Annotated in this window: 56 protein-coding genes and 1 pseudogene (1 of these 57 cut by a window edge); 35 read left to right on the top strand and 22 right to left on the bottom strand. The window is 71.1% G+C overall.

Annotation, left to right across the window (positions count from 1 at the left end; genetic code table 11):
• The 4 genes from rpsD to truA form a co-directional block, all read left to right on the top strand.
• Positions 1-271, top strand: the end of a protein-coding gene (rpsD, locus tag AWC30_RS12855) for a 30S ribosomal protein S4 (RefSeq protein ID WP_085110617.1). 335 nt of this gene lie to the left of the window's left edge; only the last 271 of its 606 coding nucleotides appear in the window; its start codon lies beyond the left edge, outside the window; its stop codon occupies positions 269-271.
• A 145-nt stretch (positions 272-416) separates the two neighbouring features.
• Positions 417-1460 carry a DNA-directed RNA polymerase subunit alpha gene (locus AWC30_RS12850; RefSeq protein WP_085110616.1) on the top strand — a complete coding sequence of 348 codons (1044 nt, stop codon included), beginning with the start codon at positions 417-419 and terminating at the stop codon, positions 1458-1460.
• 115 nt (positions 1461-1575) lie between these two features.
• The gene (rplQ, locus tag AWC30_RS12845; protein ID WP_109562055.1) at positions 1576-2169 is read left to right on the top strand and encodes a 50S ribosomal protein L17; all 594 of its coding nucleotides are present in this window, start codon (positions 1576-1578) and stop codon (positions 2167-2169) included.
• Between the two features lie 4 nt (positions 2170-2173).
• Positions 2174-3061, top strand: coding sequence for a tRNA pseudouridine(38-40) synthase TruA (truA, locus tag AWC30_RS12840; RefSeq protein ID WP_109562054.1), 888 nt, complete (start codon positions 2174-2176; stop codon positions 3059-3061).
• On the opposite strand, the gene AWC30_RS12835 is transcribed toward truA, so the two are convergent.
• From AWC30_RS12835 to AWC30_RS12825, 3 genes are read right to left on the bottom strand one after another with little or no spacing between them, the layout of a single operon-like run.
• Positions 3038-3709 (bottom strand): cutinase family protein, encoded by a 672-nt coding sequence (locus AWC30_RS12835; protein WP_085110614.1) that lies wholly within the window; start codon positions 3707-3709, stop codon positions 3038-3040. The two genes, truA and AWC30_RS12835, sit on opposite strands and share 24 nt — an antisense overlap.
• Before the next feature lie 9 nt (positions 3710-3718).
• A complete protein-coding gene (locus tag AWC30_RS12830) occupies positions 3719-4390 on the bottom strand; it encodes a cutinase family protein (RefSeq protein ID WP_085110613.1) in 672 nt (223 codons plus the stop codon).
• Positions 4391-4411: 21 nt separating this feature from the next.
• Complete coding sequence (locus AWC30_RS12825) at positions 4412-5077, bottom strand: cutinase family protein (RefSeq protein ID WP_372507123.1); 666 nt, start codon at positions 5075-5077, stop codon at positions 4412-4414.
• A gap of 197 nt (positions 5078-5274) precedes the next feature.
• Between AWC30_RS12825 and eccB the strand changes: the two genes are divergently transcribed.
• A complete protein-coding gene (gene eccB / locus AWC30_RS12820; RefSeq protein WP_085110611.1) occupies positions 5275-6354 on the top strand; it encodes a type VII secretion protein EccB in 1080 nt (359 codons plus the stop codon).
• Here eccB and mycP read toward each other — a convergent pair.
• Positions 6280-7671 (bottom strand): type VII secretion-associated serine protease mycosin, encoded by a 1392-nt coding sequence (gene mycP / locus AWC30_RS12815; protein WP_420093271.1) that lies wholly within the window; start codon positions 7669-7671, stop codon positions 6280-6282. The genes eccB and mycP overlap by 75 nt on opposite strands.
• Positions 7668-8978 (bottom strand): type VII secretion integral membrane protein EccD, encoded by a 1311-nt coding sequence (gene eccD, locus AWC30_RS12810; protein ID WP_085110610.1) that lies wholly within the window; start codon positions 8976-8978, stop codon positions 7668-7670. The genes mycP and eccD overlap by 4 nt, the downstream gene beginning before the upstream one ends.
• 160 nt (positions 8979-9138) lie before the next feature.
• Between eccD and eccCb the strand changes: the two genes are divergently transcribed.
• From eccCb to AWC30_RS12765, 9 genes are all read left to right on the top strand, one after another.
• The gene (gene eccCb, locus AWC30_RS12805) at positions 9139-12783 is read left to right on the top strand and encodes a type VII secretion protein EccCb (protein ID WP_085110609.1); all 3645 of its coding nucleotides are present in this window, start codon (positions 9139-9141) and stop codon (positions 12781-12783) included.
• On the top strand, positions 12777-13715 hold the full coding sequence (locus AWC30_RS12800; protein WP_109562053.1) for a type VII secretion-associated protein: 939 nt from the start codon (positions 12777-12779) through the stop codon (positions 13713-13715). The genes eccCb and AWC30_RS12800 overlap by 7 nt, the downstream gene beginning before the upstream one ends.
• Positions 13716-13838: 123 nt before the next feature.
• Positions 13839-14156 (top strand): WXG100 family type VII secretion target, encoded by a 318-nt coding sequence (locus AWC30_RS12795; protein ID WP_085110607.1) that lies wholly within the window; start codon positions 13839-13841, stop codon positions 14154-14156.
• 14 nt (positions 14157-14170) lie between these two features.
• On the top strand, positions 14171-14467 hold the full coding sequence (locus tag AWC30_RS12790) for a WXG100 family type VII secretion target (RefSeq protein WP_085110606.1): 297 nt from the start codon (positions 14171-14173) through the stop codon (positions 14465-14467).
• Between the two features lie 221 nt (positions 14468-14688).
• On the top strand, positions 14689-15132 hold the full coding sequence (rplM, locus tag AWC30_RS12785) for a 50S ribosomal protein L13 (RefSeq protein ID WP_085110605.1): 444 nt from the start codon (positions 14689-14691) through the stop codon (positions 15130-15132).
• Positions 15133-15152: 20 nt separating this feature from the next.
• Entirely contained in the window at positions 15153-15608 is a 456-nt protein-coding gene (rpsI, locus tag AWC30_RS12780; protein WP_085110655.1) for a 30S ribosomal protein S9, read from the top strand.
• A gap of 6 nt (positions 15609-15614) precedes the next feature.
• On the top strand, positions 15615-16946 hold the full coding sequence (gene glmM / locus AWC30_RS12775; protein ID WP_085110604.1) for a phosphoglucosamine mutase: 1332 nt from the start codon (positions 15615-15617) through the stop codon (positions 16944-16946).
• A gap of 37 nt (positions 16947-16983) precedes the next feature.
• Complete coding sequence (locus AWC30_RS12770; protein WP_085110603.1) at positions 16984-17298, top strand: type VII secretion target; 315 nt, start codon at positions 16984-16986, stop codon at positions 17296-17298.
• A gap of 4 nt (positions 17299-17302) precedes the next feature.
• Entirely contained in the window at positions 17303-18730 is a 1428-nt protein-coding gene (locus tag AWC30_RS12765) for a hypothetical protein (protein ID WP_085110602.1), read from the top strand.
• Positions 18731-18747: 17 nt separating this feature from the next.
• Here AWC30_RS12765 and AWC30_RS12760 read toward each other — a convergent pair whose 3' ends face one another.
• Positions 18748-19788: an LLM class F420-dependent oxidoreductase gene (locus tag AWC30_RS12760; protein WP_085110601.1), complete on the bottom strand. Its 1041-nt coding sequence runs from the start codon at positions 19786-19788 to the stop codon at positions 18748-18750.
• Positions 19789-19851: 63 nt separating this feature from the next.
• Here AWC30_RS12760 and AWC30_RS12755 point away from each other — a divergent pair, with 63 nt between their 5' ends.
• The gene (locus tag AWC30_RS12755; RefSeq protein WP_234808072.1) at positions 19852-20556 is read left to right on the top strand and encodes a DUF3298 domain-containing protein; all 705 of its coding nucleotides are present in this window, start codon (positions 19852-19854) and stop codon (positions 20554-20556) included.
• A 27-nt stretch (positions 20557-20583) separates the two neighbouring features.
• On the opposite strand, the gene AWC30_RS12750 is transcribed toward AWC30_RS12755, so the two are convergent.
• The 12 genes from AWC30_RS12750 to AWC30_RS12695 all read right to left on the bottom strand — a co-directional run bounded on the left by AWC30_RS12750 (position 20584) and on the right by AWC30_RS12695 (position 33414).
• Positions 20584-22029 (bottom strand): carotenoid oxygenase family protein, encoded by a 1446-nt coding sequence (locus AWC30_RS12750; protein WP_085110600.1) that lies wholly within the window; start codon positions 22027-22029, stop codon positions 20584-20586.
• Between the two features lie 10 nt (positions 22030-22039).
• A complete protein-coding gene (locus tag AWC30_RS12745) occupies positions 22040-22738 on the bottom strand; it encodes a hypothetical protein (RefSeq protein WP_085110599.1) in 699 nt (232 codons plus the stop codon).
• On the bottom strand, positions 22735-23385 hold the full coding sequence (locus tag AWC30_RS12740; protein ID WP_085110598.1) for an Rv1363c family protein: 651 nt from the start codon (positions 23383-23385) through the stop codon (positions 22735-22737). The genes AWC30_RS12745 and AWC30_RS12740 overlap by 4 nt, the downstream gene beginning before the upstream one ends.
• A 20-nt stretch (positions 23386-23405) precedes the next feature.
• Complete coding sequence (locus AWC30_RS12735) at positions 23406-24704, bottom strand: MlaD family protein (RefSeq protein WP_085110597.1); 1299 nt, start codon at positions 24702-24704, stop codon at positions 23406-23408.
• Complete coding sequence (locus AWC30_RS12730) at positions 24701-25828, bottom strand: MlaD family protein (RefSeq protein ID WP_085110596.1); 1128 nt, start codon at positions 25826-25828, stop codon at positions 24701-24703. The genes AWC30_RS12735 and AWC30_RS12730 overlap by 4 nt, the downstream gene beginning before the upstream one ends.
• Positions 25825-26934, bottom strand: a complete 1110-nt coding sequence (locus tag AWC30_RS12725; protein ID WP_085110595.1) for an MCE family protein — start codon at positions 26932-26934, stop codon at positions 25825-25827. The genes AWC30_RS12730 and AWC30_RS12725 overlap by 4 nt, the downstream gene beginning before the upstream one ends.
• The gene (locus AWC30_RS12720) at positions 26931-27977 is read right to left on the bottom strand and encodes an MCE family protein (RefSeq protein WP_085110594.1); all 1047 of its coding nucleotides are present in this window, start codon (positions 27975-27977) and stop codon (positions 26931-26933) included. The genes AWC30_RS12725 and AWC30_RS12720 overlap by 4 nt, the downstream gene beginning before the upstream one ends.
• A 20-nt stretch (positions 27978-27997) precedes the next feature.
• Positions 27998-29038 (bottom strand): MCE family protein, encoded by a 1041-nt coding sequence (locus AWC30_RS12715; RefSeq protein ID WP_085110593.1) that lies wholly within the window; start codon positions 29036-29038, stop codon positions 27998-28000.
• A complete protein-coding gene (locus AWC30_RS12710; protein ID WP_165756482.1) occupies positions 29035-30345 on the bottom strand; it encodes an MlaD family protein in 1311 nt (436 codons plus the stop codon). The genes AWC30_RS12715 and AWC30_RS12710 overlap by 4 nt, the downstream gene beginning before the upstream one ends.
• Positions 30345-31199: an ABC transporter permease gene (locus AWC30_RS12705; protein ID WP_085110591.1), complete on the bottom strand. Its 855-nt coding sequence runs from the start codon at positions 31197-31199 to the stop codon at positions 30345-30347. The genes AWC30_RS12710 and AWC30_RS12705 overlap by 1 nt, the downstream gene beginning before the upstream one ends.
• A gap of 2 nt (positions 31200-31201) precedes the next feature.
• Entirely contained in the window at positions 31202-32053 is an 852-nt protein-coding gene (locus AWC30_RS12700; RefSeq protein WP_085110590.1) for an MlaE family ABC transporter permease, read from the bottom strand.
• 62 nt (positions 32054-32115) lie between these two features.
• A complete protein-coding gene (locus AWC30_RS12695; protein WP_085110589.1) occupies positions 32116-33414 on the bottom strand; it encodes a cytochrome P450 in 1299 nt (432 codons plus the stop codon).
• A gap of 126 nt (positions 33415-33540) precedes the next feature.
• On the opposite strand from AWC30_RS12695, the gene AWC30_RS12690 reads away from it, so the two are divergent.
• From AWC30_RS12690 to AWC30_RS12615, 16 genes are all read left to right on the top strand, one after another.
• Complete coding sequence (locus AWC30_RS12690) at positions 33541-34332, top strand: SDR family NAD(P)-dependent oxidoreductase (RefSeq protein ID WP_085110588.1); 792 nt, start codon at positions 33541-33543, stop codon at positions 34330-34332.
• Positions 34329-35723 carry an aromatic ring-hydroxylating oxygenase subunit alpha gene (locus tag AWC30_RS12685; protein ID WP_085110587.1) on the top strand — a complete coding sequence of 465 codons (1395 nt, stop codon included), beginning with the start codon at positions 34329-34331 and terminating at the stop codon, positions 35721-35723. Before AWC30_RS12690 ends, AWC30_RS12685 begins: the two co-directional genes overlap by 4 nt.
• A 43-nt stretch (positions 35724-35766) precedes the next feature.
• Entirely contained in the window at positions 35767-36408 is a 642-nt protein-coding gene (locus AWC30_RS12680) for a TetR/AcrR family transcriptional regulator (RefSeq protein ID WP_234808071.1), read from the top strand.
• 89 nt (positions 36409-36497) lie between these two features.
• Positions 36498-37496 (top strand): thiamine pyrophosphate-dependent dehydrogenase E1 component subunit alpha, encoded by a 999-nt coding sequence (locus AWC30_RS12675; protein WP_234808070.1) that lies wholly within the window; start codon positions 36498-36500, stop codon positions 37494-37496.
• A 20-nt stretch (positions 37497-37516) separates the two neighbouring features.
• On the top strand, positions 37517-38506 hold the full coding sequence (locus AWC30_RS12670) for an alpha-ketoacid dehydrogenase subunit beta (RefSeq protein WP_085110651.1): 990 nt from the start codon (positions 37517-37519) through the stop codon (positions 38504-38506).
• A gap of 11 nt (positions 38507-38517) precedes the next feature.
• Positions 38518-40053 carry an AMP-binding protein gene (locus tag AWC30_RS12665; RefSeq protein ID WP_085110586.1) on the top strand — a complete coding sequence of 512 codons (1536 nt, stop codon included), beginning with the start codon at positions 38518-38520 and terminating at the stop codon, positions 40051-40053.
• On the top strand, positions 40050-41096 hold the full coding sequence (locus tag AWC30_RS12660) for an acyl-CoA dehydrogenase family protein (protein WP_085110585.1): 1047 nt from the start codon (positions 40050-40052) through the stop codon (positions 41094-41096). Before AWC30_RS12665 ends, AWC30_RS12660 begins: the two co-directional genes overlap by 4 nt.
• Entirely contained in the window at positions 41093-42271 is a 1179-nt protein-coding gene (locus AWC30_RS12655; protein WP_085110584.1) for an acyl-CoA dehydrogenase family protein, read from the top strand. The genes AWC30_RS12660 and AWC30_RS12655 overlap by 4 nt, the downstream gene beginning before the upstream one ends.
• Before the next feature lies 1 nt (position 42272).
• Complete coding sequence (locus AWC30_RS12650; RefSeq protein ID WP_234808069.1) at positions 42273-42635, top strand: 2Fe-2S iron-sulfur cluster-binding protein; 363 nt, start codon at positions 42273-42275, stop codon at positions 42633-42635.
• Positions 42628-43050 carry a Zn-ribbon domain-containing OB-fold protein gene (locus tag AWC30_RS12645; protein ID WP_234808068.1) on the top strand — a complete coding sequence of 141 codons (423 nt, stop codon included), beginning with the start codon at positions 42628-42630 and terminating at the stop codon, positions 43048-43050. The genes AWC30_RS12650 and AWC30_RS12645 overlap by 8 nt, the downstream gene beginning before the upstream one ends.
• Positions 43050-44195: a thiolase family protein gene (locus AWC30_RS12640; protein ID WP_085110583.1), complete on the top strand. Its 1146-nt coding sequence runs from the start codon at positions 43050-43052 to the stop codon at positions 44193-44195. The genes AWC30_RS12645 and AWC30_RS12640 overlap by 1 nt, the downstream gene beginning before the upstream one ends.
• Positions 44196-44207: 12 nt before the next feature.
• Positions 44208-44420 carry a ferredoxin gene (locus AWC30_RS12635; RefSeq protein WP_085110582.1) on the top strand — a complete coding sequence of 71 codons (213 nt, stop codon included), beginning with the start codon at positions 44208-44210 and terminating at the stop codon, positions 44418-44420.
• Positions 44421-44426: 6 nt separating this feature from the next.
• Complete coding sequence (locus AWC30_RS12630) at positions 44427-44666, top strand: lipoyl domain-containing protein (protein WP_085110581.1); 240 nt, start codon at positions 44427-44429, stop codon at positions 44664-44666.
• On the top strand, positions 44659-46110 hold the full coding sequence (locus tag AWC30_RS12625; protein ID WP_085110580.1) for a carotenoid oxygenase family protein: 1452 nt from the start codon (positions 44659-44661) through the stop codon (positions 46108-46110). The genes AWC30_RS12630 and AWC30_RS12625 overlap by 8 nt, the downstream gene beginning before the upstream one ends.
• Before the next feature lie 4 nt (positions 46111-46114).
• Complete coding sequence (locus AWC30_RS12620; RefSeq protein WP_085110648.1) at positions 46115-47158, top strand: NADP-dependent oxidoreductase; 1044 nt, start codon at positions 46115-46117, stop codon at positions 47156-47158.
• Positions 47148-48674: an aldehyde dehydrogenase family protein gene (locus AWC30_RS12615; RefSeq protein WP_085110579.1), complete on the top strand. Its 1527-nt coding sequence runs from the start codon at positions 47148-47150 to the stop codon at positions 48672-48674. The genes AWC30_RS12620 and AWC30_RS12615 overlap by 11 nt, the downstream gene beginning before the upstream one ends.
• Positions 48675-48701: 27 nt before the next feature.
• Here the strand turns inward: AWC30_RS12615 and AWC30_RS12610 are convergent, their stop codons facing one another.
• Positions 48702-49295, bottom strand: coding sequence for a TetR/AcrR family transcriptional regulator (locus tag AWC30_RS12610; RefSeq protein WP_085110578.1), 594 nt, complete (start codon positions 49293-49295; stop codon positions 48702-48704).
• Positions 49296-49391: 96 nt separating this feature from the next.
• On the opposite strand from AWC30_RS12610, the gene AWC30_RS12605 reads away from it, so the two are divergent.
• Entirely contained in the window at positions 49392-49928 is a 537-nt protein-coding gene (locus AWC30_RS12605; protein WP_085110577.1) for a methyltransferase family protein, read from the top strand.
• Between the two features lie 230 nt (positions 49929-50158).
• Here the strand turns inward: AWC30_RS12605 and AWC30_RS12600 are convergent, their stop codons facing one another.
• A complete protein-coding gene (locus AWC30_RS12600; protein WP_109562052.1) occupies positions 50159-50998 on the bottom strand; it encodes a dienelactone hydrolase family protein in 840 nt (279 codons plus the stop codon).
• Between the two features lie 73 nt (positions 50999-51071).
• Here AWC30_RS12600 and glmS point away from each other — a divergent pair, with 73 nt between their 5' ends.
• A complete protein-coding gene (glmS, locus tag AWC30_RS12595; RefSeq protein WP_085110575.1) occupies positions 51072-52937 on the top strand; it encodes a glutamine--fructose-6-phosphate transaminase (isomerizing) in 1866 nt (621 codons plus the stop codon).
• A 216-nt stretch (positions 52938-53153) separates the two neighbouring features.
• Positions 53154-53570, top strand: a complete 417-nt coding sequence (locus AWC30_RS12590; RefSeq protein WP_133053694.1) for a hypothetical protein — start codon at positions 53154-53156, stop codon at positions 53568-53570.
• Between the two features lie 200 nt (positions 53571-53770).
• Here AWC30_RS12590 and AWC30_RS12585 read toward each other — a convergent pair whose 3' ends face one another.
• Both AWC30_RS12585 and AWC30_RS17925 read right to left on the bottom strand, forming a co-directional pair.
• Positions 53771-54580 (bottom strand): hypothetical protein, encoded by an 810-nt coding sequence (locus AWC30_RS12585; protein WP_085110573.1) that lies wholly within the window; start codon positions 54578-54580, stop codon positions 53771-53773.
• Positions 54581-54810: 230 nt separating this feature from the next.
• Positions 54811-55551 (bottom strand): hypothetical protein, encoded by a 741-nt coding sequence (locus tag AWC30_RS17925; protein ID WP_207568443.1) that lies wholly within the window; start codon positions 55549-55551, stop codon positions 54811-54813.
• A gap of 398 nt (positions 55552-55949) precedes the next feature.
• On the opposite strand from AWC30_RS17925, the pseudogene AWC30_RS12575 reads away from it, so the two are divergent.
• Positions 55950-56897: pseudogene (locus AWC30_RS12575) on the top strand (ATP-binding protein); the annotation flags it as partial.
• Between the last annotated feature and the right edge of the window lie 77 nt (positions 56898-56974).

Raw genomic sequence — 56974 nt, 5'->3', positions numbered from 1 at the left:
GGTCAGCCACGGCCACTTCACCGTCAACGGGGTCAAGGTCGATATCCCCAGCTACCGGGTGTCGCAGTACGACATCATCGACGTGCGGGAGAAGTCGCTGAACACCCTGCCGTTCCAGATCGCGCGGGAGACCGCCGGCGAGCGCCCCATCCCGGCCTGGCTGCAGGTGGTCGGCGAGCGGCAGCGCATCCTGGTCCACCAGCTGCCGGAGCGGGCGCAGATCGACGTGCCGCTCACCGAGCAGCTGATCGTCGAGTTCTACTCGAAGTAGCAGTACCGCCCGCGCCAGGTCGGTGCGGGCGGCCCGCGGTCCCCGCGGGCGCGGCGGACGTCCCCGACGACGGAAGCCGCGCAAGCGGGCGGGCGCGGAACCAACCGGCATCAAATAGCGGGTGCCGAGAAGGAGAAGGAAACACATGCTGATCTCTCAGCGTCCCACCCTGTCCGAAGAGGTCATCGCCGACAACCGGTCCCGGTTCATCATCGAGCCGCTGGAGCCCGGCTTCGGCTACACGCTGGGCAACTCGCTGCGGCGCACCCTGCTGTCCTCGATCCCGGGTGCCGCGGTCACCAGCATCCGCATCGACGGGGTGCTGCACGAGTTCACCACCGTGCCCGGCGTCAAAGAGGACGTCACCGACATCATCTTGAACATCAAGGGCCTGGTCGTCTCCTCCGAGGAGGACGAGCCGGTCACCATGTACCTGCGCAAGCAGGGCCCGGGTGAGGTCACCGCCGCCGACATCGTGCCGCCGGCCGGGGTCGCCGTGCACAACCCGGACATGCACATCGCGACCCTGAACGACAAGGGCAAGCTCGAGGTCGAGCTCGTCGTCGAGCGGGGCCGCGGCTACGTGCCGGCCGTGCAGAACAAGGCGTCGGGTGCCGAGATCGGCCGGATCCCGGTCGACTCGATCTACTCGCCGGTGCTCAAGGTCACCTACAAGGTGGAGGCCACCCGTGTCGAGCAGCGCACCGACTTCGACAAGCTGATCCTCGACGTGGAGACCAAGAACTCCCTCACCGCCCGGGACGCGCTGGCCTCGGCCGGCAAGACCCTGGTCGAGCTGTTCGGGCTGGCCCGGGAGCTGAACGTGGAGGCCGAGGGCATCGAGATCGGGCCGTCGCCGGCCGAAGCCGACCACATCGCGTCGTTCGCGCTGCCGATCGACGACCTGGACCTGACCGTGCGCTCCTACAACTGCCTCAAGCGGGAGGGCGTGCACACCGTCGGCGAGCTGGTCGCCCGCACCGAGTCCGACCTGCTCGACATCCGCAACTTCGGCCAGAAGTCGATCGACGAGGTGAAGGTCAAGCTGCACCAGCTGGGCCTGGCCCTCAAGGACAGCCCGGCCAGCTTCGACCCGTCGGAGGTCGCCGGCTACGACGTCGCCAGCGGCACCTGGAACGCCGAGGGCGGGTACGACGACCAGGACTACGCCGAAACCGAGCAGCTGTAACGGCCGTCCGGTGCCGAAGCGGCCGCGCAGCGGCAGCCGAGGAGCCGGACACACCGAAGAAGTCCGTCCCGGCCCTACCTGATACGGGGGTCGGCCCCATATAGGAGAAGTCCCCATGCCCAAGCCCACGAAGGGGCCCCGCCTCGGCGGATCCTCTGCCCACCAGAAGGCGATCCTGGCGAACCTGGCCACGTCGCTGTTCGAGCACGGCCGGATCCGGACCACCGAGGCCAAGGCGCGGGCGTTGCGGCCGTACGCGGAGAAGCTGATCACCCACGCCAAGAAGGGCACGCTGCACAACCGGCGTGAGGTGCTGAAGAAGATCCGCGACAAGGACATCGTGCACGTGCTGTTCGCCGAGATCGGTCCGCACTTCGCCGACCGCAACGGCGGCTACACCCGCATCATCAAGCTGGAGGCGCGCAAGGGCGACAACGCGCCGATGGCCGTGATCGAGCTGGTGCAGGAGAAGACGGTGACCTCCGAGGCGGAGCGCGCGCAGCGGGCCGCCGCCAAGCAGGCCGCCAAGGCCAAGGCTGAGTCGAAGCCCAAGGCCGAGGCTGAGTCTGAGTCCGGGTCCGAGGTCGAACCGAAGGCCGAGCCGGAAGCGGACGCCACCGCCGAGGTTGAGCCCCAGGGTGAGGCCCAGGACGAGGCGGAAGCCGCGGCCGAGGCCACCGACTCGGCCGACGAGGCCGACAACTCCTGATCGGGTGAACGACGGGCCGTCGACCCGGCTGCGTCTCGACATCGCCTATGACGGCACGGATTTCGCCGGCTGGGCGGCGCAGGCGGGCCGGCGCACGGTCGCCGGCGTCCTGGAGGACGCCCTGTCGACGGTGTTCCGCACCCCGCTGCGCCTGTACGGGGCGGGGCGCACCGACAGCGGCGTGCACGCCGACGGACAGGTCGCCCACGTCGACGTGCCCACCGCGGCGCTGAGCTTCGCCTACCCGCGGCACCCCCGGCCGGACCAGCCGGAATTCCTGCCCCTGCTGCGCCGGCTGGCCCGCTTCCTGCCCACCGACGTGCGGGTGCGCCGCATCACCCGAGCCCCGGCCGGGTTCGACGCCCGGTTCGCCGCCCTGCGCAGGCACTACCGCTACCGGTTGACCACCGCGGCGCACGGGGCCGACCCGCTGCAGGCGCGCTACATCACCGCCTGGCCCCGCGAGCTGGACGTGGCGGCGATGACGGCGGCAGCCCAGCCCCTGCTCGGCCTGCACGACTTCGCCGCGTTCTGCCGGTACCGCCCCGGCGCCACCACGATCCGCGAACTGCAGCGGCTGGACTGGCACCGGGACGGGGACCTGGTCAGCGCCGACGTCAGCGCCGACGCGTTCTGCTGGTCGATGGTGCGCTCACTGGTCGGAGCGCTGCTGGCGGTCGGCGAGGGCCGCCGCACGGCGCAGTGGTGCGCCGAGCTGCTGACCGAGTCGAAGCGCTCCAGCGCGTTCGCCGCCGCCCCGGCGCACGGACTGACCCTGGTCGGCGTGGACTACCCACCCGATGACGAGCTGATCGCCCGCACCGCCGTCACCCGCGAGCTGCGCGACCCGGCAGACCTGGCCGACGGGTCAGCGGGAACTGGGTGCTGCTGAGCGCAGCTTGCCCGCCACGAAGTTCGCCGCCTGTTGGGCCATGCCGGCGTCGAGGTAGGCGCCGGCCAGGTGATCGGGCCAGTTGTTGCGCCAGGTCTTGGGGTCGGCCGGGTTGCAGATCGGGTCGGCGCCGTGACACAACTCGATCGTGCGGTCGCGGTAGGCGGGGCTGAAGGTGGTGATCGGGCCGAGCCAGTTGCTGCCGTTGCCGAACAGGGCGACCGCAGCGATGTGCGACGACGCGGCCGGCGGCAGCGGGTCGTTCCACCCGAAGAACGACGTCGGCGCCGCGAGCACCAGGTCGGTCACCGCCGCACCCAGCGAGTAGCCACCGAGCACCAGCCGGGTGTTCGGGCAGTTGGCCAGCATGTACTGCACCCGGCGGCTCATGTCGTTGGCGCCGGGTACCACGTCGGTGTCGGCGGCGTAGCGCACCGGGTAGAGCCCGATGTCGGTGTCGGGCAACGCGGTACGCAGCGCCTCGACCATGGCGGCACCGATCCGGCCCGGCCCGGCCGGTTCCAGCCGGCCGCGGGCGAAGATCACCTCGGCCTGCGAACAACCGGCGGCCGACGCCGACGGGGCGGGCACGACCGGCAATGTCAGGGCGGCGAGTACCGCCAGGACCGCTGCGATGGCCCGCCCCACGGTCGTCGCCTACACGCGAGCGGCGACGAAGGAGGCGGCCTGGTTGGCCAGGTCGGGAACGTAGCCGGAGTGCGCGTCGAAGTCGTCACCGGTCGAACAGACCGGGTCGCCGGCGGCGCACAGGTCGATGGTGCGGTTGCCGTAGACCGGGCTGTTGGTCAGCGGCTGGCCCAGCTTGGCCGACGGGTTGCCGAACACCGCGATCGCCGCGACGTGCGCGTCGGTGCCCGGCGGAAGCGGCGCCGAGAAGCCCAGGCCCGGGACCGGGGAGGCGGCGATCACGTCGATCACCGCGGCGCCCTGGGAGTAGCCGCCGAGCACGATGCGGGTGTCGGGGCAGTTGTTGACGGTGCCCTGCACGTGGGCGCTGGCGTCGTTGGCGCCGTCGGCGGCGGCCATGAAGTCGTAGCTCGCCGGGTAGTTGACCGCGTACACGCCGACAGAGCGGCCGCCGACCTGGTTCTTCAATGCGCTGACGAACGCGTTGCCGACCCGCCCGACGCCGGGGGAGTCGTTTGTGCCGCGCGCGAACACCACCTCGATGTCGGAGCAGGCGGCGGACGCGGTCGCCAACATGCCGGTGAGCGGGGTGACGGCCACGGTGGCCGTCATCAGGGCAGCGGGGGCGGCCAGCGCCACGGTGCGACGCAGACCGGTTCGGAGGCTTTTCACCCCGCCCATCCTAGCGCATTGTTAGTGAATCTAATTGATGAACCCTTCGGGGCGCAGGTGCTGCGACTGCCCGAGCAGGCCTGCCACGAAGCCGGCGGCCTGGTTGGTGTAGACGGGGATGTAACCGTCGGTGTGGTCCTGCCAGTCGTTGCCCTCACCCTCGTGGCAGATCGGGTCGCCGGGGTTGCACAGGTCGATCGCCTTGCCGGCGAACAGTGGGCTGCGGCTGGAGATCGGGCCGCCCATCCGGTTGGCGGCGTTGCCGAAGACGGCGACCGCCGCGACCTGGTCGGCGTACTCGGCGGGCAGCGCGCTGCCCCAGCTGATCCCGGCCACCGGCACCCCGCTGACGATGTCCATCACGCTGGCCCCCTGGGAGTAGCCGCCGAGCACCAGTTTGGTGTCCGGGCAGGTCTCCGCCATGTGCTTGACCCGGTTGATCGTGTCGTTGGCGCCGTCACCGCCACCGAGTTGCAGCCGGCCCGCCGGATAGTTGACCGGGTAGACGCCGATGCTCTGGCTGGTCTGGTTCTTCAACGCGTCCACGAACGCCGCGCCGACCCGGCCGATACCGGCCGGCTCACTGGTGCCCCGGGCGAAGATCACCTCCACGTCGGTGCAATCGTCGGCGGCGGCGGTGGGCAGCGCCGACGGGGTGACCAGCAGGGCGCCCGCGGTCACCGTCGCGGCGGCCAGCGGCCCCAGCCAGCGGGCGAACCGCCCGGCCTGTCGATGCTGTCGAGGTCGGCCGGGGCGCCGAAGCGGCGCGAAAACGTGGGTACTCACAGGGCGATGATACCGACCTGCCTCGGCCGCGGACCGGGTCCGGGGGCTGTGGATAACGGTCGGCGGGCACCGCCACCGACCCCTACGGTGAACCGCGGAGGGCACCGATGCCGACGGACCGGGTCACGCCGCTGCAGCTGAACGCGCATCGCTACCGGCTGCGCCGGCTCGACAGCGCGCTGCGCACCGGCACCGCGCGCGGGGTGGCGCCGCGGCGTCCGTTGACCGCGGGTGCGGTGGTGGCGGCGCTGATCGGGGTCGCGGCCGTCGTCCTGGCCGTCCTGCACCCGCGACCGGGCGTCGGCGAGGCCGGCCTGGTGGTGGGCCGCGACACCGGTGCCCTCTATGTGCGGGTCGGATCGACCTGGCATCCGGTGCTCAACCTCGCCTCGGCGCGGCTGATCGCCGGCGCGCCGGCCGGGCCGCGGCCGGTGCCCGAGGCAGCGCTGGCCGGACTCACCGGCGGTCCACTGCTGGGTATCCCCGGCGCCCCGCAGACCCTCGGGGAGCCGCTGGCGGAGCCGAACTGGACCGTCTGCGACAGCACCGAGGCGACGGCACCCGGCGGACGCCGCACCGGGGTGGCGGTCGGCGGGGCCGACCCGCCCGGGCCGCCGATCCCGGACGGGCTGGTGGTCACCACCGGCGGCGGCGCACCGCGCTTCCTGCTGCGGGACGGCCGGCGCAGCCGGCTGCCGGACCGCGGGCCACCGGTTGACGGGGCGGTCCGCACCGTCTCGGCGCTGCTGCTCAACACGGTTCCGGAGGAATCCGCGGTCGCTGCGCCGCAACCCGGCCCGGCCACCTCGCCGGCCACGCTGTGCGTGACCTGGCAGGCGGGCGCGATCACGGTGAGCGGGGGAGAGCGGCCGTCGCTGCCCGACCGGGGCCAACCGGTGCCGCTGGCGCAGGCCGACGGCCCCGGGCCCGCGCTCGACGCGGTGTGGCTGCCGCCGGGCCGCAGCGGGTATGTCCGCTGTTCCGGCGCGGGCGGGACCGGCTACCTGATCACCGAGACCGGGGTGCGCTTCCCGGTCGCCGACGCCGCCGCAGCGGGTGATCTGGGGCTGCCTGCCGAGCCGGCGGCGGCGCCGTGCCCGCTGCTGACGGCGTTACCGGTCGGGCCGGTGCTCAGCCGGGAGGCCGCCGCCACCGCCCACGACGCCGTGGTTTCCCCGCCGCGCTGACCGCAGCACGGTGGCCACCGCGAGCACCACGAGACAGGCCGCCGCCCCGGTCAGCGCGGTGTGACCGGCGCGGTTCGGCGTCGACCGGCCCGCCGACGTCTCGGCGGGCGCCGCGGGTGTCGCGGCCGACTCGGCAGCCGACACCCGGGTCGGGGCGACGGGATTCCCCGGGTTGTCGAGCTCGTCGACGGCGAGGGCGGCGACCGGGTCGACGACGCCGTGACCCACCACCGGGTTCCATCCGCCGGGTGCGGGGCGGGCGGTGTCGCAGATGCGGGCCATCACCTGCCGGGCGCTCCAGTGCGGGAATCGGGCCCGGAGCAGCGCCGCCACCCCGCTGACCACCGGGGCCGCATAACTGGTGCCGTGGATCGGGGTGGGGCCGCCGGGGCCGGGCAGGGCCGCCACCAGTGCCTCGCCGGCGGGATCCAGCGACACCACCGCCTCGCCCGGCGCGGCGACGTCCACCCACGGCCCGGGCAGCGTGAACGCCGAGGGCCGGCCCTCCGGGTCGACCGACCCCACCGCCAGCACGTAGTCGTCGTACCAGGCCGGGCTGACCGCCACCGCGCTGGTCTGCCAGGTGGCGTCGGCCGGCTGGCGGGCACATCCGCCGGTCGCCTCGGTGTTGCCCGCGGCGGCGACCACCACCGCGTCCTTGACGGTCACGGCGTAGGCCAGTGCGGCGCCCAGCGCCCGGTCGTCGAGGGCTTCGCCGGCGGGCCGGCACGCCACCGCGGAGATGTTGATCACCGCGGCGCCCAGGTCGGCGGCGGTGCGCACCGCTCGGGCCAGGGTGTCGACGTCGCCGACACCGGGCCGCGTCGGGTCGGCGGCAGGCGCGAACACGGTGCTGGCCTGCCGGATCCCGATCAGGCTCGCCGCAGGCGCCACCCCGGCGAACCGGTCGGCGGCCGGGTCGGGGGACGCCGCGATGATCCCGGCCACCAGCGTGCCGTGGGCATCGCAGTCCTGGTCACCGGCGCCGGTGCCGACGTAATCCCCGCCCGGGGTCAGGTCGGCCAACCGCCGGTGCGGGCTCACCCCGGTGTCGATCACCGCGACCCGCACCCCCTCGCCGCGCGACGACGCCCAGGCCGCCGCCAGGTTCAGCCCATCCAGCTGGGTGGGGCCGGCGGGCACCGGTTCGGCGACCGGCGCCACGCAGACCAGGCGCTGCACGGTGGGTTGCGGCGGGGCCGGCGGGGCCGGGGCCGGAAGCCACCGGTCGTCGGCGTGCGGCGGGGCGAGGGCCTGCGCCGGCGGACCGCAGATCACCAGCGCGGCCACCGCCAGCAACACCCGCAGCGCCTTCACCGGGCGGCAACCAGATCGGCGACCATCGGGTAGCAGCCGGTCAGCCACACCGCCAGCGGCACCAGCGCCGCCGCGGCCAGATAGTCGACCAGATCGGCGCAGCGCCGGATGCCGGGCCAGTGGGCACCCGCGGACAGGTCGGCGCCCGCGATCATCGCCGCACCCACCAGCACCGCCGACCCGAGGCAGGCCCACACCGGGTCGGCGGCGAGCAGGGCGGCGGCCGTGAAGGCCACGACGAGGGTCGCGACACCGCAGCCCAGCAACACCGCCGTGCGGGCCGGGTCGCTCTGATCGCGCGCCCGCAGCACCATCAGCACCCCGAACAGCGCGGTGAACCCGGCCGTCAGCCAGCACGGCGAATCGGCGGCCACCGCGGCCGCGCCCAGGCTGCCTGCGACCGCAGCGCCGGTCACCAAAGCGGTCAGCTGTGCCCCGGCCCGCGACGCCGCAACCCGCTGCCGGGCGCCGGTGTCGGTGGCGGCCAGCCCCGAGACCGTCGTCGCCACCCGGGCGGCGGCCGCGATGACGGCCACCCCGACCACCGCCGCGATCGCGCCGAGCACCCGCGGGGTCGCACCGGTGATCAGGCCCGCCAGCGCCGCCGCCGCGACGAGCAACCCCAGCCACGACACCGCCGGGAACACGACCGCGCCGCAGCCGGTGAGCGTCCGCGCCGACGCGGCCACCGCCGTGCCGGCCATCGCCGCGAGAAGCACGTTGCCCGGACCCGGCCCCTCCGGAACGGCCAGATAGCCGCCGACCGCCGCGTAGCCGCAGGACACCAGCCCGCAGGCGAGCGTGGTGAGCGGAGCGCGGCCGAACCGGGGCAGGACGGTGGCGGCGGCCAATGCGGTCCCGCTCACGGCGGCCGCCGCGGCCGCCGCCGTGGCTGCGCCCGCGGTTCCGGCAGTGCGCACGGTCAGCAGGGCGCCGGCACCGGCCAGCGCCCCGGCGGCCACCGCGGCGCCGCTCCGGGTGGCCGACGCCGACCAGGGCCGGTGCTGCGCGCACACCGCCTCCGCCGGATCGTGGGTGCGGATCACCGGCTCGGGGACCGGACATCGGGACAGCAACAGCAGTGCGCCATCGTGAACCCGCTGCTGCGACAACGGCATCGACAGGTCCAGCTCCGCTCCTGCCGCCCGAGTCAGTCGGTAGCCGCCCACCGGTTGCGGAATCCCGGTCAGCTCCACCAGCGACGGCAGCCACTCGGCGACCGCCACCACGGCTGGCACGGTGACGTCGACCGTCACCCCCTCGCCCCGGACCGCGACCCGGCGCACCGCTGGTTCGTTCTGGTGCATCCGACCGCTCCTCGACTCGCTCCCGCCGGTACCCCCGGCGGCAGATGATGCGGCGAACGCTAGCGCGGCTCGGCCGACCGCGATTTCAGTTATCCACAACCGAGTTGCCGGTGCCTGCCGGTGTTTCTAGCGTGGCTTGCACCGTCGAACCAGGACTGCGATGACTCACCAAGAATCCAGCGCCGCAGCACGATTCCGGCCGCCGCACCCGTCGGCGCCGGAGCAGTTGAGCATCGCCGCGCCGCCCGCCGTGCCGGCCGGGCACGCGACGGCCGCCCGACTGCTCCCGGCTGCAGGGGCGGTGCTGTCGGTGGCGGTGACCGTGCTGCTGTGGCGATCCGGAACCGGTCTGCGCAGCCCGACGATGCTGCTGCTGCCCGCCGGGCTGCTGCTCTCCGGCGGCGCTGGTGCCCTGCTCGGCGGCCGGCGCGGCGAACTGGACACAGCCCGCGACACCTACCTGCACTACCTGTCCGGGTTGGGTGACCAGGCCGCCGCGAGCGGCGCGGCGCAGCACCGGGCACTGACCTGGCGGCATCCCGACCCGGCCACGCTGTGGACCCTGGTCGGCACGACCCGGATGTGGGCGCCCACCGGCGGCGGCCTCTCGGTGCGTATCGGGTGCGCCACCCAACCGGCGCGGCTGCGACTGCTCGCCCCGGCCGCCGATCCCGCCCGCCCCGCCGACCCGGTGACCGTCGGCGCGGTGCACCGCCTGGTCTCCGCGACCGACAGCGTCGCCGATCTGCCGGTGGCACTGGAACTCCCGCCGCGGACGGCGTTGAGCGGCGACACCGCCGCCGCCCGCGGCCTGCTGCGCGCAATCATCTGCGGCCTCGCGGTGCCATACGGCCCGGATGTCCTTCAGATCACCGCGATCGCCGTCGCCGACACCGGCGGGCACTGGGACTGGCTGAAATGGCTGCCGCACCACACCCCCGGACCGGTCGAGCGGGCCACCCGAGCCACCGCGGCCACCCGGCTGCTGGTGATACTCGACGGGGCCGCAGCCGCGGGCCTTCCCACCGGTGACGGGGTGACGGTCTGCGCCGTCGGCGCGGCGAGCACACCGGTCGACCTCGAGTTGCACCTGGGCGCCCAGGAGGTCGCTGTGCGGGCCGGCGCCGGCGGCGATGCGCGCCAGCCCGCGGAACTGCGGGGACCGGTCCGGCCGGACCGGCTCAGCGTCGCCGCCGCCACGGCCTGCGCCCGCCGCCTGGCCGCTCACCGAAACACCGCCGCGTCCCACCGGCGGGACTGGACCGCGCTGATCGGCATCGACGACCTGCGGACCTGGGACCCGGTCCGGCAGTGGCGGGCGCGGCCCGCCCGGGAGACGTTGCGGGCGCCGATCGGAACCACCGTGGCCGGCGCCCCGGTCCACATCGATCTCAACGAACCCGCCGAAGGCGGGATCGGGCCGCACGGGCTGTGTATCGGCGCGACCGGCTCGGGGAAATCCGAACTGCTGCGCACGCTGGTGCTGAGCCTGCTGGCCCGCCACCGCCCGGAGGAACTGAACCTGGTTCTGGTCGACTTCAAGGGCGGGGCCACCTTCGCCGAGATGAAACCCGCCCGGCACGTCGCCGCCGTCGTCACGAACCTCGCCGCGGACGCCGCCCTGGTGCACCGGCTGCGCGAGGCGCTCACCGGCGAACTGACCCGGCGTCAGGAGTTGCTGCGCGCCGCGGGCAACCTGGGCGGTTTCACCGCCTACCGGCAGGCGCGACGCAGCGGCGCCCGGGTGCCGCCGATGGCGCGCCTGCTCATCGTCATCGACGAGTTCTCCGAAATGCTCAGCCAGCACCCCGATTTCGCCGAGGTGTTCGCCGCCGTTGGGCGGCTCGGCCGGTCACTGGGCGTGCACCTGCTGCTGGCCAGTCAACGACTCGAGGAGGGCCGGCTGCGGGGGCTGGAATCGCACCTGTCCTACCGGATCTGCCTGCGGACCCTCTCCGACGGCGACTCCCGGGCCGTACTAGGCGTCCCGGCCGCCCACCAACTGCCCGCCGAGCCGGGCGGCGGTTACCTGAGCACCGGCGCCGGGGAGCTCATCCGGTTCCAGACCGCCTTCGTCTCCGCGCCGCTGCCCCCACCGGCGACGGAAGCGACCTCGGCGGTCCGGCGGTTCACCGCGGCGGCAGCCCCTCTTCAGGCGTCCCCGGCCGGCCCGACCGTGTTGCACGCGGTGCTCCAGCGGATGGGCGGGATCGGTGCAGCGGCGCACCGGATCTGGTTGCCACCGCTGGGCCGCCCGCCAGCGCTGAGCGCTCTGCTCGCCGCGACCGGCCCGCGCCGCGGCACGCTGCGCGTCCCGGTCGGTGTGGTCGACCGCCCGTTTCAGCAGCGCCGCACACCGCTGCTGGCCGAACTCGACGGAGCGGCAGGCAACGTCGCGGTGGTGGGCGGTCCGCAGTCCGGCAAATCCACCGCGCTGTGCACCCTGATCGACGCCCTCGCGGCCTGCCACGATCCGCATCAAGTGCAGTTCTACTGCCTGGATCTGGGCGGCGGCGCACTGTCCGCGGTGCGCGGTCTGGCGCACGTGGGGGCGGTGGCCGGCCGCGCCGGAACCGAGTTGGCGAGGTGCATCGTCGCCGAACTGGAGGAGATCGTGGCCGATCGAGCCGCCCGGTTCGCCGAACACACCATCACGTCGATGGCGCACTACCGGCGGCTACGGGCCGCCGCCGATCCCTGTTGCGCCGCAGATCGATACGGCGACGTGTTCCTGGTCATCGACGACTGGGCCGGTATCCGACGGGAGTTCGCCGCCCTGGAGGAGCCGATCACCGCGCTGGCCGCCCGGGGGCTGTCGGTGGGGGTGCATGTGGCGCTGTCGGCTGCGCGGTGGGCGGAGATCCGCCCCGGGCTGCACGACCAACTCGGCACCCGGCTGGAACTGCGCCTCGGCGACCCGGCCGAATCGGAGGTCGGCCGCGCGGCGGCGACCGAGGTGCCCGCCGACCGGCCCGGGCGGGGCCTGACCCGCGACGGCCTGCACATGCTGATCGCGACACCGGAACCACCGCCCGCCCGCCCCGACGACGCGGCAGCTCCGCCGATCCGGCCGCTGCCGACCATGATCGAGGCGGCCGCGCTGATCACCGCCGCCACCGCCGCACGCCCGGCGCTCGGCCTCGCCGAGCGTGCCGGCACCCCGGTGACCCTGGATTTCAGCACCCGCCCGCACCTGCTGATCCTGGGCGGCGACGAGTGCGGCAAAACCGCGACCCTGCGCCTGCTCTGCCGGGAGATCGTGCGGACGCACACCGCCGGGCAGGCGCGGCTGCTGCTCGTCGACCCGCGCCGCAGCCTGCTCGGAGTGGTCGAATCGCCCCATCTGGCCGGCTATCCCATCGGCGCCGCCGGGATCGGCACAGCCCTGGACGACCTGACCGCGGTGCTCTCCGACCGGCTGCCGCCCGCGCAGCCCAGCCAGCGCCAACTGCGGGACCGATCCTGGTGGAGCGGACCCGACTACTACCTGATCATCGACGACTACGACCTGATCCCGGCCGGAGCCCCGGCCGGGCTGCTCGACGTGTTGCCGCACGCCCGCGACATCGGATTGCACCTGATCGTGGCGCGCCGCAGCGGGGGCGCGACCCGCGCGCTCTACGAGCCGCTGCTGGGCGCGCTGCGCGACCACGGCTGCCCGACGCTGGTGATGGGCGGCGACCCCGACGACGGGCCACTGATCGGAGCGGTCCGCGCCGAGCCGCGGCCACCCGGACGCGGCGTGCTGGTCACCCGGCCGGGCGACGAACGGCCGGTGCAGGTGGCCTGGAGCCCGCCGTGCTGACCACGGTGGCCGCCGGCCGTGCTCGCCTGCGGCTGCTGGCCGGGGCCGCCCCGCCGGCCCCGGTGGTCATCGAGATCACCGGACAGGCCGTCACGCTCACCGACACAGCGGGAACCGACCCGGCGGGCCCGGCCGCCGCCGTCACCTATCCCCGCGACCGGCCGAACCTCGCGACGATCGTCGCCGAAGCGGCCGCCGCGCGGGCCGCGCCGCGCGGCGCGGCGGTGGTGGTGGACGCCCCCGGCGACGTCGCCGGGACGACGGCACTGGCCGCGCTGATCACCGACCGGCTGACCGTCGCCGGGACGCTGCTCGCCGTCGTCGTCGACGACGCACGGCGGCGCCGGCTGGCCGCGGCGATCCCGGCCACGCCACCGGATGCACCCGTCCGGAAACCGAGCCGGCGCATCCGGGTGCTCGCCGGGGCCGTCACCGCCGTCGCGGCGCTGGCGCTGCCCGCCGCGCTTCCGGCCCCGGGAACGCGGAAACCGGCGCCGTCACCGCCGGTGGCCACCCTGGTCGAGGGCCGGGTGGCGCTCACCGTGCCGGCCGGCTGGCAGCCGCGCCGGGTCACCGGCGGGCCGGGCTCGGCGCGCCTCGAGGTGGTCTCCCCGGCCGATCCGCAACTGCGGGTGCACCTCACCCAGGCGCCCGCCGCGCAACGCTCCCTGCCCGCGGTCGCCGACGTCCTGCGCGCCGCGATCGACGGCGAGCCGGCCGCGGTGTTCGTCGACTTCACGCCGGCCGGTGAGCGGGCCGGCCGGGCGGCGGTGACCTACCGGGAGCTCCGTGCGGACCACGAGGTGTCCTGGGCGGTGCTGCTGGACGGGCCGGTACGCATCGGCGTCGGCTGCCAGCACCGCCCCGGCGACGAAGAACCCATCCGGGCCGCGTGCGACCTGGCGATCCGATCGGCGCACACGGTGAATTGAACCCCGGCCCGCCCCGGCGAAAAATGGGGAACCCGACCGCGGGGGCGCGGGTCCAACAAGAAGCGTCCACCACGAGAGCCGTCCCATCCGACGGCAGCGACGAGAGAGCGAGCGGAGATCCCGATGAGCACCGATCCCACCCTCACCGTCGACCTGGAGTTGATGCGTGCGGTCGCCGCGGGCACCGACCGGGTCAACGACGAGCTGCGCGCCACCCTGCACGCCTTCATCACCCGAATGGCCGGGGTGCCCGCCTCGGTGTGGTCCGGCAGCGCCGCGCTGCGCTTCCAGTCGGTGATCGACCGCTGGAACGACGAGGCGCGGCAACTGCACCGCGCGCTGCACGAGATCGCCCAGACCATCCGTGCGAACGAACGCGCCCTGCGGGCCGCGGCCGACCACCACGCCCAACGGGTCGCCGCCGCCGGCGGGCGACTGTGAGAGCGGAGACCACGATGGAACACGTCCTGTCCTACCGCTTCGACGCGATGGACGACCTCATCCGCCGCGACATCCAGGCCACCTCGGCGCGGATCGCCGGCGCGTTGCAGGACCTGAGCAGGCAGATCGCGCCGCTGCTGCAGACCTGGACCCGCGAAGCCGCCACCGCCTACCGCGACGAGCAGCACCGTTGGCACCGGGCGGCCGCCGCGCTCAACGACATCCTGGTCGAGCTGGGCAACGCGGTACGGGACGGGGCCGGCGAGCTGGCCCACACCGACCGGCAGGCGGCGAATTCCTGGCGCCGCTGACCGGGGAGCATGGTGTGGCCCCGATGTTGGGGAGCGGCCGGGGCCACACCGTCACCCCGATTTTGACCAGCGCGGACAGCGGCCGGTAAGCTCCTTCGCTGGCGTGCGGTCAGCACGGATCCTCGGGTCGATGTCGGTCGCCGAGACCATCCTCGCCGCTCACGCCGGACCGGCACCCGGGGCACCCCGGGATCAACCCGAGAGAAAGTCGAGTAAGCGCTGTGCCCACTTACACGCCGAAGGCCGGTGACACCACGCGCGCGTGGCATGTCATCGACGCCACTGACGTGGTGCTCGGCCGGCTGGCCTCCGCGGCGGCGACGCTGCTGCGCGGCAAGCACAAGCCGACGTTCACGCCGAACGTCGACGGTGGCGACTTCGTCATCGTCATCAACGCCGACAAGGTCGCCATCAGCAGCGACAAGCCCAAGCGCACGCTGGTCTACCGGCACTCGGGTTACCCGGGCGGGCTGCGCAAGCGCACCGTCGCCGACCTGATGGACAAACACCCCGAGCGGGTCGTGGAGAAGGCGATCGTCGGGATGCTGCCGAAGAACCGGCTGGGCCGCCAGATCAAGACCAAGCTGCGCGTCTACGCCGGGCCCGAGCACCCGCACGCCGCCCAGCAGCCGGTTCCGTACGAGATCAAGCAGGTGACCCAGTGACCGAGCCGACCAACCAGCCGGTGGCCGACAACCCCGAAACCCAGCCCGCCGAGACCGCCGCCGACACCCCGCGCGAGCCGGTCGTGATCGAGGGCCTCATCCAGACCGTGGGCCGGCGCAAGGAAGCCGTCGCCCGGGTTCGCCTGGTGCCCGGCACCGGCAAGTTCGAACTCGACGGCAGATCGCTGGAGAACTACTTCCCCAACAAGGTCCACCAGCAGCAGATCAAGGCGCCGCTGGTGGCCGTGGACCGCGCCGACAGCGTGGACATCTACGCCCACCTCGACGGCGGCGGCCCGTCCGGCCAGGCCGGCGCGCTGCGCCTGGCCATCGCCCGGGCGCTGATCCTGGTCTCCCCGGAGGACCGGCCGGTGCTGAAGAAGGCCGGCTTCCTCACCCGTGACCCGCGGGAGATCGAACGCAAGAAGTACGGCTTGAAGAAGGCCCGCAAGGCGCCGCAGTACAGCAAGCGCTGACCTGCCATGGGTCGCCTTTTCGGCACCGACGGTGTCCGTGGGGTCGCCAACCGCGAACTGACCGCGGAACTCGCACTGGCTCTCGGAGCCGCCGCCGCCCACCAGTTGGCCGTCACCGACGGCCGGCCGGTGGCGGTGGTGGGCCGCGACCCGCGGGCCAGCGGCGAGATGCTCGAAGCCGCCGTCATCGCCGGTCTGACCAGCCAGGGTGTCGACACCCTGCGGGTCGGGGTGCTGCCCACCCCGGCGGTGGCCTACCTCACCGACGCCTACGACGCCGCGCTCGGCGTGATGATCTCCGCTTCGCACAACCCGATGCCCGACAACGGCATCAAGATCTTCGGCGCGGGCGGGCAGAAGCTCGACGACGCCGCCGAGGACCGTATCGAGGAGCAGGTGGCGGCCGGACCCGGGTTGCGGCCGGTCGGTGCGCAGGTGGGCCGGGTCCGGGACGCGGCCGACGCGATGGACCGCTACCTCGGCCGGGTCGCCGCGGCGGCCACCGCCGACCTGAGCGGTCTGACCGTGGTCGTGGACTGCTCGCACGGCGCGGCGTCGGTGGCCGCCCCGCGCGCCTACCACGCCGCCGGGGCGAAGGTCGTCGCGATCAACGCCGACCCCGACGGGCTCAACATCAACGACCGATGCGGATCGACCCACCTGGACCCGCTGCGCGACGCGGTGCGCGAGCACGACGCCGACCTGGGCATCGCCCACGACGGTGACGCCGACCGCTGCTTGGCCGTGGACGCCACCGGCGCCGTGGTCGACGGCGACGCGATCATGGCGGTGCTGGCCCTGGCGATGCAGGAAGCCGGCACGCTGGCCGCGGACACCCTGGTCGCCACCGTGATGAGCAACCTGGGCCTGCACCTGGCGATGCGCGACGCCGGAATCACCGTGCGCACCACCGCCGTCGGCGACCGCTACGTCCTCGAGGAACTGCGGGCCGGCGGCTACAGCCTCGGCGGTGAACAATCCGGGCACATCGTGCTGCCCGGGTTGGTCAGCACCGGTGACGGCATCATCACCGGGTTGAGCCTGATGTCGCGGATGGCGCAGACCGGCGCCGCGCTGGCCGAGCTGGCGGCCGCGATGCGCACCCTGCCACAGGTGCTGATCAACGTCGAGGTGGCCGACAAGGCCACCGTCGCGGCCGCCCCGGCGGTCCGTGACGCGGTCGAGGAGGCCGAGGGCGAACTCGGGGAGACCGGGCGGATCCTGTTGCGGCCCTCCGGAACCGAACAACTGGTGCGGGTCATGGTGGAGGCGGCCGACGAGGACACCGCCCACCGCGTCGCCGGCCGGGTCGCCGACGTCGTCGCCGCCCAGCACTGACCGGGAACCGCACGCGGCGCGCGGCGGTCCTACCGGTATGGCAGAACCTCCGATCGACACCGGTGTCCGATTCTACACCGCCGCGGTGCGCGGGGTGGCCGACCGCTTCGCCGCCCACGGGCAGGCCCTGGCGGCTGCGGCGCACCGGCACCGAACCGGGCTGAGCTTCGACGGCTCCCGCGCGGGCCGGGCGCACGGCGCCGACGGTGACGCGCTTCGCACCGAGCTGGACCGCCTCGGCGCGAGCCTGCACCGGTGGTCGCGGGCGGTCAACGAGATCGCGCTGACCCTGCGCGCGACGGCGGACCGCTACACCGACGCCGAGTCACGGTGCGCGGCACGGCTCGGCTGACCCGGTGACCGTGACACCGGCAGGCGCGCTGCTGGAGCGCGGCCGCCGGGCGGTCGCACACACCCAGCGTTACGTGTCGGCGGCGGCCCGGCTGGGCTACCGGCATCCGGACCTGACCGGCCACGACCGGCGGCTACTCGACGAGTACGACCGCGAGGACGGCCTGGACCTGGCCGCACTCGACCGGGACTGCGCACTGCTGTGGTCGGCGGCGGCGGTCGCCGACGACGCGGTCGCCACCGAACGGCGGCTGGCCGCCGAACTGGCCGGGGCGTGGTCGGGTCCGGCCGCGCAGGCCGTGACGGGCTTCCTGCGGCGGCACCGCGAGGCCGCCCAGCAGGTGGCGGAGGCGATGCGGGCCGCCGCCGCGGCCTGCGCCGCCCTACGGGACGGGCTCGGGATGGCGGTCGCCGCCAAGGCCGACGCCGCGGCGGCGATCGATGACCGCTTCGCGGACCGTCGACCGGTCTGGCTCGCCGCGGCCGATGCGGTGGTCCACGGTCCCGGTGACCGGCGGGCCGAGGAGGTGGTGGCCGGCGAGATCACCGGCTACCTGCAGACCGAGATCGGCACCGACTGGGCCGCCGCGATGCACGAGGCACGCACCGCCATCGCCGACGGCTACCGCCGTGCCCTCGACCGGATCGTCGCGACCGGCGCCGCCGGCTTCGCCCTGCCGGGCGTCGCCCCGGCTGAGCCGGACCCGATCGCGGCGGTCGCCGCATCGTGGCCGGTGGCCGACCGGCCGCCCGCGTTCTCGGCCGAACCGGCACCGTTCGCCGGTGCGCCGGTGGCGGCGCCCGACACGGCCGCGCCACCCACCGCCGCGCCCGCGGGATCCGCGGCGCCCGCCGACCCGGTGGCCGCCCAGGCTCCGGGGTGGGCCGATCCGGCGGCCGGGTGGACCGGTGACGGCGCATCGGCCGGTGTCGCCGGCCCCGGCATCCTGCCGATGCTGGGCCGCTTGCTCGGCGCGAGCCTGGCGGCGCTGTTCGGGGCCACCGGAGCCCCCGGACCCGATCCGGGCGATCCGGGCAAGGATGACGACCCCGGCCCGGACGCAGAGGACCCCGACCCGGGCGCCGACGATCCCGAGGCGGTGCGCCCCGATCCGGGGGAGGACGACCGGGCCGCCGAACCCGGCCACCCCGGCACCGTCCTCGACACCGACACCGACACCGACACCGCGCCGGCCACGCCGGCCGACACCGGTGAACCGGGCCCACCCGAACCGGCGGGCGGCCCACCGGTCGACCCCGTGCCGGTGGCACCCCCGGCCGACGGGCCGCCGACCCCACCGGAAACCGAACCGCCGCCGTCGACCGACCCACTGTCGAACCGACCGGCACCGGCCGGGCCGGAAACCGCGGGGACCGATCTGCGAACGCCGTGCCAGACCGCCGCCGACGAACTGCCCCAGGCCGGGGCCTGAGGGCGCGGCGCGGCCGGTCAGGGCAGCAGTTCGCGCAACTGCTCGACGTAGCGCACGTACTCGCGTGGGTCGCCGGTCACCGGACCCACCAGCAGCGTCGTCACCCCCGCCGCCGCGAACGCGGCCACCCGCTCGGCGACGAACCCGCGGGGACCGATCAGCGAGACCGCGCGCACCAATTCGTCGGGCACCGCGGCGATCGCCTCCTGCTTCCGCCCGGACAGGTACAGCTCCTGGATCCGGTCGGCTGCCGGACCGTAGCCGTACCGAGTGGCCAGGCTGTGGTAGAAATTGCGGCCCTTGGCACCCATCCCACCCAGGTAGAGCGCGAGTATCGGCTTGGCCCAGGCGATCCGCTCCTCGACGTCATCGCCGATGGCCAGCGATGCCCCCACCATCACGTCCAGTGGGCCCAGCGCCGGATCCCGCTTGGCCTGCCCGGCGGCCAGCGCCTCGCCCCAGACATCCATCGCCTTCTCCGGGTGGAAGAACACCGGTTGCCAGCCCTCGGCGATCTCCGCGGTCAACGCGACGTTCTTCGGTCCCAGCGCCGCGATCGAGATCGGGATCCGTTCGCGCACCGGGTGATTGATAAGGTGCAGCGGCTTACCCAAACCGGTGCCCTCGCCGGCGGGCAGCGGGATCTGATAGTGGGCGCCGTCGTGGTGCAGGTCTTCGCGCCGCCATACCTTCCGGCAGATCTCCACCACTTCCCGGGTGCGACCGAGGGGGGCGTCGAACGGCACACCGTGGAAGCCTTCCATCACCTGCGGTCCCGAAGTGCCGATGCCGAGGCGGAACCGACCGTCGGAGACGTAGTCCAGTCCGGCCGCGGTCATCGCCAGCAGCGACGGCGTGCGGATGTAGATCGGCACCACCCCCGACCCCAGTTCGACGCGGTCGGTCTTGGCCGCCAGGTAGCCCAGCTGGCTGATCGCGTCGTAGGAATACGCCTCGGCGACCAACACGATGTCCAGGCCGACTTTCTCCAACTCGACAACCTGGTCGACCGTTTCCTTGAAGCCGCCGGAATACGATAATTGCACGCCGATTCTCATGCGCGGAATACTACCGCTCCGATATATTCGAACGGAACACGGTTGCCGAAAAAGGGGGAGAGCGTGAACACCTGGACACGGATCGGGGTGGCGGTGCTGACCCTCACCGCCTACCTCTTCGGTGCCGGCGCCGCAGCGGCCGAAGACCTCCGGACGGTCCCGTCCTCGATTTCGGGTACAAGCCCGGATAGGTTGGGCCAGTGGAGCGTTGACTACCAAAGAATCACAGGGGGAGACCCGTCGGTGGTCGCCGCCATCAACGACATCATCGACGCGGAGGCGCGCGGTCAGGTCGCCACCTACGAGCCCAGCGCGACCAAGACCCAGCCCTGGACCTTCCATTCGACCGGCACGCCGTTTTTCGGACCGATCACCGTCTCGGAATTATTTGTCGGCGAATACAGCACCGATATGCCGAATATGCCATTTCATGCCGTCGCCACCCGGGTATTCGATAAACGCAGCGGAGTATTGATCACCTGGGACAATCTTTTCACCGACAAGAAGGCCGGTCTGGTGCGGTTGGCGGACCAGACGGTCGCGATCCTGCCCACGGTCTACGCGCCGCCGAAGCATCCGGGCACCTGGCAGTTCGGCAACGAGGTGGCACCGATCGACGTCAACTTCAAATACTGGATCCCCACCGACGGCGGCATCGAACTGCACTTCCCGGACTACCAGTTCGGCCGCGGCCTGGCGGTGATCACCGTGCCCTGGGATGCGGTCGCCGACCTGATCGCCCCGGAGTTCGCCCCGATCATGGGCTGACCGGGGCGAACCGGGGCGGCCACCGGCTCAACCGGTGGGCCGGGCCACCCGCGGTGTGTAGCTGCCGTGGAAGGTCAGCGGCAGATGGTGCCGCAGCCGCCCGGTGAACACCGGCCCGGCCGCCACGTCCTGGGCGTCGAGAACGACCAGGCTGGCCCGGTTGTTCACCCCGTCCTGGGTGGTGATCAGCAACCATCCGTCGTCCTCGGCGGTGGCTCCCGGGCGGGCGGCGAACACCGCCTCGTGCGGCTGGTGGCCGTAGGGGAACTGGTGGACGATGGTCTTGCCGGTGGTGTTGTCGAGCTTGGCCACCGCGTTCGGGTAGGCGCTGCCGTCAGCGTCGGCCGACAGGTAGGTGTAGCGGTTGGGCTTGCCGGTCCGCCGGATGTTGAACGACGGGAACTCGCCGACCAGGTCGGTGATCGGTTCATGGATCACCTTGTCCGACGGGGTGATCCGCAGCCGCAGCAACGTACCGCCGTAGGAGCCGATCTCCCCGGCCGTATCGGTGCTCAAGGTGGAGAGCTGACCGTTGAGCTCCTCCCAGGAGGCGTCGTAGTGGACCAGTTCCACCACGGTGTCCGAGCCGTCCTCGTAGGTGTTGGCCAGGTGCAGGTGCAGCAGCGGGTCGGTGTAGATCACCCGGGGCTTGCCGCCGTCGCGGGGGACCAGACCGATCATCGTGCCCTGGCCGGGGTCGTACTCGATGGCGTCGATGAAGTTGCGGAACCCCAGGCCGGCGCCGAGCAGTTTGGTGGTGGGGAACACCAGCGGCGGGATCGCGAACACCACGTGTTTCTTGGTCAGCCCCATGTCGTGGTTGAACCGCGCCAGCGGCAGGTTCAACTGGCCCAGCCGGTGCAGCTTGCCGGCCCGGTCCACCCGGTAGCACGCCAGTTTGGGGAACGGCACCATCGCCAGCCCGAAGTTGAACATGTCCCCGGTCTCGGGGTCCCATTTCGGGTGCGCGGAGAACGCCCCGATCCACTTCAGTTCGCCGTCGAAGTTGTGCACGCCGACGGTGTCGAGCGTGTCCGGGTCGATCTCGGTGGGTGGGCCGCCCTCCCACAGCGCGAGCAGTTTCCCGGCGTGCATCACCACGCCGGTGTTGGCGACATTGGCGGGGAACCGCAGGGCGTTGGCGATCAGCCCGCCGGGACGCATGGTTCCGAGCGCCCGGTACGGGGCGCCGCGGGAGGTCAGCGACTTGCGGTAGTGCTTGGTGCGCACGTAGCGGTTGCGGTAGTGCACCTTGCCGTCGGACATGGCGAACATCGACAGCATGCCGTCACCGTCGAACAGGTGGCCCAGCGTCTGCCCGCCGGCGTCGAGTTTGCCTGCGCCGTTGCGGTACAGCGTGCCCTCCAGGTCGGCGGGCAGTGCGCCCTCGGTGTCGTCGATGAGGTAGTCGTACTCCTCGTAGAGCGGGGTGTAGGCGGCGAAGTCGCGGCCGGCTTCATCGGTGTTGGTCACGGATCGTCCTTTACTGGTGGTCGGGGGCGGGCGGGCCGGCCGGACGCACCCGCAGGGTGCAGGAGAGTCCGGGCAGATGGGGGTCGAACTCCAGCGGCATCGCCGAGTTGGCGTCGAACACCTTCTCGCAGGCCGCCTTGCACGCCATCAGGCACGAATTCTCCTGCGGCGAATTGGTTCCCACCGAGGTGTGCATCGCGCATTCGGGGATCTCATAGACGACGGTACCGTCGGCCTCCACCCCGGTGCGGTGGATCGGGCCGACCAGAAACGTCGCCACCCCGACACCGGTGTCCATCACGGTGGGGTGCAGGCCCGGCGGGACCAAACGGACCGCGTTGAACATCGGCAGCAGATAGCGCAGCCATCGGCGCAGTCGGGTGGCCACGGTCGAGGAGACCAGCTCCTCCACATCGGCGTAGGGCAGGAACCGCACCAGTTCGCTGCTGGCCCATTCCAGTTCGTAGACGAACTGACCGTAGCGGCGCTGCCACGACTTGCGGGGGGACTCGAACAGCCGGTTCGGTTTCCGTTCGGCGATGACGGCGGCCCAGCCGTCGTCGACCGCTGTGCGATCGTCGGCGACCAGCCGCAGCATCGGCAGCAGCACGGTCTCGGGGATGTCGCCCACCCGGCTCAGCATCGAGCGCATGATCCAGTCGTCCCGCAGGGCGGTGACCGGACCGGTGACGGTCTGGGTTGCGTTCACGGCAGTTCCACCTCACTGGCCTTCCACCGGCCGTCGACGCGTTGCATGGTCATCGCGATCCGACTGCGGTCCACCCGCGGGTCGGGCACCTCGGTGTTGGAGACGGTCTGGTCGACGAACAGCAACACCTTCACCTCGTCCTTGCCGGCCGATTGGATCGCCGAGTCGAGCACCACCCCGCGCCCGGCGGCCTGATTGTCGATGAGCAGTTGGCGCAGTTTGGCGCTCGAGGTCTGATAGATCTCGCGGAACTCGCCGGTCGCGCCGTCGAGCACCGCATCGAAGTTGGCGTCGAGGTCGCGGGTGTCGATCGAGGTCAGCGTCACCGCGTAGCTCTCGGCGGCCTGACGCGCCTGTTCGGCGGCGGCCTGCACCGCCCGCACGTCGTGGTACTGCCAGCCCAGGTAGCCGCTGAGCCCACCGAGGCCGATGATGAGTGCCGCCGCGGCACCGACGGCGGCGCGTAGCTGCAGGCGGCGTCGGCGCGTCGGCGCGCTCTGCGGGTCCTCCCCGACGGCGACGGTGTCGCCTCCACGCTGGTCGCCACCGGAATCGTCGGCGTCGAATTCATCGGCGGTGAGGGCTTCGAGCGCGTCGAGTTCGGTACCCGTGTCGCGTTCGACGGTGGCGGAAGCCTTACCGGTCATCACGAACCTCCTGTTTCGGTTTAATAGGGGCCGCCCTGGCGTTGGGGTTCTGACTCCGGCGGCATCGGCGGGCCGCCGTAGGGCAGGTCGATGGTGTAGGGCCCGGACGGGGTCGGATCGGTGCGCTGCAGCGTGTCCAGCCCGGGCGGCGGTCCGGCGGTGTCGATCCCGTCCGCGGGCGCCGGAGCGTTGCGGGCACCGCGCACCAACACGCCGGGATCGTCGTTGAGGCAGTAGGTGTACATGTACGGCTCGGGATAGTTCGGGATGAACGGCACGTCGCGCGGGTGCGGATAGTCACAGAAGTAGCGCGGGTAGATGTCGGCGATCGCCCAGATCCCGCCGTCGTGCATCAGCGACGCCACCCCGTCGAGCACCGAGGGCCGGTCGTCGCGGAACAGATGCGCCAACGCCGGCACCCGCACATAGGACAGCTGCGCCACGGTGGTCAGATTCCCCAGCAGCTGCACCATGGTCGCGGAGTTCTCATCGATGACCCCGTCGGCGGTGTCGAGCAGGCGCGGTGTCTGATCGAGCAGCCGCCGGATTCCGTCGTCCTTGGCGCTGATCCCGCTCAGGGTCCCGCCGAGGTTGTCGGCGAGGCGGCTCAGCCCGGCCGAGGAGTCGTCGAAGATCTTGAACACCGGGCGGCTGCTGCGCAGCAGGGTCACGGTCTGCGGCAACACCCCGTCGAGGGTGGAGATCAGCATCTGGCCGCCGGCCAACAGATCCCGTAGCTTCTGCGGCCCCTCGGCGCTGACCCCCAACTCGCCCATGACCTGCTCGAGTTGCGCCGGATCGGTCTGGGCGAGCAGGCCTTCGATGTTGTCGAGCAGCCGCCACAGCGGCACCGGCGTCGTGGTGTCGGATTGATCGATCACGCTGCCGTCGGTCAGCAGCGGCCCGACCGCACCGGTGGGCTGGAAGTCGAGGTACTGCTCCCCGGCCGGGGACAGCGCCGAGACCCGCACGGTGGTGCCGTCGCGCGGGATCTTGATGTGCCCGTCGATCTGGGCCACGGCCTGCACACCGTCGGCGGTGATCTCCACCGCCTTGACCCGGCCGATCGGGATCCCGTTGAGGGTGACGTCCTGATCGGCCAGCAGCCCGCCGGAATCCTCGAGGTGGACCCGCACGGTCATCTGGGCGGCGATCGGATTGGTGCGCAGCGCTCCGAACAACAGGTAGATCGAGCCGATCACGACCAGGACCACCTGGGCGAGCGCGGAGAACAGCAGCTTGTTCCTTGAGGCCGTGCGCGCCGCCCACACCGCCGCGGCGGCGGGCAGGTGCAGCAGGCGAGTGGGGGCGGCGCTCATTTCGGCCCCCATACCTGTCCGCGGTCGGGCCCCCACACCCGGTCGCCGAGTTGGGTCAAGACGAACTTCAGCGATCCGACGAGGTTGTCCCAGTCGGTCCACTTGGGGCCGTGGAAGGCCGGGTCACCCAGGTGGTTGAGGTCTTCGATGTGCCCCAACGCCACCTGCTGCAGGTCGACGTCGGAGTGGGCGGCGTTGGAGGAGAAGAACTTCAGTGCCGGCGGGATGACCCGCAGCAGATTGTCCAGGCTGACCTGCGGATCGAGTGCGGCGTCGTTGAACGCGGCCGACAGCGCATTGAGGTCACGGACCAGGCTGCGGGTGTCGGTTCCGGCGATGGACGGGAAGCGTTCCAACTGGGCGGTGACCACGTTCATCCGCTGAATCAGGTCGACGATCTGGGTGGTGTTGTCGGCGATGACCGCCAAGGCGGGCGCCGACGATCCGAGCACCTCGTTGATCGCGGTGCGGTCGGCGTCGAGGGTCTCGGCCAGCTCGGTCACCCCGGTGAGCACGGTGCGGATCTCGTCGGAGCGCGCCGACATGGTGGTCACCAGCCGCCGGGACTCCTGGATCATCGCGGCCAGCCCCTCCCCGTCGGGGCCCACCGCGGAGCCCAGGCCGTTGAGGACCCGGGTCAGGTTGCGCACGACGCCGCCGTTGACCAGCATCGACGTCGAGGTGAGCACGTCCTCGACGGTGGCCGCGGCGACGGTTTGGGGCAGCGCGATCGTGTCGCCGTCGCGCAGGGCGGTCGCGTCCCCGATGTCGGGCGGGTGCAGCGCGACGAAGATGTCGCCGAGCGGGGTGGCCGACCGCAGTTCGGCGGTGGTGCCGACCGGCAGCCGCACCCCGTCGATGATCTGCATCTGCACCACCGCGGTGTAGTTCTCGGCGCGCATCGCCACCACCTCGCCGACGTCGGCGCCGCCGACGCGGACCTTGGCCCGGTCGGGGAGGTTCAACGCGTTGGTGAAGACCGCATTGAGCTGGTAGGAGGAGCCGCCGAGTCCCGGCGCGGGCAACGGGAGGTCCTCCACGCCCTTCGAGCAGCCGACCAGCACCGTGGCCGCCAGCAGCGGTGACAGCCAGCGGCGGGCCCACCGCCGGTGAGCACCGGTCATTTCTCCCCCAGCCGGGTCAGTCCCTCGAGGACGTGGGTCACTCCGAAGTCGGGCCCCATGTCCCGCACCGTGCCGGTGCGGCACCCGAGCTGGCGCAGCCCGAGGATGTTGCACACCTCTTTGGTCATCGAGCTGTCGAAGAACACCGAGTCGAAATGTGCGCCGACGCGCAGCATGCCGTTGTCGGTGTCCATCGCGTTGGCGACGTTGTCGACGGCCAGCGGGGCCACGTTGAACACTTCGGCGAGTTCGCGGCGGTAGTCCACCAGCGCCCGGGTGAGGTTGTCGCTGCTCTGCACGGTGGCCTTGATGTCCGCACCGTGGTCGGTGAGCAACGTGTCGACCTGCTCGAGCACGGCGTTGACCTGGGCGCCGGTACCGCCGCGACCGATGTTCTCCTCTGCCAGCAGGTCGCTGAGACGACGGATGTCGGTGCCGAACGTGCGCACCAGCTCCTCGTTCTGCGCCGCCGCGTCGAGCAGCGTGCTGACGTTGTCGATGATCGTGGTGATGTTCTCCTCGGTGGCCGCTCCGCCGTCGGCGCCCACCCGCAGTGCCTCGGACAGCTTGCCCAGGGCTTCCTTGATCTGCGGGCCGCTGGTGGCGGTGATCGCCGAGGAGGCGTTGAGCAGATCGGCCATCGGCCCGCCCCCCGAACCGTCCCCGCCGAGGGCGCCACCGAGCTTGTCGACCATCGCGAGCACCCGGTCGAACTCGATGGGGGTGCGGGTGCGGTCCGGGCCCAGCACCGCCCCGTCTTCCAGCACGGGGCCGTCGGTGTAGGCGGGGGTCAACTCGACGTGCCGGTCGGTGAGGATCGAGGTGCCGACGGTCACCGCGGTCACGTCGGCGGGCAGCCGCACGTTGCCGTCGACGCTGAGCACCACCCGCACACCGCGGTCGGTCGAGGTGATTTCGTCGACCTGGCCGACCGGCATCCCCAGCACCGCAACGGTATTGCCCTTGTACAGTCCGACGGCGTTGTCGAAGTGCGCGGTGATCCGCAGGGGAGGGGTGTCGCCGGAGCCGGTGAACCCGTAGGCGGCGCCGAGCACGGCGAGCAGCACGGCCAGCGCCGCGCCGATGGTGAGCAGCCGTCGTCTCATTCACAGTCCTTGAAGTACTGGTAGCGCTCGGGCCACTCCCATTGCTCCGCACGGCCGCTGATGGCGCACATCCAGGAATCGACCATCAGCCCGCCGGGCAGCAGGAAGTCCAGGTACGGCCCGGAGCCGGTGGCGTTGGCCAGGTTGCGCATCGCCAACGGCATGGCCTGGAACAGGTTGCGCAGCAACTCGTCGTGGTCGCCGACCATCGCGGTGACCTCACGCAGATCGGTCAGGAGCTTGTCGATCTGCGGACGCCGGTCCACCAGGGTGTCGCGGACGACGGTGACCAGGTCGGTCGAGGCCTGCAGCAGCCGCACCGCGCTGTCCCGCCGGGCCACGATCTCACCGATCAGCTCGTCGCCCTGGCGCACCAGGGCGGCGAGATCGCTGCGCTGGCCGCCCAGCATCGCGGCGACCTGGGCGGTGCTGTCCAACAGCGCACCGATCTGGTCGCGGCGGTCGGCGACGATCTGGGCCAGGTTGTGCACGTTGGTCAGGGCGTCCGGCAGGATCGACGGCACCCCCTGCAATTGCGCCGAGACGATCTCCATGGACTTCGCGAACTGGGCGGCGTCGACGTCCTCGAAGGTCCGGGTCGAGTCCTGGAGGAGTTTTTGCAGGTCGTAGGGGACGCTGGTGTGAGCGAGCGGGATCCGGCGATCGGGTAGCGCATCGGCGCCGCGGGGCTTGACGTCGATGTAGCGCGATCCCAGGATCGTGGTGAGCTTGATCGCGGCGGTGGTGTCGGCGCCCAGCACCACACCGTGCCGGATCTTCATCGTCACCACCACCCGGTCGCCGGCGAGCTCGGTGCTGCTCACCGCACCGACCGGGACGCCGGCGATGTTGACCTGGTCGCCGGCCCGGACGCCGGCGACCTGGCCGAACTCGGCGCGATAGGTGGTCTTTCCCAGGTGCAGGGAGTTCACCAGCGTGGTGGCGACGATCAGCGCCACCAGCACCAGCAGCGAGATCGTCCCCAGCCAGGCGGTGTTGAGGTCCTCCAGGACCCGTTTACGGCGCGGTTCTTCCGTGGTCATCTTTCTCACCTGCACGGCCCTCACCTGCACATCGACGAGTACTGACGCTGACCGCCCGGGGTGGCCGCGTTGATGATCGAGGGCACAATCGGTTTCAGGAAGTTGAACAGGGTGAAGTTGAAGTCGCAGGCCTGCGCGCTCATCGCCGCGCTGTCGCCGGTGATGCGGGCCAGGCCCTTGAGCACCGCGGGCAGGTTCGCGCCGAGCCGGGCGACCTGGTCGCGGTCGGCCACCAGGGTGGCCAGTAGGCCGGGCTCCCGGTCCAGCAGGTCGTTGAGGTCGGGCTGGACCCGGCCGAGGATCCCGGACAGCTGCGCCACCACGGTGGAAATCGAGCCGATCGAGACGACCAACTCGTCGCGGTGGGCGTTGAGCCCGGAGACCACCGCCCGCATCTGCCGCAGGGTGGTCTGCAGGTTGCCGCCCTGAGCGGCGAGGTTCTCGGTGACCTTGGTCAGGCTCTCGATCACCGAACCGAGCAGCTGATCGGGGCCGGCGATCGATTGGGCGAGCCGCGACGTCTCGCTGATCAGCACCGCCATCGAACCCTCGTCGCCCTGCAGGGCCTTGATCAGTGCGTTGGACAGGTTGCCCCGGTTGGCCGGGTCGAGCAGGGTGAACAGCGGCTCGAAGCCGTTGAGCAGGTTGCTGACGTCGAACGACGGCTCGGTGTGCTCGACCGGGATGCGGCTGCCGTCGGGCAGCTGTTCGGGTGCACCGAAATCGTCGAGCGTCAAGGCCAGGTAGCGCTGCCCGATGATGTTCTGGTAGACCACCGAGACCTTGGTGTTGCCGTAGACCGGTTGGCCGCGCTCCACCCGGAATCGGGCCACCGCGAGCTCGCCCTCGAGATCCACCGAGTCCACCCGGCCCACCCGTACCCCGGCGATGCGGACGTCGGAGCCGGCGCGCAACCCGGTCACGTCGGTGAACGCGGCGGTGTAGGTGTTAGCCGGGCCGGCCACCTCGCGGCGCAGCGTCACCAGGATGGTCCACGTCAGCGACAGGCAGATCACCAGAAAGACGACGAGCCAGAGGATCTGGCGACGGTAGGCGGTCACGGCGTACCCCCCGGTGCCTCGTCGTCGGGCGTCGGGTCGAAGGTGGGGGCCGGTGGTGGCGGGTTCAGCGGTGTCAGCAGCAACTCGTCGGCCACCGTGTCCGGTTGCGGCGCCTCGACTCCTGCCGCGGTGTCCGGTTCCGGTGGCAGGGAGATCCCGGGCGGTGGGAGGTAGGAACGCATGTCGGGCATGCCGGCGAAGTCGAAGACCGGCTCCACCTCCGGTGCGGTGTCGCAACTGGCCCCGCGCAACTCGCCGTAGGCGGGGCAGTCGGCCCGGGTGTAGAGGCGCAGCGGGGCGAGTGCCACCACCAACTTGAACGTGAAGCTCAACTTCTTGCCGGTACGGGTCCACAGCTCGGCGAAGAACTTCTCGACCACGTTGTTCAGCGACACCCCGATCGCCGGGTACTTCGCCGAATTATCCGCCAACACACCGAGGACCGGGGTCAACTGGGTGCTGATCGCCAGCATCTGGTCGGCGCGGTTCTCCAACGCGGTGCCGACCGTGCCGACCGTGTCGCGGCTGCCGGTCAGCAGCGCGGACAGGTCAGCCTGCCGCTCGGCGACCGTCTGCATGGGTAGCACCGCATTGTGCAGCGCGTCGACCAGCTCGGGTGCGGTACCGCGCAGCGCGGTGATCGCCGAGTCCCAGGTCTGCAGCATCGCCGGCTCGCCGGTGTCGACGCTGAGGTCGTTCATCTCCGCGACGATGCGGTTGAGTCCGCCTGCCGCGGAGGTCAGTTGCGGGCCGCGATCGGCGGTGGCGTCGGCGATGGCGCGGATCAGACCGATCGTGCGATCGCCGTCGGGCCGGGTCAGCGCCGAGACCAGTTCGCGCAGCTTGGCCAGCGTGGTCTGGAACAGCTGCGCGGGCAGTGAGCGGTCCTCGCCGACGGTGTCGCCGGACCGGATCGGCCGGCCGTCGCCGGTGCCGACCAGCTGGACCGAGGACACCGCGAAGGCGTTGCTGGGCACGATGCGGGCGGTGACGGCGGCCGGGATCGACCGGGCGTACTGCGGGTCGAGGTCGATGTTGACGACGTTGAGACCGCCACCGATCGCCGGGGTCACGTTCCGGACCATCCCGACCAGCACGCCGCGGTATTTGACGTCGGACTTGGGTGGCAGCCCGTCACCGACGCTGGTCAACAACGCGGTGACCTGCACCCGACGGTCGAGCAGACCCTGAGACTTGGCAACCAGCAGGCCGCCGACCACCGACAGCACGGCCAGGAACACCACGCCGCGCAGCGCCAGCGTCCTGGTCGAGGCACCCCGGCCGTCCGGCTCGAAGATGTTGGGCACTACCCACCCAACCTTCCGCCGGCGTCGATACCCCAGAACGCCATCGTCAGCAGCATGTTGACGCCGACCATGATCGTGATGCTGGCGCGCATCGCGCGACCCGCAGCGATGCCCACCCCCTGCGGACCCCCGGTGGCGTAGAAGCCGTAGTAGCACTGGATCGTCGACATCACCCCGACGAACACCGCGACCTTGATCACCGCGAACACCATGTCCCGGCCGCTGAGCATCAGGGCGAAATAGTGCAGATAGGTCCCCGACGCCTGACCGCTGGCCATGAACACCACGAACTGGCAGACCAGGAAGTTCAGCGACAGACAGGCGACGAACAGCGGCACCACCGCGAGCGCGGAGGCCACCACCCGGGTGGTGACCAGGTAGGGGATGGGCCGGATGGCGACTGCCTCGAGCGCGTCAATCTCCTCGGAGATGCGCATCGCGCCCAACTGCGCGGTGAATCGGCAGCCGGCCTGGATGGCGAACGCGAGTGCCGCCATCATCGGGGCGAGCTCCCGCACCGAAGCCAGCGCGGTGATCAGCCCGGTCGCCGGCCCCAGGCCCAACAGGCTCAGGGCGTTGTAGCCCTCGATGGCTACCACGGCGCCGCCGGCGGCGCCGACCACCAGCACCACCCCGGCGGTGCCGCCACCGACCACGATGGACCCGTTGCCCCAGGTGACGTCGGAGAACAACCGCATGAACTCGCGGGGATAACGCCGCAAGACCAGCGGGATGCCGGCGATGGTCTGGAACAGGAAGGTCACCATGTGCCCGGCGCGGGCCGCCTGGCGGGTTGTGCCGTCGGCGAGGACGACGACCGGCCGGACGGCGCGCGGGTAGAAGGTGGCGGCCATGGTCAGAAACTCGCCTTCGGGAACAGGGTCACATACATCTGGCTCAACAGGGCATTGACCAGCATCAGCAGCAGGATCGACTGCACCACAGCGGCGTTGACCGAGTTCGCGACCCCGGCCGGCCCACCGCTTGCGCTCAGCCCCTTGTAGCAGGAGACGATCGCGACGATCACCCCGAACACCACGCCTTTGATCAGGGTGAGGATCAGGTCGTCGACGGTGGCGAACGAGGAGAAGGTGGCGGTGTAGCTGCCCGGCGTGCCGCCCTGCAGCATGACGGTGAACCCGTAGCCGGCGAGAAACCCGATGAAGCAGGTGAATCCGGTCAGGGCGATCGCCACCACCACGCTGGCCAGCAGCCGGGGCACGACCAGACGCCGGATCACCGAGACCCCCATGACCTCCATCGCATCGGTCTCCTCACGGATGCGCCGTGACCCGAGGTCGGCGCTGGTGGCCGAGCCGACCGCGGCGGCCATCAGCACCGCCGCCACCAGCGGGGCGCCCTGGCGGATCACCGCCAGGCCGTTGGCGGCACCGGCCAGTGAGGTCGCGCCCAATTGCCCGGCGAGCAGGCTGAACTGGATCGCCAGCGTGACGCTGAACGGCACCGCGACGAAGAAGGTCGGTACCACCGCGGTGCGGGCCATGAAGGTCGCCTGCTCGACGAACTCCTGCATCGGCAGCCGGCCGCGGACCAGGTCCACGCCGAGGCACTGAAACGTCCGCAACCCCAAGACGATCTGGCCGCCGACGGTGTGCAGCGCGGCCAGTGGGTGGCGGACCAGATAACCGTGCCACCATCGGGCCACTTCGGCGGTGGGGGTCACCGGCTCAACCTCGAGGCTGCTCATCGCGATCGGGTGTCTCCCTGTGGTGCCGCATCGGTCACGAACGGCGTGTCCCGGGGCACGGCTCAGTTCTCGTCCGCGTCGAAGACCAGGTTCAGCCGGTGCAGCCCGCGCAGCATGAAGCTCGGCTCGTAGGCGAAGTCGTTGTCCTCGCCGAACCGGACGTCGGTGAAGCGCCGGGCGAGCTCTTCAAGCGCGATCTGCGCCTCCATGCGGGCCAGCCGCGAGCCGGGGCAGGCGTGGATCCCGGTGCCGAATGCCAGGTGGCTCTTGGCGTCCGAGCGCTCCGGGTTGAACTCCTCGGGCTGCGCGAACTGTTTCTCGTCGCGGTTGGCGGCGCCGAAGGTCAGCACCACCATCGCGCCGGCCGGGATCGTCGTCGTGCCGAGTGTCGTCTCGGCCTTGGTGATCCGGAACATGCTCTGCACCGGGGTGAGGAACCGCAGTCCCTCCTCGACCAGGGCGGCCGAGCGGGCGGCCGGATCCTCGCGCAGCCACCGCCACCACCTCGGCTCGAGGACCAGCTGGTGCAACAGGCCGGACAGCAGCTTCGTCGAAGTTTCGTTCCCGGCGATCAGCAGCTGCTGGATGATGCTCAGGCAGGCGGCTGTGCTCAGCGGCTCGTCACCGTCGGCGGCGCTCGGTGCGGTCACCAGCCCGCTGAGCAGGTCGTCGCGCGGATTGGCGCGACGATCGTCGAGCTCGGCGGCGAAATACTGCTGATAAGCCAGGTTCTGCCGCGCCTGCTCGACGGCGTCGGCGTCGTCGAGGACCGCTCCGACGCTGGCGGTGAACTGGTCGGACCAGAGCTTGAAATCGTCGGTGCGATCGGCGGAGACGTTGAGCACCCGGGCGATCACCCGCAGGGGCAGCGGTGCAGCGAATCCGGTGACGAACTCGAACGGTTCGCCGGCCGGGATCGCGTTCACCAGGTCGGTGGCGATCGCCCGAACGCCCGGTTCGTGCTCGGCGATGAGCCGGGGGGTGAACGCCTTGCCGACCATCCGGCGGTAGTAGTGGTGCTCCGGCGGATCCGCGGTGAGCAGGGTCGGCACCGCCGGCCAGCCCTCGGCCTGGATCGCGGCGATCTCGTCGGCCACCGATTCCGGTGGCGGCATCTGCGGCAGACCGAAGTTGGAGGAGAACACCTCGTGGTTGAGCGCCGCCTCGCTGGACAGCTCGTAGGAGGTGACGAACCACATGCCCCGGCTCGGGACGAAGTGCACCGGGGCCTCGGTGCGCAACGCCTGGTACCAGGCGTAGGGGCATTGCACGGTGGCCGGATCCAGCGGGTCGAAGTCGGCGACCGCCAGGTCGTCCGGCGCGCCGGATTCGGTCGTGTTCGGGGTGGTCGTGTCGGTCACCTGCGGCCTCCGGGGTGGTCGTGGGTCAGTCGGCGGGGTACTGACGAAAGGACTTGACTAATTGGTTCGCCAATATAATAGTGAGCTACATCATAAGCAAGGGCTAGCGGAACAGGAGTTCCAAGAGTGCGAGACGGCACACCGAAGGCGCTGGTCACCGGCGCCGCACACGGAATAGGGCGGGCCATCGCCGCCCGGCTGGTCGCCGACGGCGCCCAGGTCACCGTCGCCGACATCGACGGCGACGCGGCCGAGGCGACCGCCGCGGAACTCGGTGCCGGCGCCGTGCGCTGCGACGTACGCGACGAGGAATCGGTGAGTGCGCTGGCCGCCTCGATCGACGAGCTCGACATCCTGATCAACAACGCAGGCATCTGGCGGTCGGCCGGGTTGGCCGACAGCAGCCGCGCCGACGTCGAGGACGTGCTGGGCACCAACGTGGTGGGCAGCTGGCTGGTCACCCGGGCGCTGCTGGCGAAGTTCCCGGCCGCCGGCGGCGCGATCGTCAACCTCACCTCGGTGCTGGCCGACCTGGGCGGCGCCGGCCGCGGGATCTACCCGGCCTCCAAGGCCGCGATCGTGGCGCTGACCAAACAGATGGCCACCGAATTCGCGCCTCGGGGCATCCGCGTCAACGCCGTCGGCCCCGGCCTGGTGCTCACCGACGGCACCGCCGGCGAGTTCGCCGACCCCGGGCTGCGCGCCGCGGTCGGCGCGGCCATGCCGCTGGGCCGCATCGGCACCCCCGACGACGTCGCCGCGGCGGTCGCCTTCCTGGCCTCCCCGGCCGCGGGCTACATCACCGGCCAGACGCTGTTCGTCGACGGCGGCTGGGCGATCAACGGCTCGGCGTTCATCGCGACCGCCGTCCAGACCTACCTGGAATCCCTCACCACCACCGATCGGAGGAACCCATGACCCAGACCGAGTTGCCGCGCGACGCCGCGCCGGGCCAGGCCCGCTCGAGCGGACCCACCGTGCAGAGCCTGCTGGCCAACGACTCCCGCGAGGTTCCGGCGCCGTTGCGCGAGGAGAGCTACGAGTACCTCGGGTGTGAGGACATCGACAAGGACCGCTACATCACCGAGGAGTTCCACCACCGCGAGGTGGAGAAGCTGTGGAAGCGGGTCTGGCAGGTCGCCTGCCGCGAAGAGGACATCCCCGAACCCGGTGACTACGTGGTGTACGACCTCGCCGACATGTCGCTGATCGTGGTGCGCCGGCCCGGCGGCGGCATCGCCGCCTATCACAACTCGTGCCTGCACCGCGGCACCCGGCTGTGCGACGACGCCGGCCAGACCCAGCAGCTGCGCTGCCCGTTCCACGGGATGACGTGGAACCTGGAGGGCGAGCTCACCGTGCTGCCCTGCCAGTGGGACTTCCCGCACATCGACGAGACGAAATTCGGTCTGCCGCAGGCGCAAACCGGGGTGTGGGGCGGTTTCGTGTTCATCAACCCCGACCCGCAGGCGACCTCGCTGGCCAACTACATCGGCGACCTGGAGAAGCACTTCGAGCCCTACGGCCTGCAGGACCGGTTCAAGGCGGTCCACGTCGCCAAAGTGATCGACTGCAACTGGAAGGTCGGCATGGAGGCCTTCCTGGAGTCCTACCACGTCATCGCCACGCATCCGCAGCTGCTGGAATACCTCGGCGACGCCAACACCCAGTACGACATCTACCAGCGCGCGGACGGCCAGCCCGGCTTCAACCGGATGATCACCCCGCAGGCCACCCCGAGCCCGCACCTCGACGACCTGGAACCGCAGGACGTCCTCGAGGCGATGTTCCGCGACTTCTACCCCGAGGGGATCGGCGAATTCGAGGTCCCCGAGGGCCAGTCGGCACGCCCGGTGGTCGCCGAGGCGCTGCGGGCCCGGCTGATGGAGGCCACCGGCGCGGATCTGTCGCAGACCAGCGACACCGAGATCGTCGACGCGATCCAGTACTTCGTGTTCCCGAACCTGGTGCCGTGGGCCGGCGCCGGCGCGCCGCTGACCTACCGGTTCCGGCCCTACCGCAACGATCCGAACCGGTGCATCTTCGACATCATGATGCTCACCCCGCTGCCGGCCGGGGTGCCCAAGCCCAAGGCTCCGCCGGTGCACTGGCTCGGCGCCGACGAAGACTTCAGTGCCGCACCGGAGCTCGGCGCGTTGAGCACGGTCTTCAATCAGGACCTGGGCAACCTGCCCCAGGTGCAGCGCGGCCTGCGGTCGATGACGAAGCCGGGCATCACGCTGGCCAACTACCAGGAGATCCGGATCCGCCAGTTCCACCGGGACCTCGATCGTTTTCTGGAGCGGTGACGTGTTTGACGCGCACGTCAACCCGATGCGCGAGAATGGGGGAGTGACCGACACCAAGACCGTCAAGTCCGGGCCAGGCCGGCCCGCCGGAACCGACAGCATCGACACGCGGCAGCGAGTACTCGCTGCCGCGTGTCGATGTTTCGCCCAATACGGTTACGGCCCGGCGACCACCAATCAGATCGCCGAACTCGCCGGTGTCACCGCCGGCTCGGTCCACTATCACTTCGGCAGCAAGAGCAAGCTGTTCGCCGCGGTCTGCGACGACGTCTACGGGCAGATCGTGGCGCGCTCCACCGCGGCGGTGGCCGGCGCCCAATCGGTGCCGGGGCTGCTGCAGGCGGTGCTCACCGAGTCGATGCGGATCAACCACGAGCATCCGGACCTGGCCGGCTTCGTCGCCGCCGCCCCGGTGGACGCGCGGCGGCACCCCGAACTGGCCGAGGCCTTCGCCCGGCAGGGCACCCGGATGATCGGCTCGCTCACCGAAGCGGTCGAGCGCGGCCAGGCCGGTGGCCTCATCCCGCCCGACGAGAACCCCGTTCAGGTGGCGCACATGATCAGCGCGATCGTGGACGGCTTCGCCCGGGCCGCGGCGGCCGCCGACCCGATCCAGATGGACGGGATGAACCGGCTCTTCGAGACGTTGCTGCTGCGCTCACCGGACGAGGAGCCGGGCGGCTGACCCGGCCGGACCGCCCCGACCAGCGCGTTGACAGCGATCGTGACGTATGTTACTAATTAATTATCGAACCAACTAATAGAGGGGGCGATGTGCCCGGCACCGCAACCGCAGTCGGAATCAGTCCCGAGGTCCTCACCGGGATCTTCACCACCGCCGCTCGGATCAAGGCGTGCGACGAGAAGTTCCGGTCGCTGATCCTCACCGGCCAGGTCAGCGCGCAGTACTACTCGCCGCGCGGCCAGGAGATCATCGCCGCGTCCATCGGTGCGCTGCTGAACACCAGCGACTACGTCGTCACCACCTACCGCGGCCTGCACGACCACATCGCCAAGGGCGTCCCGCTGGACCGGCTGTGGGCGGAGTTCATGGGCAAGGGCACCGGGCTGTGCAAGGGCAAGGGCGGGCCCATGCACATCACCCACCCGGAGTCGGGGCTGATGGTCACCACCGGCATCGTCGGCGGCGGTCTCCCGATCGCCAACGGTCTGGCGCTGGCCGCCCAGCTGCGCGGCACCGACCAGGTCACGGTGGTGAATTTCGGTGACGGCGCCACCAACATCGGCGCCTTCCACGAGGCCTGCAACCTGGCCGGCCTGTGGCGGCTGCCGGTCGTGTTCTGCTGTCAGAACAACCGCTACGCCGAACACACCGCCTTCGAGGACGGCACCAGCGTGGCCCGGATCGCCGACCGCGCGGCCTCCTACGACTTCCCGGGCGTGCGCGTCGACGGCAACGACCCGGTGGCGATGTACGAGGCGGCGCGCGAGGCGATCGACCGCGCCCGCTCCGGCGAGGGGCCGACGCTGCTGGAGGCGATGACCTTCCGGTTCTACGGTCACCAGATGTCGGACAACAACGCCTACATGAAACCCGGTGAGCTCGACGAGGCCCGCGCCAACGACCCGGTGCTGTTGTTCCGCCAGTGGCTGCTGGACAACGACATCGCCACCGAGGAGCGGCTGGCCGAGATCGAGGCGGCCGCCAAGGACGAGGTCGCCCGAGCGGTGAAGTTCGCCACCGACAGTCCGCCACCCGAGCTCGCCGAGGGGCTCACCGACGTCTACCAGGAGCAGGAGGAATCGGCGTGAACGAGGTCGAGACCGCCCCGATGACCGGCTTTCAGGCGCTGGGCAGCGCCCTCGACGACGCGCTGAGCCGCGACCCGTCGGTGCTGTTGCTCGGCGAGGACATCGCCGACGCGACCGGCGGCGGGGTCTTCATGGTGACCAACGGCTTGTCCACCAAACACGGCGCCGACCGGGTCCGCGCCACCCCGATCAGCGAGCAGGCGATCATGGGCGCCGCCATCGGTGCCGCCATCGCAGGCATGCGCCCGGTCGCCGAGATCATGCTGATGGACTTCCTGGCCGTCTGCATGGACCAGCTCTCCAACCACGCCGCCAAACTCTGCTACATGTCCGGCGGGCAGACCGCGGTGCCGCTGACCGTGCGGTGTGCGGCCGGGGCGGGAATGCAGTTCGGCGCCCAGCACTCCGAGATGCTGGAGGCCTGGCTGACCCACATCCCCGGACTGAAAGTCGTGGTCCCGAGCAACCCCGCCGACGCCAAAGGCCTGCTGACCGCCGCGATCTTCGATCCCGACCCGGTGGTGGTCGTCGAGCAGAGCCTGCTGTACTTCGGTCCGCCCCAACCGGTCCCGGTCGGCCACCACATCGTCCCGCTGGGCGAGGCCGCCACCGTGCGCCCGGGCCGCGACGTCACCCTGATCAGCTACGGACGCCAGGTCCACGACGCGGTCGCGGTGGCCGAACAACTGGCCGAGGAGTCCATCGAAGCCGAGGTCATCGACCTGCGCACCCTGGTCCCACTCGACGAGGACGCCGTGCTCGAGTCGGTGGCGCGGACCCGCCGCGCCGTGGTGATCCATGAGGCCGTGCGGCGCAACGGCTTCGGCGCCGAACTCGCCAGCCTCATCCACGAGCGGCTCTTCGACGACCTCGTCGCACCGGTCGAACGGGTCGGCGGCGCCGAAACCCCGATCCCGTTCGCCAAAGAACTCGAAGACGCCTTCGTCCCGAGCCGCGACGACATCCTCGCCGCCGCACGCCGGACCCTGGCCCGCGCCACGGCGTCGTAACGGGAGCACCCGTGGCGTACGGAATAGCGCAGGCCGCCGACCGTGACCCGGACGGGGTCGCGGTCACCGACGGGGTGACCACCTGGACCTGGCCGCAGCTGAACTCGATCCTCAACCGCACCGTCAACTGGCTGACCGACCGGGCCGGCGGGGGGCGGCTCGCGATCGCCGCGGAGAACAGCAGCCGCACCGCGCTCGCCCACCTGGCCGGCACCTACGCGGGACTCTCGGTGGTTCCGGTCAACGCCCACCTCAACGCCGCGGAGATCGCGCACATCCTCGAGGACTCCGGCGCGGAGCTCGTGCTGTGCAGCGCGCGCACCGCGGCCACGGTGCGCGCCGCGAGCCGGTCGGCCACGGTCGTGGCCTGGGACGCGCCCGGCGTCGACGGCGTCGACGACTTCGACGCGATCGTCGCCGGCTACCCCGACAGCGAGCCCTCCGACCGGATCCGGCCCGCCCGGCCGCTCTACTACACCTCCGGCACCACCGGCCGGCCCCGCGGCGTGGAACTGCCCGAGCAGATGTTCCCGACCGGGGACTCCATCGTCGACCACGTCGAGACGTTCGCCCAGTCCCGGATCCGGCCGGTCGGCCCGCACCTGGTGGTGGGGCCGTTGCACCACACCGGTCCGATCGGCGGGGTGCGGGGCCTGGCGGTGGGAAACCCGGCGGTGGTCCTGCGCAAGTTCGACGCCGAAGAGGTGCTGCGGCTGATCGAGGAGCACCGCATCGAACACTCGGTCATGGTGCCCACCCATTTCTCCCGCCTGCTGAACCTGCCCGCCGAGGTCCGGGCCCGCTACGACGTGGGCAGCATGCGCGCGGTGGTGCACACCGGCGCCCCCTGCCCGATCCCGGTGAAGCGCGCGATGATCGACTGGTTCGGCCCGGTCTTCATCGACGCCTACGGATCCACCGAGGCCGGCACCGTCACCGTCATCGACTCACACGAATGGCTGGACCACCCCGGCTCGGTCGGTAAGGCGCTGCCGGGCAAGGAGATCACCATCCGCCGCCCCGACGGCTCGCTTTGCGAAACCGGCGAGGAGGGCCTGGTGTGCGTGCGCTCCACGAGCGGCCCCGGACCGAGCTACCGGAACGACCCGGAGAAGACCGCGCAAAGCTACATCGCCGAAGACGTGTTCGTCATCGGCGAGATCGGCCACCTCGACGCCGACGGCTACCTGTATCTGACCGACCGGGCCGCCGACATGGTCGTCAGCGGCGGGGTGAACGTCTACCCCGCCGAATCGGAGGCCGTGCTGCGGGCCCACCCCGGGGTCCGCGACGTCGCGGTCATCGGCATCCCGCACGACGACATGGGCGAGCAGTTGTGCGCCCTGGTCGTCGCCGCCGACCCCGCGCCGCAGCCCGCGGAGCTGATCGCCTGGTGCCGGGAGCGCCTGGCGCACTACAAATGTCCGGCCATCGTCGAGATCGTCGGCGACGACCTGCGCAACTCGATGGGCAAGGTCAACAAACGCCGGCTGCGTGACAGCTACCTGGCCGCGCGCGAGTCCGTGCCCACCGGAGGACGATCATGACTGCCCCGCCCGCCCAGGCGACGCCACTTCCGGCGCCGTTCCGGTTCACCGACGAGCACGGCGCGCTGCGCTCGGTGCTCCGCGACTATCTCGCCGCCGACCCGCCGCCGACCTGGCAGCGACTGCTCGCCGACATCGGCGCCGACGACATCCTGCTCGGAACCGACAGCACCACCATCGATCTGGCGATCCTCGCCGAGGAGACCGGCCGCGCACTGTATCCCGGCCCGGTGATCTCAACCGCGACAGCCGGCGCGCTCCCGGCTCCGGCGGTCGACCTGGTGTCCAGGACGGAAACCGTGGCCGTGGCACCGTCGCTGACCGGTTGGGGCGCCGACGACATCGCCGTGCGCACCACGCCGTCCGGAGCGGTGTGCACCGGCACGATCGAACCGGTGTGGGAGGCGGGCGGAACACCGCGCGTCCTGGCCGCAGCCACCCTCGACGGAGAAGCCGCGGTGCTGCTGCTCGACGCGCTGCCGGTCAGCGCGCTCGCCGGGCTGGACCCCACCCGAGCACTGGCGACGCTGGCCGTCGATACCGCGCCGGCCACCGTGCTGACCACCGGCGTGCCCGCCGAACAAGCCATCGCCGCGGCCCGTCGTCGCGCCGAGTTGACCCTCGCCGCCGAACTGCTCGGGGTGGCCCAGCACGCCTTCGACCACACCGTCGAGTACGTTAAATCCCGGGTGCAGTTCGGGCGCACGATCGGTTCCTTCCAGGCCGTCAAACACCGGCTGGCGGACCTGCTCGTCGCCGTGGAACTGACCCGCTCGGCGGTCTACGGCGCGGCCTGGCAGCTGGCCGACCCGGACAGCCCCCGCACCGAACTCGACCTGGCGATCGCCGCCGCGCTCTCCCGCCAGACCGCGGTCGACGTCACCCGCGCCGCGGTCCAACTGCACGGCGGCATCGCCATCACCTGGGAGCACTGGGCCCACCGCTATCTGCGCCGGGCCCACGCGGTGAGCGCGCTGACCGGCAGCGCCGCCCACCACCGCGACCGGCTGGCGACCCTGATGGCCTCCGGAGGACAGTCATGAGCGGCGCCGACCAGCACGCCACCGCCGTCGCCGAGATCGAGCGGTTCGTCGCCGAGCACCTGCCATCCGACTGGGCCGGCCCCGAAGGAACCGAGCCGCGGGCCGCGCGGGCCTGGTACGACCGGCTCGGCGAGCAGGGCTGGACCGTTGCGGACTGGCCGCGCGAACACGGCGGCCGCGGCCTGGACGCCGCCACCGCCGCCGCGGTGCGCGCCGTTCTGGCGCGCCACGACGCCGACCTGCCGATCCACCACTTCGTCCCGGTGAAGCTGATCGGGCCGGCGATCATGGCCTGGGGCACCGCCGAGCAGCAACGGCGTTACCTGCCCGGCATCGCCACCGGCGCCGACATGTGGTGCCAGCTGTTCAGCGAGCCCGGCGCCGGTTCGGACCTGGCCAGCCTGGCCACCCGCGCGGTGCGCCGCGACGACGGCGGCTGGGTGATCGACGGCCAGAAGGTCTGGAGCTCGTTCGCCGACGGCTCCCGCTACGGCATGTTGTTGGCGCGCACCGACCCCGAGTTGCCCAAGAACGCCGGCATCAGCTGCTTCCTCCTCGACATGACGCTGCCAGGGGTCACCGTGCGGCCGCTGCGGCAGCTCACCGGCGACGAGCACTTCTCCGAAGTCTTCTTCGAGAACGTCGAGATCCCGCCGGACACCCTGCTCGGCCCGCTCAACGACGGCTGGCGCGTGGCGATGTCCACCCTGGTCGCCGAGCGTTCCGGCCTCTCGGAGGAATCCGGCGCATCCGGGGTGCCGCTGGCACCGCTGCTGGGGTTGGCCCGCGACCGCGGCGGCTGGCAGGACGCCACGGTGCGCGACCGGCTCGCACAGCTGGTCGCGACCGAACGGGCGCTGGCGCTGACCAACGCACGGGTCAGCGCCGACCCGGACCCCTCCGGCGGCGCGGGCGGCTCGGTGACCAAACTCGCCCTCTCCGAACTGTCCCAGCACATCGCCGAACTCGGCTTCGAGCTGGCCGGTCCATCCGCCGGTTACTGGTCAGACGACGAATCGCCCTGGGCCCACGACCTGCTCGACAGCCGCCGGTTCACCATCGCCGGGGGCACCTCGGAGATTCAGCGCAACATCATCGCCGAACGGGTCCTGGGGCTGGACCGTGAACCCGACCCGGACCGGGGCCGGCCCTGGCGCGAGATCCGGCGGGGTTGACGTGCCCGCCGACCAGCCCGCCGACCTGCCCTGCGTCACCGTCCGCCCCGCCGGCATCCGGTTCGCCGCCCGGCCGGGCCAGACCATCATGGCCGCAGGCGAAGCGGCTGGCTACCGCTGGCCCACCATCTGCGGCGGTGTCGGGGAATGCACCGTCTGCCACGTCGAAGTCCTGGAATCCGACGACCACCTCGATCCCCCCGGCGAGCTCGAACTTCGGACGCTGGAAACGCTGCGCGGCAGCCGCGGCGACCGGGTCCGGCTGGCCTGCCAGGCGGGCGTCGAAGGCGACGTCGTCGTCCGCAAGCGGGGAGTCCGGCCGCGCCGGACCGCCCCGGAGAACCCCGGAGGTAACCGTGATTGACGTGATCGACCAGACCAGCATGGCCGTCCGCGGCGACACCGTCGAACTGATCGGCGCACGCTGCGGCGCCTGCGGCGAAACCCATTTCCCCCCGCAGGCATCCTGCCGGCGCTGCGGCGGTGCGGACCTGACCGAACTCCGGCTCGCCGACCGCGGTGCGTTGTGGAGCTGGACCATCCAGCGGTATCCGCCACCGAGCCCGCCCTACCGGCCGCGCGCCGAGGAGTTCGTCCCGTTCGCGCTCGGTTACGTCGAGCTTGCCGGCGAGGTCATCGTCGAGACCCTGCTCGACGTCACCGACTTCGATCAGCTGCGCATCGGGATGCCGATGCGGCTCACCATGATCGAGGCGCCCACCGAGGACGGGCAGGCGACGACCTTCGCGTTCACCCCGGTCGAGGAAGGAGACCGCTGATGGCTCACGACGTCGCGATCATCGGGGCCGGCTGCCGGCCGTTCGGGCGCTACCTGGACACCACCGCACGCGAGGAGGCGGTCGCGGCGGCCCGGCTCGCCCTGGCCGACGCCGGAGTGTCCTGGCCGCAGATCCGGTACGCGGTCGGCGGCAGCATGTCCGCCGGGTCGGCCGACACCCTGGTCGCCGAACTGGGGTTGACCGGTGTCCCGTTCATCAACGTGTTCAACGGCTGCGCCACCGGCAGCAGTTCGCTGCTCTCGGCCGTGCAGGCCATCGCCTCCGGTGCCGCCGAGTACGCGCTGGTGGTCGGGTTCGACTCGCACCCGCGTGGCGCCTTCACCATCGACACCGACGCCATGGGACTGCCCGCCTGGTACGGCAGCACCGGCCTGGCGGTCACCTCGCAGTTCTTCGCACTGAAGATCCAGCGCTACCTCCACGAGCACGACCTGCCGCCGCGCCTGCTCGCGACGGTGGCTGCCAAAGCCTTCCGCAACGGGTCGCTGAACCCCAACGCCTGGCGGCGCAAACCGTTGACCGAAGACGAGATCAACGCCTCGATGATGCTCAACGACCCACTGCGGCAATACATGCTGTGTTCGCCGGGGGACGGGGCCACCGCGCTGGTGCTGGCCAATGCCGACGCCGCCAAGCGTCACGCCGACCCGATCGGTGTGCCCGCGGTCGCCGTGCGGACCCGCCGGCCCGGCTCCTTCGAGGTGCTCAGCCCGTCGCTGTCGGTCAAGCGCGGCGTCAGCCCCAGCGTCGACGCGGCGGACGCGGCGTACGAACTGGCCGGCATCGGACCCGAGGACATCGACATCGCGCAGCTGCAGGACACCGACGCCGGTGCGGAGATCATCCACCTCGCCGAGACCGGCCTCTGCGAGCACGGCGAACAGGCCGAGCTCATCGACAGCGGCGCCACCGAGATCGGTGGCCGGTTGCCGGTCAACACCGACGGCGGCTGTCTGGCCAACGGTGAACCGATCGGCGCCTCGGGGTTACGCCAGATCCACGAGAGTGTCCTGCAACTGCGCGGCCGCGCCGGCGAGCGTCAGGTCGCGGCAACACCGCGCACCGCGCTGTGCCACGTCTACGGTGCGCCGGGCCTCAGCGCCTGCACGATCTTGACCCGATGAGGAGGAGCCCAGATGAAAGTCGTGGTCAACTTCGACCGTTGCATGGGCAACGGCGTATGCGAGGCGGTTGCCCCGCAATACTTCTCGGTCGGTGACGACGGCGTCGTCATCCCGCCCGAGGGGGAGATCCCGCCGCGCGACGCCGATCTGGTGCGCGACGCGGTCGAATCCTGCCCCGCCAAAGCACTCGCGATCAGCGAAGAAGAAACTGACGACAAAGGATAACGACGCATGGAAATCAAGATGCCCAAACTCGACGTCGCCATGACCGAGGGAACGTTCCTGGGGTGGCTGGTCGCCGACGGTGACACGGTCTCCGAAGGGGACCCGCTCTACACGGTCGGCACCGACAAGGTCGAGACCGAGATCCCCGCGCCCTGCGACGGGACGCTGCGGCACGGCGACGCCACCGACGAGGAGAACTACCCGGTCGGAACCGTCCTGGGGGTGCTGGAGAGCGACAATGGCTGACCCGCAGGTCCGGGACAGCCCGTTCCTGGCCGGCCACCACGAGCCCAACCGGATGGAGGTCGACGCCCCCTTCCTGCAGATCGAGGGCACGCTTCCCGACGACTTCGCCGGGGTGTTCTACCGCAACGGGGCCGAACCGCTGTACCCGCCCACCGACGAGGACTATCACTGGTTCGACGGCGACGGCATGGTGTACGCGTTCTTCATCGAGAACGGCCGTGCCGCCCTGCGCAGCCGGTGGGTGCGCACCGACAAACTGCTGCTGGAGATGAAACACGGCCGCCGGCTGTTCGGGGTGCACGGCAACCCCGCCACCACCGACCCGCTGGCCCGCGACACCCGCTACAACACGGCGAACACCAACGTCATCCTGCACGGCGGGCGGCTGCTGGCCCTGATGGAGGGCGCTCCACCGGTCGAACTGCACCCGCGCACCCTGGACACCATCGGCGAGGAACAGTACGGCGGGGTCATCACCGACACGTTCTCCGCCCACCCGACCGTCGACTACGCCACCGGTGAGCTGATCAACATCGGCTCGGTGCCGCGACGCCGCGGCGCGGAGCCGGAGATCCACTACGAAGTCATCGACGCGGCCGGCACCCTGCGCACCCACGAGGTGATCCCGGTGCCGCACCAGACGATGATGCACACCTTCTTCGTCACCGAGAACTACGTCGTCTTCCCGGTAACCCCGCTGGACATCAGCTTCCAGCGGGCCGTGGCGGGCGGACCGATGGTGGCCTGGGACCCCGACCGGCCCACCAAGCTGGGCGTGATGCCGCGCACCGGCACCGCGGCCGACGTCCGATGGTTCGAAGCCGACCCGCGGCACATGATGCACGAAGCCAACGTGTGGGAGCAGGACGGGCGCATCATCGCCGACGTGGCCGCCGCCGAAGGGACCGCGCTGTTCCCCGACATCGACGGCAGCCGGCGCACCCACGCCGAGACCCGGCAGAGCTTGCGGCGCTGGACCATCGAGCCGGCCGGCAGCGGACTGGTGGGCGAAGAAGTGATCAGCGAACACGACATCCAGTTCCCGCGTCCGGATGACCGGATGATGACCCGCCGCAGCCACCACGCCTTCGCCAACAGCAACCTGTATTCGACCGACGGCCGGGCCGACGGGATGGACTCGGTGCTGCGCGTCGACACCGACACCGGCGCCGAGGACCTCTACCACTTCGGTGAAGGGGCGGCCGCGGGCGAATTCATCTTCGCCCCCCGAGTGGGCGCCACTGACGAACTCGACGGGTACGCGGTGACCCTGGTGCACCGGGCCGGCGCACTGCGCACCGATCTGGTGGTGTTCGACGCAGCCGACATCGCCGCCGGTCCGTTGGCCAGCATCCGGGTGCCGTTCCGCATCCCCAGCGGGTTCCACTGCAGCTACTACAGCATCGACAGTCCGCTCTATCAGCAGGCGATGAGTGGACGGTGAACCGATGATCACCACCCGGGAGTGGCGGCTGGTCGCCCGGCCCGTCGGCCAACCGCGCCCCGGCGACTTCGAACTGGCGACCACGACCCTGCCCGAACTCGCCGAGGGCCAGGTGCTGGTGGCCAACGACTGGCTCTCGGTCGACCCCTACATGCGGGGCCGGATGGACGAGGGCGACTCCTATCTCCCCGCGTTCGAGCTCGGAGCGCCGATGAGCGGCTCGGCGGTCGGCACGGTGCTCGCATCCCGCAGTGACGGGTTGCCGGTGGGCGCCACGGTGCTGCACCAGGCCGGCTGGCGCGAGCACGCCGTCCTCGGCGCCGCCGAGGCGCAACCGGTGGATGTGCGTCGTTCGCCCGCCCCGGCCTACCTGGGCGTGCTCGGCGCGACCGGTCTGACCGCTTACGTCGGGATGACCCGGATCGCGAAGGTTCGCCCCGGTGACGCGGTCTTCGTCTCCGGCGCGGCCGGCGCCGTCGGGTCGGTGGCCGGCCAGATCGCCCGCCACCTCGGCGCCACCAGGGTGATCGGTGCGGCGGGCGGACCGCAGAAGACGGCGCTGGTGACGTCGGAGTTCGGGTTCGACGCCGCCATCGACTACCGGGCGGGCGATCTCACCGGACAGCTGGCGGCCGCCGCCCCCGACGGCATCGACGTCTACTTCGACAACGTCGGCGGTGAGCACCTGCAAGCAGCGCTGAACGTGCTCAACGACTTCGGTCGGGTAGCGCTGTGCGGGGCGATCTCCGGCTACAACGCAGCCGATCCGCCGCCGGGTCCGAACAACCTGATGTCGGCGGTGGAGAAGCGAATCCTCCTGCACGGCTTCATCGTCGGCGACCACTTCGACCTGATCGGTGAGTGGGTACGCACCGGTGGTCGGTGGCTCGCCGAGGGCACACTGCGGGTGCGGGAGACCGTCGTCGACGGAATCGACAACGCCCTGGATGCGTTTCTGGGCATGATGCGCGGCACCAACGTCGGAAAGATGGTGGTACGGCTGGATTCCGCTGCCGCAGACACCGAGAGGACCGCACGTGTCGGTTGACGCCCGGACGCCCACGATCGAGGTCCGCAACCCCGCCGACGGCCATCTGGTCGGCGCCGTGACCGACCACTCCGCCGGTGCGGTCGACGATGCCGTCGCACGCCTGCGCCGGCACCAGCGCGACTGGGAGGACCTTGGTGTACGTGGCCGCGCCGATTGGCTGCTGCGCTACCAGGATTGGCTCGTCGACAACGCGGCGCGACTGACCGACGTGGTGCAGTCCGAGACGGGGAAAACCCGGTTCGACGCGGCGATCGAGGCTCCCGCGGCCATCGACCTGCTCAAGTACTGGACCGATCGCGGTGAACGGTTCCTCGCCGATGAACACCCCACCCCGCACAGCCCGTTCGGGCTGGGCAAACGCCTGATCACCAGCTACCGCCCGCACCCGGTGGTCGGGATCATCACCCCGTGGAACCTGCCGCTGCTCAACCCCTGCTTCGACGCGTTCGCCGCGCTGCTCGCCGGCGCCGCCGTGTTGGTGAAGCCCTCCGAGGTGACCCCGCTCAGCGCGATCGAACTGGCCCGCGGCTGGGCGGAGATCGGAGCGCCGCCGGTGTTCACCGTGATGACCGGCGGGCGTGAGACCGGTGCCGCGGTCACCGAGGCCGCCGACTTCATCCAGTTCACCGGATCCACCGCCACCGGCCGGGCGATCGCCGCGTCCTGCGCCGAGCGGTTGACGCCCTACAGCCTGGAGTTGGGCGGCAAGGACCCGGCGATCGTGCTGGCCGACGCCGACATCGACCGGGCGGCCGCGGGCATCGTCTTCGGCGGGCTGTTCAACTCCGGTCAGGTCTGCATCTCGGTCGAGCGCATCTACGTCGAGGCGCCGGTCTACGACCGGTTCCTGGCCAGCCTGGCCGTCCAGGTCGGGCGGCTGCGGCAGGGCGTCGAGGGACGCAGCTTCGATTTCGACATCGGCGCGATGGCCACCCGCGGCCAGTGCGACATCGTGCAGCGCCACCTCGAGGATGCGGTCGCCCGCGGCGCACGGATCGTGGCCGGCGGGGGAGTGGTCGACGGCGGGCGGTTCTTCGAACCCACCGTGCTGGCCGACGTCGACCACTCGATGGCCTGCCTGACCGAGGAGACGTTCGGGCCGCTGCTGCCGGTGATCAAGGTCGCCGACGAGGACGAGGCGGTGCGGCTGGCCAACGATTCCGACTACGGGCTGTCGGCCACCGTCTGGACCGGGGACCGGCAGCGCGGTGAGCGCCTGGCCCGCCGCCTGGAGGTCGGCGCGGTCAACATCAACGACGCGTTCGCCAACCTGATGAACTACGCAGTGCCGATGGGCGGCTGGAAACAGTCCGGCATCGGCAGCCGGTTCGGCGGCCCGGCCGGGATCCGCAAGTATTGCCGGACCCAGGCCATCGTCGGGCCGCGCGGACCCCAACTGGGGCGGGAGCCGCTGTGGTATCCGGCGTCCAAGCGCCGGTCGATGATGATCACCGTGCTGATGCGGCTGATCGACGCCCGGGGCCGGCGCCGTCTGCCCCGCTGGCCGGGGTGAGGGTCGGCCCACGCCGCGCCCGGCCCGTCACGCCTCGCTGAGGTAGCGCTGTACGGTCGGCCCCAGCCACGACACCAGGTCCTCGACGGCGGTGGACGCGATCGGTTCGATCCTGAGCTGGTAACGGGCGAAGGCCAGCCCGGCCAGGTGACTGGCCACCAACTCCACCCGCAACTGTGCGTCACCGACCCCGAACTCGGTGGCGACCCGCTTCGCGATCGGGCCGGCCAGGATATCGTGCAACATTGCGCGCGCCGTCGGCTGGATCGCCGCCGAACGCCACAGCGTCAGAAACGGTTCGAAGGCGTCACCGGAGTCCCAGTGCTGCAGGAAACGGCGTACCAGTCGAGGGCCGATCCGGTCGGTCCCCTCGTCGAGCAGGGCGGCCAGCTGGTGAAGCGGATGTTCGGGACCGGTCAGCGTCGAGGCGGTGAACAGGCCCTCCTTGCTGCCGAAAAAGTAGTAGACCATCGCCACGTCCACGCCGGCGTCGGCGGCGATCCCGCGGACCGTTGCCTTGTCGTACCCCTGCCGCATGAAGCGTTCGCGGGCGGCCTCGACGAGGCGCTGTCTGCTCTGCGCCCCGGTGCGCCACCGCCCGGCGCGCCCTGTCCCGGCCATGCCCGGAGAATACTTCAACACATGTTGAGACGGGCTTCGGCCCTGCCTAGCCTGGAACCCGCACAGACGGTGAGAGGCGAAGGAGGAGGTGGCGCCATGACCACCGATAAGCGGCGCCTGTGGTGGCGCCACGTGATCTCGGTCCTGGTGTTTCCGGCGACCATGGCGATCGTCGTCCCGGCCCTGATCGTGGTGGCTGCCGGGGTACGGCTTGCCGGGCTGGAATCAGGCATGGCGATCGCGTCGGTGACCGCGGGCGTTCTGCTGATCGCCGGCGGCGTGGCCCTGATGATCTGGACAGTGGTGCTGTTCGACCGGTTCGGTGCGGGCACCCTCGGGATCGGGTCGGTGATGGGCGAACCGGTCCATCTGGTTGTGCGCGGTCCGTACCGGCATGTGCGCAACCCGATGATCACCGGGGTGTTGTGCATCCTGCTGGGCGAGGCCGCGGTCACGCGGTCCGGGTGGCTACTGGGATGGTTCGCCGTGTTTGCGCTCGCGCAGGTGTTGGCGATCCGCTGCTGGGAGGAACCGCATCTGCTCGATCGTTACGGCAGCGCCTACCGCGAGTACCGCCGCAACGTCCCCGGTTGGATGCCGCGGGTGAGGCCGTGGGCGGCGCAGGCCACCTGAAGCCGCAGATCGGGGCCGAACACCTCGTAGTGGATGGGCTCGACCGGGATGCCGCGCTCGACCAGGCGGCGTGCACCACCCACACCGGTCGTTCGTCGCCGGTGTCAACCAGATGCCGTCGATCGCCGGCGACTCGGCGCCGATGCTGACTGAAATCGACACCCAGGTGGACACACGACCTCCATATGGAGGGGTCTATGTCCATGGGGCGTCGATTTCAGTAGCCACCCCTACTTCAGCAGCGCGACCACCCTGTCCTCCAGCGTCGGCGGCTCGGCGTCTGGATCGAAGGCGAGGGTCTTGGGCAACTGCTCGTCGGGGTCGGCGAACGCCCGGTAGGTCTTGTCGCCGGCGAGTGTGTACAGCAGGAATCCGGTGAGCAGGCCGCGCACCCCGCGTTGGGTGCCGCGGTCGCCGCCGGGCAACCCGACGACCTTGGTCAACCGGCGCCCCTCCGCCAGGCCACCGGCCTGGGCTTTGCCGAGCGTGCGCAGGGTGGCCGACGGCCAAGCCCGGGCCAACTCCACCGCGTCTGACCGCAGCGATGTAGCCGCGTCGGGGGCGGCCAGCACCAGCCCGGGCACGGACAGGGTGGCGGCCGGCTCCCGGGCCGGCGGCGCGGTCACCGCCGGGAACAGTGCCGCGACGGCCTTCGGTTTCGCCGACATCCCGGCCGCGGCGAAGACCGCAGCCGATCCGCCGAAACCGTGCCCGGCCACCCCGAGCTTCATCGGGTGCACGCTGATCCGGCCGGGCCCGAGCCGCACCCCGGCCGCGATGTCGAGGGCGGTGCCCAGGTCGAAGGCGAAGTTGAGCACCGACGGGGCCACGCCGCGCTCGGTGTCGGGCGCGGCCGCGACGATGCCCCAGGACGCCAGATGCTCCAGCAGCCGGGGGTAGCGGGACACCGGTGTGAGCCAATCGTGGCCGAAGGCGACGGCGGGCAGGTTCAGCCCGGACTCCGGGGTGTACACGACGCCGGGAAGACCGGCAAAGGCCAGGTCACCGCGGAGAACCCGGTGCGGACCGCGTCGGGTCAACGCCGCCATCAGCTTGCGCGTGCTATCCACCCGATGACCGTAACCCAGAGCCGGGCGGTCGCGGCGGCGATGGGCGCCTCGGGCTGCATTACCCTGGGGGGCTATGTGCGGAATCATCGGCTACGTGGGGCGACGGCCGGCCCGCGGCATCGTCGTCGACGCGCTGCGCCGCATGGAGTACCGCGGATATGACTCGGCCGGCATCGCGCTGGCCGACGGCGCCGGCGAGCTGACCGTGGCCCGCCGAGCCGGGCAGTTGGCCAACCTCGAGCAGGCGCTGGACGCCATGGACCCGGCCACCCTGGCCGGCAACACCGGCGTCGGGCATACCCGGTGGGCCACCCACGGCAGGCCCACCGACCGCAACGCGCACCCGCACCGGGACGCGTCGGGCAAGTTCGCCGTCGTCCACAACGGCATCATCGAGAACTACGCGGTGCTGCGGGAGGAGCTGGAGAACGCCGGGGTGGAGTTCGCTAGCGACACCGACACCGAGGTCGCCGTGCACCTGGTGGCCCGGGCGTACCGCGAGGGCGGGACGGCCGGGGACTTCGTCGCCTCGGTGCTGGCGGTGGTGCAGCGGCTGGAGGGCCATTTCACGCTGGTCTTCGCCAACGCCGACAACCCGGACACGATCGTCGCGGCGCGGCGCTCCACCCCGTTGGTGCTCGGCGTGGGCGACGGGGAGATGTTCGTCGCCTCCGACGTGGCGGCGTTCATCGAACACACCCGCGAGGCGGTCGAGCTCGGCCAGGACCGGGTGGTGGTGATCACCGCCGACGGCTACCGGGTCACCGACTTTCACGGTGTTCCCGACGAGAACAGCGCCCGGCACTTTCACATCGACTGGGACCTGTCCGCCGCCGAGAAGGGCGGCTACGAGTACTTCATGCTCAAGGAGATCGCCGAGCAGCCGACCGCGGTGGCCGACACCCTGCTCGGCCACTTCGTCGAGGGCCGCATCGTGCTCGACGAGCAGCGGCTCGGCGACCAGGAACTGCGTGACATCGACAAGGTCTTCGTGGTGGCCTGCGGCACCGCCTACCACTCCGGCCTGCTGGCCAAGTACGCCATCGAGCACTGGACGCGGCTGCCGGTCGAGGTCGAGCTGGCCAGCGAATTCCGCTACCGTGACCCGGTGCTCGACCGGTCGACGCTGGTGGTGGCGATCAGCCAGTCCGGGGAGACCGCCGACACGCTCGAAGCGGTGCGGCACGCCAAGGATCAGCGGGCCAAGGTGCTGGCGGTGTGCAACACCAACGGCAGCCAGATCCCGCGGGAATGCGACGCGGTGCTCTACACCCGCGCCGGGCCGGAGATCGGGGTCGCCTCGACCAAGACGTTCCTGGCCCAGGTCACCGCCAACTATCTGGTCGGGCTGGCGCTGGCGCAGGCGCGCGGCACCAAATACCCCGACGAGGTCGCCCGCGAGTACCGCGAACTCGAGGCGATGCCCGCGCTGGTCGAGCGGGTGCTGAACGGCAACGACTCGGTGGTGGCGCTGGCGCAGCGGTTCGCCACCTCGCCGGCGGTGCTGTTCCTGGGCCGCCACGTCGGTTATCCGGTGGCGTTGGAGGGCGCGCTGAAGCTCAAGGAACTCGCCTACATGCACGCCGAAGGCTTCGCGGCCGGTGAACTCAAGCACGGCCCGATCGCGCTGATCGAGGACGACCTGCCGGTGATCGTGGTGATGCCGTCGCCGAAGATGGCGGTGCTGCACGCGAAACTGCTCTCCAACATCCGGGAGATCCAGGCCCGCGGTGCGGTCACCATCGTCATCGCCGAGGAGGGCGACGACACCGTGCGGCCGTTCGCGGATCACCTGATCGAAATCCCTGCTGTCTCAACGCTGTTGCAACCGCTGCTGTCGACGATCCCGCTGCAGGTGTTCGCCGCCGGTGTCGCCCAGGCCCGCGGTTACGACGTGGACAAGCCGAGGAACCTGGCCAAGAGCGTCACCGTCGAATAATGATTCCGCCGGACATTCGGTTTCCAACTGCGTCAACGCCACATAGAACCAAGTCCGAGACGAAAGCAAAACCGGCTGGGACGGGATTTTCGGATGGGAAAGCCAATTTCGCAAGGTGAGCCGGTCCGATCGATCCGAATCTTCGGAACCACTTGGGCGGAACGTGGCTGGCGGTATTGGATTCGGCGCGTCGGGATTACTGTGCTCTGGGCGTTTGTGGCAGCGCTCGAGATCGGAATTGCGGTCGCTTTCTGGTCGGGACTGGTAGAGGCTGCCAAGAGCCGTGTGGCCACCGTGGCTATCTCGACGGTGTTGACGGTGTTGCTGCTCGGCGGATTGGTGTGGGCGGTCAGCGGCTGGCGGGAGGTGCGGGACGCCGAACGCTCCGGAGACACGATCCGATTGCAGAAAATCGTGGACGAGGGTATGGGGAACCGCCGTAATGCTGTGGTCGGCGGAGCGCTGCTCGGTGGCGGTGGACTCCTTGCGATTCCGGCGGCGGTTCTGGCCCTGGCGCTCGGGACATTCGCGGTGATCGGGTCGGTTTTCGTGTTCTTGCTGATGAGTTTCGGCCGCTACTACGATCCCGAAGAGTGCTTGGCTGTGATCGAGTTGGAGCGCGTCAAGCGCTGACCCCAGTCAGACCGGGATGGCAAGTGCAGCAAGGCGGCCCGACTGTGTGCAAGAGGTAGGCCGTAAGCCCGCGGTTACGACGTGGACAAGCCGAGGAACCCGGCCAAGAGCGTCACCGTCGAATAGTGTGGCGTGACCGCTGACACCACTGCCAGCGGTCACGCGCGGCCGGGGGCGGGTGTGCCGCCCGCCATCGTCGGTTACTCCTCCGGCGGGTTGATCTTGATGATCTGCGGGTTTATCGGGCAGTCGCCGCCGACCGGCTTCACGCTGCCGTCCCAACACACGATTTGAAGTTCGCGCATGGGGTTTTCCGGCTGAATGGGGTCCACGTCCTTCAGCTGCAGGCATGGCTGATCGGCGCCGATCACGGTGCCGTCCGCGCACGTTTTCGTCTCCTTCGGCGGTTCGTCTTTGGGCGGGACGTCTTTCGGTGGGTCGTCTGCGGGGGGTGCTTCTTTCGGCGGCTGCTGCGCGGGCGGATCGGCGACCGGCGGCGCAGCCGGCGGTTGCTGCTTCACCGGTGCCGGTGGCTGCTGAGCCGGCGGCTGCTGAGCCGGTGCCGGGCCGGGTTGCTGACCGGCCGGTTGCTGCACCCAACCGGGCTGCACGTTCCCGGGCGGTGCCGCCGGCGGCGGGGCGGCCGGTTCGACCAACGGCGCCGCGTCGGTGTCGAGCACCGACGGTTGCGTGCCGGGGCCGTCGGTGTGAACCACTCCGGTGTAGGCCAGCCCGCCGATACCGCACACGGCCAGGACCGCCGCGGCGCCCAACACCAACTGGGGACGGCGGAACCACGGCACCGGGCGCGGATGGGCCCGGCGCGGGTCATCGGTCGGTTCGGACCCCCGGAACGGCTCGATGTCGGGGCTGTCGTCCTCTTGCGACCACGCCAACGACTGGAACGTCATCGATGGGGTGGCCTCGCGGGCGACATGCCGGGTGGTCGGTGCGGGCTCGGCGTTCGGGCCGGGGTCGTGCGACCCGGTCGCTCGGCGGTCGGTGGTCATGATCTGCTCCTCAGGTTGCTGCTGATGGCCGGGATACGGCCGCTGTCATCAGGTAGGAGCACGAACCCGGCGCTGACCGGACACTTTTCGCTCCATCCGGCGGCGCTCGCGGCTTGCGGGCGATCCCGGACGCTGTGCCTGCTCCGGCGGTGCCTGGTACCGAAGTGCCATTGCAGCCGTTGACACAGCTCCGGGATCGCCTTGCCCCCTCCCCGAAGTCGTCTACCGGGTCAGCCCACGTCGATGCCGTCGCCGTGGACTCCCACAGCGGGCCCGTCGGCGGGGTCGACATCCACCCCGCTCGGGCCTACCCCGACGCTGCCGTCGGGGGTGTCCACCCGGACCCCGTCGGGACCGACGTCGACCTTCGGGCCACCGGGCTGATCGACGCTGATTCCGTCCGGGCCGATGGAGATCTTCGGCGGGCCGGGCGCCTCGGCGGGTGGGGCGGGCGGCGCGGCGGGTGCCGGCGGAACGGCCTCGGGCACCGGGTTGTTGGCCGGGGGCGGCACCGCAGCGGGTACGGGGGCCGGTGCGCGCGGGGCCTGCAGCACCGGCGATGCGGGTTGATACACGGGTACGTCGGCAGGCGGTGGCGCGGCCGGTTGTTGGGCGGCGGGTGGCACCGCGGCAGGGGCGGGGGCCGGGCCCGGCAATTCGGCCGGCGCCACCACGACCGGTTCGGTGCCCGGTGAGCCGCCGTGGCCGAAGATCACCAAGCCCAGGGTGGCGCCGCCGGCGACCACCGCGGCGGCGACGGCCGCGGCAACGAGGTTTTTCTGACTGATCCAGCCACCGGCCGCGCGGGCGGTGTCGGCGACATCGCCGATCCCCGCTGATTCGCTCGACGAGTACGGATCGGGTCCGGCCGCGGTGTCGTCGGTGAGGTCGGCCTCCCACGAGATCGGCGTGGTGTAGTCGGCCGCGCCGACCTGGGCGGTGCCGCGAGGGCGGCGGATTGTGGTTCGCATGGTGTTTTCCTCTTCATGTCCCGGCCGTGCGGAACGGTTCCGCTGACGACGACGCGGGTCGGGTGCGGGCATCGCCTGGGCCGGGGTTCCGGTTGTGACGAGCGCGCCATCCACGGATCAACTCTGCGATGTGCGACCCGCTCGGAACATCCGCCGATATGCGTAAATCTCGCCTCGGAGGGGTCGTAGATGACGGTCGACGCCTCGGCCGGATTTCGCGGAGGGTTTTGCGGTTTTCTGGATAGTGGCTGAGTGCCTGGCTACGATGAGGCGCATAGGCGGGGCGCCCCCGTGGCGCTCTCCACGGACTGGGACGGTCTGGTGTGAGCGAACTGCTGCCGACCGAGACGGTGACGTCGTGGGATAGCGCTGTGTTCGAAACACCGCCGTCCACCCGCATTCCGGCACTACTCACGAGTTTCGTCGGCCGTTCGCGGGAACTGGCCGAGGTGCAGCGACTCGTGTGCGAACACCGATTGGTGACGCTGACCGGCACCGGCGGCGTCGGAAAGACCCGATTGGCGGCCCAGCTGGTGGGCCAGTTGGCCGAGAACACCGACGCGGCGATCTGGTGGGTCGACCTCGCACCGATCACCAACCCGGATCTGGTGATGATGGCGGTCGCACGCACCCTGGACCTGCGTGACCAGCCGGGCCGCACCACCATCGACATCCTTGCCCGCTATATCTCCGACCGGCCCATGCTGCTGGTGCTGGACAATTGCGAACACGTCTCGGAACCGTGCATGACATTGACCGTGGAGTTGTTGGGTGCCTGCCCGCGCCTACGGGTGCTGGCCACCAGCAGGCAACCGCTCGGCGTGGGCGGCGAGGTGACGTGGCGGACACCGTCGCTGTCGTTGAGCGACGAGGCGGTCGAGCTGTTCGCGCAGCGGGCCCGGCTGGCCCGCCCGGAGTTCACCGTGACCGCGGACAACGCCGCCGCCGTCCGCGAGATCTGCACCCGCCTCGACGGAGTGCCGCTGGCCATCGAACTCGCGGCCGCCCGGGTACGAGCACTGTCGTTGGGCGACATCATCGACGGACTGCAGGACCGTTTCCGGTTGCTGACCCGGCGTGGGAATGCGCTGGTGAACCGGCACCAGACCCTGCGCGCCTCGGTGGACTGGTCGTACGCACTGCTTGCCGAACCGGAACAGGAGCTGTTGCGCCGGCTTGCGGTGTTCCGCGGCGGCTTCGACCTCACCGCGGTCCACGCGGTGGCCGGCGACCCCGACGCACCGCGCTACCAGGTCCTCGACACGCTCTCCGTCCTAGTGGACAAATCCCTGGTGGTGGCCGAGGAGGCCGGCCGGGTGATGCGCTACCGGCTGCTGGAGACGGTGTGAGGTGAGCCCCCTGTAGTGGTCCAGTCGTTGTGGGACTCTGTTGCCCGAGTGTTCGGGCAGGAAGAATCGACGAC

Origin of the sequence: Mycolicibacillus trivialis, from assembly GCF_002102395.1 — a bacterium.
Lineage (GTDB): Bacteria > Actinomycetota > Actinomycetes > Mycobacteriales > Mycobacteriaceae > Mycobacterium > Mycobacterium triviale.
Note: the sequence above shows the minus strand (reverse complement) of the source record. Positions and strands in the feature narration are given on the sequence as shown.

What these genes read in the sequence shown, in the direction of transcription:
- AWC30_RS12850 (WP_085110616.1), top strand. Translation starts at nt 417, where the DNA reads ATGCTGATCTCTCAGCGTCCCACCCTGTCCGAAGAGGTCATCGCCGAC.
- rplQ (WP_109562055.1), top strand. Translation starts at nt 1,576, where the DNA reads ATGCCCAAGCCCACGAAGGGGCCCCGCCTCGGCGGATCCTCTGCCCAC.
- AWC30_RS12830 (WP_085110613.1), bottom strand. Translation starts at nt 4,390, where the DNA reads ATGGGCGGGGTGAAAAGCCTCCGAACCGGTCTGCGTCGCACCGTGGCG.
- eccB (WP_085110611.1), top strand. Translation starts at nt 5,275, where the DNA reads ATGCCGACGGACCGGGTCACGCCGCTGCAGCTGAACGCGCATCGCTAC.
- eccD (WP_085110610.1), bottom strand. Translation starts at nt 8,978, where the DNA reads ATGCACCAGAACGAACCAGCGGTGCGCCGGGTCGCGGTCCGGGGCGAG.
- eccCb (WP_085110609.1), top strand. Translation starts at nt 9,139, where the DNA reads ATGACTCACCAAGAATCCAGCGCCGCAGCACGATTCCGGCCGCCGCAC.
- AWC30_RS12795 (WP_085110607.1), top strand. Translation starts at nt 13,839, where the DNA reads ATGAGCACCGATCCCACCCTCACCGTCGACCTGGAGTTGATGCGTGCG.
- AWC30_RS12790 (WP_085110606.1), top strand. Translation starts at nt 14,171, where the DNA reads ATGGAACACGTCCTGTCCTACCGCTTCGACGCGATGGACGACCTCATC.
- glmM (WP_085110604.1), top strand. Translation starts at nt 15,615, where the DNA reads ATGGGTCGCCTTTTCGGCACCGACGGTGTCCGTGGGGTCGCCAACCGC.
- AWC30_RS12770 (WP_085110603.1), top strand. Translation starts at nt 16,984, where the DNA reads ATGGCAGAACCTCCGATCGACACCGGTGTCCGATTCTACACCGCCGCG.
- AWC30_RS12760 (WP_085110601.1), bottom strand. Translation starts at nt 19,788, where the DNA reads ATGAGAATCGGCGTGCAATTATCGTATTCCGGCGGCTTCAAGGAAACG.
- AWC30_RS12740 (WP_085110598.1), bottom strand. Translation starts at nt 23,385, where the DNA reads ATGACCGGTAAGGCTTCCGCCACCGTCGAACGCGACACGGGTACCGAA.
- AWC30_RS12735 (WP_085110597.1), bottom strand. Translation starts at nt 24,704, where the DNA reads ATGAGCGCCGCCCCCACTCGCCTGCTGCACCTGCCCGCCGCCGCGGCG.
- AWC30_RS12730 (WP_085110596.1), bottom strand. Translation starts at nt 25,828, where the DNA reads ATGACCGGTGCTCACCGGCGGTGGGCCCGCCGCTGGCTGTCACCGCTG.
- AWC30_RS12725 (WP_085110595.1), bottom strand. Translation starts at nt 26,934, where the DNA reads ATGAGACGACGGCTGCTCACCATCGGCGCGGCGCTGGCCGTGCTGCTC.
- AWC30_RS12720 (WP_085110594.1), bottom strand. Translation starts at nt 27,977, where the DNA reads ATGACCACGGAAGAACCGCGCCGTAAACGGGTCCTGGAGGACCTCAAC.
- AWC30_RS12705 (WP_085110591.1), bottom strand. Translation starts at nt 31,199, where the DNA reads ATGGCCGCCACCTTCTACCCGCGCGCCGTCCGGCCGGTCGTCGTCCTC.
- AWC30_RS12700 (WP_085110590.1), bottom strand. Translation starts at nt 32,053, where the DNA reads ATGAGCAGCCTCGAGGTTGAGCCGGTGACCCCCACCGCCGAAGTGGCC.
- AWC30_RS12685 (WP_085110587.1), top strand. Translation starts at nt 34,329, where the DNA reads ATGACCCAGACCGAGTTGCCGCGCGACGCCGCGCCGGGCCAGGCCCGC.
- AWC30_RS12670 (WP_085110651.1), top strand. Translation starts at nt 37,517, where the DNA reads ATGACCGGCTTTCAGGCGCTGGGCAGCGCCCTCGACGACGCGCTGAGC.
- AWC30_RS12660 (WP_085110585.1), top strand. Translation starts at nt 40,050, where the DNA reads ATGACTGCCCCGCCCGCCCAGGCGACGCCACTTCCGGCGCCGTTCCGG.
- AWC30_RS12655 (WP_085110584.1), top strand. Translation starts at nt 41,093, where the DNA reads ATGAGCGGCGCCGACCAGCACGCCACCGCCGTCGCCGAGATCGAGCGG.
- AWC30_RS12640 (WP_085110583.1), top strand. Translation starts at nt 43,050, where the DNA reads ATGGCTCACGACGTCGCGATCATCGGGGCCGGCTGCCGGCCGTTCGGG.
- AWC30_RS12635 (WP_085110582.1), top strand. Translation starts at nt 44,208, where the DNA reads ATGAAAGTCGTGGTCAACTTCGACCGTTGCATGGGCAACGGCGTATGC.
- AWC30_RS12630 (WP_085110581.1), top strand. Translation starts at nt 44,427, where the DNA reads ATGGAAATCAAGATGCCCAAACTCGACGTCGCCATGACCGAGGGAACG.
- AWC30_RS12625 (WP_085110580.1), top strand. Translation starts at nt 44,659, where the DNA reads ATGGCTGACCCGCAGGTCCGGGACAGCCCGTTCCTGGCCGGCCACCAC.
- AWC30_RS12620 (WP_085110648.1), top strand. Translation starts at nt 46,115, where the DNA reads ATGATCACCACCCGGGAGTGGCGGCTGGTCGCCCGGCCCGTCGGCCAA.
- AWC30_RS12610 (WP_085110578.1), bottom strand. Translation starts at nt 49,295, where the DNA reads ATGGCCGGGACAGGGCGCGCCGGGCGGTGGCGCACCGGGGCGCAGAGC.
- AWC30_RS12605 (WP_085110577.1), top strand. Translation starts at nt 49,392, where the DNA reads ATGACCACCGATAAGCGGCGCCTGTGGTGGCGCCACGTGATCTCGGTC.
- glmS (WP_085110575.1), top strand. Translation starts at nt 51,072, where the DNA reads ATGTGCGGAATCATCGGCTACGTGGGGCGACGGCCGGCCCGCGGCATC.
- AWC30_RS12585 (WP_085110573.1), bottom strand. Translation starts at nt 54,580, where the DNA reads ATGACCACCGACCGCCGAGCGACCGGGTCGCACGACCCCGGCCCGAAC.
- AWC30_RS17925 (WP_207568443.1), bottom strand. Translation starts at nt 55,551, where the DNA reads ATGCGAACCACAATCCGCCGCCCTCGCGGCACCGCCCAGGTCGGCGCG.